General features: G+C 65.2%; 48 protein-coding genes and 1 pseudogene (2 of these 49 cut by a window edge). 34 read left to right on the top strand and 15 right to left on the bottom strand.

Annotation, left to right across the window (positions count from 1 at the left end; genetic code table 11):
- Positions 1-1,820 carry the 5' portion of a filamentous hemagglutinin N-terminal domain-containing protein gene (locus LDZ27_RS21110; RefSeq protein WP_244817745.1) on the bottom strand. The gene continues 526 nt to the left of window position 1, outside the view, so only the first 1,820 of its 2,346 coding nucleotides appear in the window; the start codon lies at positions 1,818-1,820; the stop codon falls past the left edge of the window.
- A gap of 275 nt (positions 1,821-2,095) precedes the next feature.
- Here LDZ27_RS21110 and LDZ27_RS21105 point away from each other — a divergent pair.
- Positions 2,096-2,883, top strand: a pseudogene (locus LDZ27_RS21105) (Clp protease N-terminal domain-containing protein); the annotation flags it as partial.
- Between the two features lie 23 nt (positions 2,884-2,906).
- A complete protein-coding gene (locus tag LDZ27_RS21095) occupies positions 2,907-3,080 on the top strand; it encodes a hypothetical protein (RefSeq protein ID WP_244817742.1) in 174 nt (57 codons plus the stop codon).
- A gap of 9 nt (positions 3,081-3,089) precedes the next feature.
- Here LDZ27_RS21095 and LDZ27_RS21090 read toward each other — a convergent pair whose 3' ends face one another.
- The 3 genes from LDZ27_RS21090 to LDZ27_RS21080 form a co-directional block, all read right to left on the bottom strand.
- Positions 3,090-3,458, bottom strand: a complete 369-nt coding sequence (locus tag LDZ27_RS21090) for a hypothetical protein (protein WP_244817741.1) — start codon at positions 3,456-3,458, stop codon at positions 3,090-3,092.
- 82 nt (positions 3,459-3,540) lie between these two features.
- The gene (locus LDZ27_RS21085; protein WP_244817740.1) at positions 3,541-4,647 is read right to left on the bottom strand and encodes an NADH:flavin oxidoreductase/NADH oxidase; all 1,107 of its coding nucleotides are present in this window, start codon (positions 4,645-4,647) and stop codon (positions 3,541-3,543) included.
- A 144-nt stretch (positions 4,648-4,791) separates the two neighbouring features.
- Positions 4,792-5,937: a porin gene (locus LDZ27_RS21080; RefSeq protein ID WP_244817739.1), complete on the bottom strand. Its 1,146-nt coding sequence runs from the start codon at positions 5,935-5,937 to the stop codon at positions 4,792-4,794.
- Between the two features lie 281 nt (positions 5,938-6,218).
- On the opposite strand from LDZ27_RS21080, the gene aldA reads away from it, so the two are divergent.
- The 6 genes from aldA (at position 6,219) to LDZ27_RS21050 (ending at position 15,576) form a co-directional block, all read left to right on the top strand.
- The gene (aldA, locus tag LDZ27_RS21075) at positions 6,219-7,643 is read left to right on the top strand and encodes an aldehyde dehydrogenase (RefSeq protein ID WP_244817738.1); all 1,425 of its coding nucleotides are present in this window, start codon (positions 6,219-6,221) and stop codon (positions 7,641-7,643) included.
- An 88-nt stretch (positions 7,644-7,731) separates the two neighbouring features.
- Entirely contained in the window at positions 7,732-9,036 is a 1,305-nt protein-coding gene (locus LDZ27_RS21070) for a nitrate/nitrite transporter (RefSeq protein WP_370653472.1), read from the top strand.
- Complete coding sequence (locus LDZ27_RS21065; protein ID WP_244817737.1) at positions 9,033-10,250, top strand: mandelate racemase/muconate lactonizing enzyme family protein; 1,218 nt, start codon at positions 9,033-9,035, stop codon at positions 10,248-10,250. Before LDZ27_RS21070 ends, LDZ27_RS21065 begins: the two co-directional genes overlap by 4 nt.
- 49 nt (positions 10,251-10,299) lie before the next feature.
- Positions 10,300-11,958, top strand: coding sequence for a GMC family oxidoreductase (locus tag LDZ27_RS21060; protein WP_244817993.1), 1,659 nt, complete (start codon positions 10,300-10,302; stop codon positions 11,956-11,958).
- Between the two features lie 148 nt (positions 11,959-12,106).
- Entirely contained in the window at positions 12,107-13,057 is a 951-nt protein-coding gene (locus LDZ27_RS21055) for a LysR substrate-binding domain-containing protein (protein ID WP_244817992.1), read from the top strand.
- 263 nt (positions 13,058-13,320) lie between these two features.
- On the top strand, positions 13,321-15,576 hold the full coding sequence (locus tag LDZ27_RS21050) for a multicopper oxidase family protein (RefSeq protein WP_244817736.1): 2,256 nt from the start codon (positions 13,321-13,323) through the stop codon (positions 15,574-15,576).
- Positions 15,577-15,846: 270 nt separating this feature from the next.
- Here LDZ27_RS21050 and LDZ27_RS21045 read toward each other — a convergent pair whose 3' ends face one another.
- Positions 15,847-16,329 (bottom strand): IclR family transcriptional regulator C-terminal domain-containing protein, encoded by a 483-nt coding sequence (locus tag LDZ27_RS21045; protein ID WP_244817735.1) that lies wholly within the window; start codon positions 16,327-16,329, stop codon positions 15,847-15,849.
- 216 nt (positions 16,330-16,545) lie between these two features.
- Here LDZ27_RS21045 and LDZ27_RS21040 point away from each other — a divergent pair, with 216 nt between their 5' ends.
- On the top strand, positions 16,546-17,211 hold the full coding sequence (locus LDZ27_RS21040) for a hypothetical protein (protein WP_244817734.1): 666 nt from the start codon (positions 16,546-16,548) through the stop codon (positions 17,209-17,211).
- An 87-nt stretch (positions 17,212-17,298) separates the two neighbouring features.
- Here the strand turns inward: LDZ27_RS21040 and LDZ27_RS21035 are convergent, their stop codons facing one another.
- From LDZ27_RS21035 to LDZ27_RS21025, 3 genes are read right to left on the bottom strand one after another with little or no spacing between them, the layout of a single operon-like run.
- Positions 17,299-18,159 (bottom strand): ABC transporter permease, encoded by an 861-nt coding sequence (locus LDZ27_RS21035; protein WP_244817733.1) that lies wholly within the window; start codon positions 18,157-18,159, stop codon positions 17,299-17,301.
- 24 nt (positions 18,160-18,183) lie between these two features.
- The gene (locus LDZ27_RS21030; protein ID WP_244817732.1) at positions 18,184-18,972 is read right to left on the bottom strand and encodes an ABC transporter ATP-binding protein; all 789 of its coding nucleotides are present in this window, start codon (positions 18,970-18,972) and stop codon (positions 18,184-18,186) included.
- 10 nt (positions 18,973-18,982) lie between these two features.
- Complete coding sequence (locus tag LDZ27_RS21025) at positions 18,983-19,999, bottom strand: ABC transporter substrate-binding protein (protein ID WP_244817731.1); 1,017 nt, start codon at positions 19,997-19,999, stop codon at positions 18,983-18,985.
- Between the two features lie 169 nt (positions 20,000-20,168).
- Between LDZ27_RS21025 and LDZ27_RS21020 the strand changes: the two genes are divergently transcribed.
- Both LDZ27_RS21020 and LDZ27_RS21015 read left to right on the top strand, forming a co-directional pair.
- Positions 20,169-20,846, top strand: a complete 678-nt coding sequence (locus LDZ27_RS21020; RefSeq protein WP_244817730.1) for a response regulator — start codon at positions 20,169-20,171, stop codon at positions 20,844-20,846.
- Entirely contained in the window at positions 20,836-22,221 is a 1,386-nt protein-coding gene (locus LDZ27_RS21015; protein ID WP_244817729.1) for a sensor histidine kinase, read from the top strand. The genes LDZ27_RS21020 and LDZ27_RS21015 overlap by 11 nt, the downstream gene beginning before the upstream one ends.
- 22 nt (positions 22,222-22,243) lie before the next feature.
- On the opposite strand, the gene LDZ27_RS21010 is transcribed toward LDZ27_RS21015, so the two are convergent.
- Positions 22,244-22,873 (bottom strand): HAD family hydrolase, encoded by a 630-nt coding sequence (locus tag LDZ27_RS21010; RefSeq protein WP_244817728.1) that lies wholly within the window; start codon positions 22,871-22,873, stop codon positions 22,244-22,246.
- A 325-nt stretch (positions 22,874-23,198) separates the two neighbouring features.
- On the opposite strand from LDZ27_RS21010, the gene LDZ27_RS21005 reads away from it, so the two are divergent.
- Together LDZ27_RS21005 and fae are read left to right on the top strand one after the other, a co-directional pair.
- The gene (locus tag LDZ27_RS21005) at positions 23,199-23,492 is read left to right on the top strand and encodes a hypothetical protein (RefSeq protein ID WP_244817727.1); all 294 of its coding nucleotides are present in this window, start codon (positions 23,199-23,201) and stop codon (positions 23,490-23,492) included.
- A 212-nt stretch (positions 23,493-23,704) separates the two neighbouring features.
- Positions 23,705-24,238 (top strand): formaldehyde-activating enzyme, encoded by a 534-nt coding sequence (gene fae / locus LDZ27_RS21000; protein WP_244817726.1) that lies wholly within the window; start codon positions 23,705-23,707, stop codon positions 24,236-24,238.
- Between the two features lie 24 nt (positions 24,239-24,262).
- On the opposite strand, the gene LDZ27_RS20995 is transcribed toward fae, so the two are convergent.
- From LDZ27_RS20995 to LDZ27_RS20985, 3 genes are read right to left on the bottom strand one after another with little or no spacing between them, the layout of a single operon-like run.
- Entirely contained in the window at positions 24,263-25,141 is an 879-nt protein-coding gene (locus LDZ27_RS20995; protein WP_244817725.1) for an oxaloacetate decarboxylase, read from the bottom strand.
- Positions 25,142-25,167: 26 nt separating this feature from the next.
- Positions 25,168-26,568 (bottom strand): MFS transporter, encoded by a 1,401-nt coding sequence (locus LDZ27_RS20990; protein ID WP_244817724.1) that lies wholly within the window; start codon positions 26,566-26,568, stop codon positions 25,168-25,170.
- Positions 26,569-26,617: 49 nt separating this feature from the next.
- Positions 26,618-27,322 (bottom strand): GntR family transcriptional regulator, encoded by a 705-nt coding sequence (locus tag LDZ27_RS20985; RefSeq protein WP_244817991.1) that lies wholly within the window; start codon positions 27,320-27,322, stop codon positions 26,618-26,620.
- 19 nt (positions 27,323-27,341) lie between these two features.
- Between LDZ27_RS20985 and LDZ27_RS20980 the strand changes: the two genes are divergently transcribed.
- The 5 genes from LDZ27_RS20980 (at position 27,342) to LDZ27_RS20960 (ending at position 33,230) form a co-directional block, all read left to right on the top strand.
- The gene (locus LDZ27_RS20980; protein WP_244817723.1) at positions 27,342-27,527 is read left to right on the top strand and encodes a hypothetical protein; all 186 of its coding nucleotides are present in this window, start codon (positions 27,342-27,344) and stop codon (positions 27,525-27,527) included.
- Positions 27,528-27,569: 42 nt separating this feature from the next.
- Positions 27,570-28,265, top strand: coding sequence for an ABC transporter ATP-binding protein (locus LDZ27_RS20975; protein ID WP_244817722.1), 696 nt, complete (start codon positions 27,570-27,572; stop codon positions 28,263-28,265).
- Positions 28,262-30,823 (top strand): FtsX-like permease family protein, encoded by a 2,562-nt coding sequence (locus LDZ27_RS20970; protein ID WP_244817721.1) that lies wholly within the window; start codon positions 28,262-28,264, stop codon positions 30,821-30,823. Before LDZ27_RS20975 ends, LDZ27_RS20970 begins: the two co-directional genes overlap by 4 nt.
- Entirely contained in the window at positions 30,823-31,935 is a 1,113-nt protein-coding gene (locus LDZ27_RS20965) for a carotenoid 1,2-hydratase (RefSeq protein WP_244817720.1), read from the top strand. The genes LDZ27_RS20970 and LDZ27_RS20965 overlap by 1 nt, the downstream gene beginning before the upstream one ends.
- Positions 31,936-32,015: 80 nt before the next feature.
- A complete protein-coding gene (locus LDZ27_RS20960) occupies positions 32,016-33,230 on the top strand; it encodes a YeeE/YedE family protein (RefSeq protein WP_244817719.1) in 1,215 nt (404 codons plus the stop codon).
- Positions 33,231-33,233: 3 nt separating this feature from the next.
- Here LDZ27_RS20960 and bluB read toward each other — a convergent pair whose 3' ends face one another.
- Positions 33,234-33,881, bottom strand: a complete 648-nt coding sequence (gene bluB / locus LDZ27_RS20955) for a 5,6-dimethylbenzimidazole synthase (RefSeq protein WP_244817718.1) — start codon at positions 33,879-33,881, stop codon at positions 33,234-33,236.
- Between the two features lie 393 nt (positions 33,882-34,274).
- Positions 34,275-37,343, bottom strand: coding sequence for an acetoacetate--CoA ligase (locus LDZ27_RS20950; RefSeq protein ID WP_244817717.1), 3,069 nt, complete (start codon positions 37,341-37,343; stop codon positions 34,275-34,277).
- A 538-nt stretch (positions 37,344-37,881) separates the two neighbouring features.
- On the opposite strand from LDZ27_RS20950, the gene LDZ27_RS20945 reads away from it, so the two are divergent.
- The 3 genes from LDZ27_RS20945 (at position 37,882) to LDZ27_RS20935 (ending at position 41,391) form a co-directional block, all read left to right on the top strand.
- The gene (locus LDZ27_RS20945) at positions 37,882-38,310 is read left to right on the top strand and encodes an NUDIX domain-containing protein (RefSeq protein ID WP_244817716.1); all 429 of its coding nucleotides are present in this window, start codon (positions 37,882-37,884) and stop codon (positions 38,308-38,310) included.
- A 125-nt stretch (positions 38,311-38,435) separates the two neighbouring features.
- Positions 38,436-39,470, top strand: coding sequence for a YhcG family protein (locus LDZ27_RS20940; RefSeq protein WP_244817715.1), 1,035 nt, complete (start codon positions 38,436-38,438; stop codon positions 39,468-39,470).
- Between the two features lie 118 nt (positions 39,471-39,588).
- Positions 39,589-41,391 (top strand): DNA-binding protein, encoded by a 1,803-nt coding sequence (locus LDZ27_RS20935; protein ID WP_244817714.1) that lies wholly within the window; start codon positions 39,589-39,591, stop codon positions 41,389-41,391.
- Positions 41,392-41,412: 21 nt separating this feature from the next.
- Here the strand turns inward: LDZ27_RS20935 and LDZ27_RS20930 are convergent, their stop codons facing one another.
- Positions 41,413-43,053 (bottom strand): ABC transporter substrate-binding protein, encoded by a 1,641-nt coding sequence (locus tag LDZ27_RS20930; protein WP_304657618.1) that lies wholly within the window; start codon positions 43,051-43,053, stop codon positions 41,413-41,415.
- Between the two features lie 141 nt (positions 43,054-43,194).
- On the opposite strand from LDZ27_RS20930, the gene LDZ27_RS20925 reads away from it, so the two are divergent.
- The 13 genes from LDZ27_RS20925 to LDZ27_RS20865 form a co-directional block, all read left to right on the top strand.
- Positions 43,195-43,629 carry an ester cyclase gene (locus tag LDZ27_RS20925; RefSeq protein ID WP_370653471.1) on the top strand — a complete coding sequence of 145 codons (435 nt, stop codon included), beginning with the start codon at positions 43,195-43,197 and terminating at the stop codon, positions 43,627-43,629.
- Complete coding sequence (locus tag LDZ27_RS20920; protein ID WP_244817713.1) at positions 43,626-43,967, top strand: GFA family protein; 342 nt, start codon at positions 43,626-43,628, stop codon at positions 43,965-43,967. Before LDZ27_RS20925 ends, LDZ27_RS20920 begins: the two co-directional genes overlap by 4 nt.
- 196 nt (positions 43,968-44,163) lie before the next feature.
- Entirely contained in the window at positions 44,164-44,772 is a 609-nt protein-coding gene (pssA, locus tag LDZ27_RS20915) for a CDP-diacylglycerol--serine O-phosphatidyltransferase (RefSeq protein ID WP_244817712.1), read from the top strand.
- Positions 44,773-44,946: 174 nt separating this feature from the next.
- Positions 44,947-45,885, top strand: coding sequence for a DUF3034 family protein (locus LDZ27_RS20910; RefSeq protein ID WP_244817711.1), 939 nt, complete (start codon positions 44,947-44,949; stop codon positions 45,883-45,885).
- Positions 45,886-45,887: 2 nt separating this feature from the next.
- Entirely contained in the window at positions 45,888-46,319 is a 432-nt protein-coding gene (locus LDZ27_RS20905; protein ID WP_244817710.1) for a group 1 truncated hemoglobin, read from the top strand.
- Positions 46,316-46,933 carry a methylamine utilization protein gene (locus tag LDZ27_RS20900; RefSeq protein WP_244817709.1) on the top strand — a complete coding sequence of 206 codons (618 nt, stop codon included), beginning with the start codon at positions 46,316-46,318 and terminating at the stop codon, positions 46,931-46,933. Before LDZ27_RS20905 ends, LDZ27_RS20900 begins: the two co-directional genes overlap by 4 nt.
- Before the next feature lies 1 nt (position 46,934).
- A complete protein-coding gene (locus LDZ27_RS20895; protein WP_244817708.1) occupies positions 46,935-49,274 on the top strand; it encodes an EAL domain-containing protein in 2,340 nt (779 codons plus the stop codon).
- Between the two features lie 328 nt (positions 49,275-49,602).
- A complete protein-coding gene (locus LDZ27_RS20890; protein ID WP_244817707.1) occupies positions 49,603-50,280 on the top strand; it encodes a response regulator transcription factor in 678 nt (225 codons plus the stop codon).
- 26 nt (positions 50,281-50,306) lie between these two features.
- The gene (locus tag LDZ27_RS20885) at positions 50,307-50,990 is read left to right on the top strand and encodes a response regulator transcription factor (protein WP_244817706.1); all 684 of its coding nucleotides are present in this window, start codon (positions 50,307-50,309) and stop codon (positions 50,988-50,990) included.
- Positions 50,991-51,487: 497 nt separating this feature from the next.
- Positions 51,488-52,705 (top strand): filamentous hemagglutinin N-terminal domain-containing protein, encoded by a 1,218-nt coding sequence (locus LDZ27_RS20880; protein ID WP_244817705.1) that lies wholly within the window; start codon positions 51,488-51,490, stop codon positions 52,703-52,705.
- 240 nt (positions 52,706-52,945) lie between these two features.
- The gene (locus LDZ27_RS29080) at positions 52,946-54,103 is read left to right on the top strand and encodes a hypothetical protein (RefSeq protein WP_370653470.1); all 1,158 of its coding nucleotides are present in this window, start codon (positions 52,946-52,948) and stop codon (positions 54,101-54,103) included.
- A 1,039-nt stretch (positions 54,104-55,142) separates the two neighbouring features.
- Complete coding sequence (locus LDZ27_RS20870) at positions 55,143-56,855, top strand: ShlB/FhaC/HecB family hemolysin secretion/activation protein (protein WP_244817704.1); 1,713 nt, start codon at positions 55,143-55,145, stop codon at positions 56,853-56,855.
- Between the two features lie 76 nt (positions 56,856-56,931).
- Positions 56,932-57,671 carry the 5' end (the start) of a glycosyltransferase family 9 protein gene (locus LDZ27_RS20865; protein ID WP_244817703.1) on the top strand. Its footprint extends 1,030 nt past the window's final position, so the window shows 740 of its 1,770 coding nt (coding positions 1-740); it begins with the start codon at positions 56,932-56,934; the stop codon falls past the right edge of the window.

Genomic DNA, 57,671 nt, shown 5'->3' with positions numbered 1-57,671 from the left:
ACGTCCGCGCTGCTCGACGAGCGTTCGATCCTGCCGTTGTTCACGCCGACGAGCCCGCCGTTGCCCATGCTGCCGAAGCCGCCCGCCGTGACTTCGCCGGAACTCGACGCATGCGCGATCAGGCCGTCGTTCTGCCCCGCGAGCAGGCCGAACGCGGCGAAGTCGACGCCGCTGCTCGCGCCGTTCGTCAGCGCGATGTTGCGCACCACGCCGGCCGATCCGATCACGCCGAACATGCCGACATAGCCGGACGACGACGTATCGGTGACGGAGAGCTTGTCGATGGTATGGCCGAAGCCGTCGAACTGGCCGGTGAACGGCGTGCCGGGCGTCGCGCCGATGGGCGCGAACGCGTTCGGATAGGCCGTCGCGCTGGCGTCGATGTCGCGGCCGAGCGCGTAGTTGCCCGCGAGGTTCTGCGAAACCTGGCCGAGGTCGGCTAGCGTGTTGGCGAGCTTGTACGCGGTGACTTGCGAGACTTGCCCGCTGTACGGCGCGGCGGTCCATCCGGCGTGCGTGAGCAGCGTGCCGGGCGCGTAAGTGCCGTTCATGTCGTACAGCGCGCTGACGATGCCCGTGCTCTTCGACCAGTCGATGACGCCGCGATTCGTCACGCTGCCGCCGTTGTCGATGCCGTTGGCATCCGCGCGCAGGGTGAGATTGCCGCCGCCCGTGTTCGCGATGGCCGATCCCGGCGCGATCGTCACGTCGTGCGCCGCGCCGAACGTGAGCGACGCGTTGCCGTTCCATCGCACGCTCGCGTTCGCCGTCACGTCGCCGGCGGATTGCGCATCGACGGACGTGCCGTTGCCGAGGCTGCGCGAGAGCGCGGTCGCCGTCGCGCCGTCGATGGTGAAGGTCGGCGCGGCGAGCGTCCATTGGCCCGCCCGCACGTCCGCGCCCGCGACATCGAGCGACTTCGCGCGCGTCTCGACGCTGCCGCCGCTGCCATTCGCGTTCGCCGCTGCGATCTGGCCGTTCGCGTGCACCGATCCCGCGTCCGCGACGAGCCACACATGGCCGTCGCGCGTCGCCGTGCCGGTCGCGCGGATCGCCGCGCTGTTGCCCGCGAGCGCGTAGACGTTGCCATCGGCGGCCTGGAGGCTCGCCTGCGCTGCGCGGATCGCGCCCGCGTTCACGACCGCGCCGCCGCTGCCCGTCTGCACGAAAACTTGCTGCGCGCCCGATGCATCGTGCAGCAGGACTTGCGCGCCCGTCGCGAGTTCGGCGGAACCCTTCGGCGCGTCGATGCTGCCGCCGTTGACCACCGCCGTGCGCGAGACGAGAAACACGTCGCCGCCGCTCGATCCGATCTTGCCGAGATTCACCACGACGCCACGGCCGTCGCCTGCCAGCGTGAGCGCGCCGCCGTTCATGAAGGCGTCGTTCGTCACGTCGAGTGACGACGCGACGAAGCGCCCGCCCGTCGCGACCACGCCGCCCGGCCCGACGAGCACGCCTTGCGGATTGATGAGGTAGACGCTGCCGGTTGCGCTCAGGTGGCCGAGAATCGTCGACGGATCGCCGCCCGTCACGCGATTGAGCGTCGCACCGCTGCCGTTGTTGAACGTCACCTGACGGCCGCTGCCGATGGAAAAGCTCTTCCAGTCGATGACGCCGCGCGTCGATGTCTGATCGATGACGAGCGACTGAGCGCCGCCGCTGATCGATCCGCTGCCCGCCGCGAACTGCCCGCCCTTGGGCAGCGGCGGCGCGGCATGCGCGGAGGAAAAACCCGCGAGAAGCGGCACGATGATCGCGAGCGGGCGAAGCCGCAAGGAACGGCCGAGTGTGCCGAACGAAACGTGACTGCCATGCATGCATCCTCCGGACTGCGTCGATTGTTATGTCGTCATGGCCGCTGACGGTGGTGAGCCGCTGCCATCCAACCGGCAACTGAGGCGCGAACATCGACGTCCGAGCAGGCGCGACGATGGTAGCAACGCCACCGGACGCGCGAGTGTGGGATTCCGCACATTCGTTCGGCCTAAAAGTCAGACGCAACGCGGCGCGTCGTGATAAACGCGCATGCGGCATGCGGGTATGACGGTTGCACGCCTTGACGAGTCACCGTCATCGAAAGGAAGACTCGACGATGCCTCATCTGTGCGATGTATGCGGCGCGCGTCCGGCCACCGTGCGGCTCGCGGTGCTGCGCGATGGCCGCCGGCATGTCCTGGACGTATGCGACTTCCACTATGCGCAGCTCACGCGGCACCAGCGCGCGCTTTCGCCGTTCGAAGCGCTGTTCGCGAGCGGCGACGCCGGGCAGCCCGCCGCGCCCGCCGAACGGGTTTCGGCCGAACGCGCGACCGGTGCCGAAGGCGTGGGTCTCGAGCGCTACCTGAGCGACGGCGCGAAGGAAATGCTCATGCGCGCCGCGGAACGCGCCGTGCAGTTCGGCCGCGCCGAAGTGGATACCGAGCACCTGCTTTACGAACTCGCCGACAACGCGGTGATCCAGTCGATGCTCAAGAGCATCGGCATCGATGCCCGCGACATCCGCAGTTTCATCGACGCGAACGCCGAACGGCGCGAAGGCGCGCCGCCGCCCGCGCGCGGCATGATCGGCGTGTCGCCGCGTCTCAAAGCGCGCTCGACCGCGCGTTCATCGCGTCGCGGCAGCTTCGGCACAGCTATGTCGGGCCGGAGCATCTGCTGATCGGCTTGTCGGAAGTGCCGGACAGTTTCGCGGGGCAACTGCTCGGCAAGATGAGCGTCGATGCTCACGCGCTGCGGCGTCTCGCCACGCAGACGGTCGGCGCGGGCGGCCCGCCGCGCGGCGATGGGCCGCCTTCGCGCACGCCGCATCTCGACAAATTCAGCCGCGATCTGACGGCGCTCGCGCGCGAAGGGCATCTCGATCCGGTGATCGGGCGCGCGGGCCGGAATTCGGCGCGCGCGAGTTGCGCAGGCAGATTCGTCAGTTGATCGAGAACGCGCTCGCGAAGGAGATGCTCAAGGGCGATGTCGCGGAAGGCGCGCGCGTCCTGTGCCGCTACGATGCGGATACGCGGCGCATTGTCTTCGATGCCGGGCGCACGGCCGCCGCCGAACTCGGCACGCCGCCTACGCCGTGATGACCGCGATCAGTGAGACGGGCGTCGCCGGTCCATCAGTTCGACGACGCACGCGTGGTAAATGCGCTGGACGAGCGCGGTGTCGTAATCGAGATCGTCGCCCTCGATGATCCGTTCCACCGCGTTGCGTCCGGCTTCGGTGTCCAGGAGCGGACAAAAGCGCGTGGCGAGCGCCTGCGCGGTAACGGAGAGCTTCGCGGTCTCGATCCAGTCGGCGGCGCGGTGATGCCGGTCGAGCCAGCGATGCGCCGCGCGCACCTGAAACGACGCATCCGGCCACGCGCCTTCGAGATAGAACGCGCCGAGAAAGCCGCATGTGAGCCAGCAGAGGAGATGCACCCGATCGTCGGGTCCGAGGGGATAGCGGACTTGACTCATATGACGCCCCCATGAAACAACGACGCGCGACCGGATGAAGATAGCACGCACGAACGCGCGCCGCGGCGTCGGCGCGCGCGCGTCAGTCTTCCTCGAACAAGTCGCGATACTGATGCGGCTGCGAGCGCAGATACTGCTTCGGCGCGCGCACATGCGCGCCGAGTTGCGCCGCCGCATGCCACGGCCAGCGCGGATCGTAGAGCGCGGTGCGCGCAAGCGCGATCATGTCGGCGTCGCCCGTGCCGACGATGCCTTCCGCCTGCTCGATGCCCGTAATCAGCCCGACGGCCACGACCGGCATCTTCGCGGCTTCCTTGACCGCGCGCGCGAGCGGCACCTGATAGCTCGGACCGACGGGAATCTTCTGCGCCGGATCGAGACCGCCGCTCGAGACGTGGATCGCATCGCAGCCGCGCGCGTCCAGTGCGCGCGCCAACGCAATCGTCTGCTCGATGTCCCAGCCGCCATCGACCCAATCCGTGCCGGAGACGCGCACCGTCACCGGGCGATCCTCGGGAAACGCGCCGCGCACGGCATCGAAGATTTCGAGCGGAAAGCGCATGCGGTTTTCGAGCGAGCCGCCGTATTCGTCGTCGCGCCGGTTCGATAGCGGCGAGAGGAACTGATGCAGCAGATAGCCGTGCGCCGCGTGAATCTGAATGAGGTCGATGCCAAGGCGCGCCGCGCGCTTCGCGGACGCGGCGAACGCGTCGCGGATGCGCGCGAGCCCGGCGCGATCGAGCGCGACGGGCGGCGTTTCGTCTGCTTCATACGGTACGGCCGAAGGCGCCTCGGTCTGCCAGCCGTGCGCGTGGTCCGGCGCGAGTTGCGCGCCGCCTTCCCACGGCACTTCCGTCGATGCCTTGCGCCCGGCGTGGCTCAACTGAATGGCAATCGGCATCTCCGACCAGCGGCGTATGCCTTTGAGCGTGCGCTCGATGGCGGCTTCAGTTTCGTCGTTCCAGAGGCCGACATCCGCCCAGGTGATGCGGCCTTCGGGCAGCACGGCCGTCGCTTCGATGGTGAGCAGCGCCGCGCCCGATAGCGCGAGTTGTCCGAGATGAATGAGGTGCCACTCGTTCATGCAGCCGTCTTCGGCGGAGTACTGGCACATCGGCGCGATGACGATGCGGTTCGCCAGTTCGAGATTGCGCACGCGCGTGGGGGTGAAGAGTGCGGGTTGGGACATTCGGTTCTCCTGTTCCTGGCTGGCTGAATGGGTGGAACGGAGCAATCGGTATTCCGGTGCGACGCTTCCATCAAGCGTGCGAGCGCAAAAAAGGCCGCTTCGGCATGCGTCGAAGCGGCCTTCGTCACGCGAAACGCGCGCGCTTCAGAACGCGTGCCGCAACGCCACTCGCGCGACGAACTGCTCCGAATTGGACGATACGCCTTGCGCTCCCGGAACATACGCGTGATCCAGCACCGAGCCGGTCGCGTCGCCCGCGACCTTCTGATACACGCCCTGCACATAGACGTCGGTGCGCTTGGATAACGAATAGTCGGCCATCAATCCAGCGGAGTGGATCTTCGGCCTGACCTTGCCGGATGCCGAGTCATACGTCTCCATCGAATACACATACTGCGCGCCCACGAAGAAATCCGGCGCGAACTGGTACTTTCCGTTCACTTCGAAGTTTTGATAACGCAGGTTCTTGAGCGTGTCGCCGCCGCTGGCGAGCGAGCCGCCGATATAGCCGTTCGTCACCGGATCGCGATAACTCGCGTTCGTGTACGCGAAGCCGGCCGTCGCCGCGCCGAACGTGTAATCGATGCCCGCGCCGAACACCTGCATGCGGCGCGCGACGAAGCTCGCGTCGTTGGCCGCGATCGCGCCGGCATCGGTCAGGCCGGCGTTGTCCGCGCGCAAGTAAGCCGCGCCGATCAGCAAGCCGCCGTTCGCATACGACGCGCCGACGCTGTACTGCCGGTTGTCGGCAAAGCTCGACGCGTTGCTGAAGCTGTATGTGCCGCCGAAGCGGAAGCCGCCGAACGCGGGACTCGCGTATTTCACGGTGTTGTTGACGCGAAACGAGTTGTCCGTGTTGTCGTTGTCGAACGGATGCGCGAACAGATAGCCGGCGAAGTTGCCGTTCGCCGTCGTGGGCGCGAGATAGTCGACGACGGAATCGTACTGGCGGCCGAGCGTCACCGCGCCGTATTGCGCATTGCGCACGCCGACATACGCCTGACGCCCGAACATGCGGCCGCCTTGCCCCGCCGCGCCATTGCTGACGTTCACGCCGCTTTCGAGCTGAAACACCGCCTGCGTGCCGCCGCCGAGGTCCTCGACGCCGCGCATGCCCCAACGGCTGCCCGACGCATAGCCGCTCGTCAGTTCGTAGACGCGTTCGGACGCGACGTTGCTCGTGTAGTCGAAGCCTTCGTCGAGCACGCCGTATAGCGTGACGCTCGTCTGCGCAAAGACGGCGGAGGACACGCAGCTCACTGCCGCGACAAGAAGCGCTTTGATTCTCATAAGTGTCTCGAAACGTGTTGTTTTTGATAAGGATATCCAATGACATTCGACCGAAGCGGCGGACGTCGAGCGACGGATTGTGCGGCATCCCGATGCCTGCGCGAAGCGATTCGGCGAGGCGTCGAGCGCGAGTTTTTCGAATGATTGCCCAGCGAAATTCTCGCTTGTCGTTGCAGCGCGATGCGCGGAAAAATCGCCCGCCAGCAAGTGGACAAATGGCCGCGCCTCGGCCCTTCCCGAGCCTCTTTCCCGGTCACGACGACCCGCAAAAATCGAGACGCATGATGTCAGAACGCAATTTCGTGAATGGACGTTTCATCGAGCCCGCCAGCGCCGATGTCACCGCCGTCCTCAATCCGGCTACCGAGGAAGTCGTCGGCAGCGTGCACAACGCATCGCGCGAAGAAGCCATCGCCGCCGTCGAGCACGCGGCCGCCGAGCAGAAACGCTGGCGCGCGACGCCTGCCGCCGAGCGCGCCGCGCACATGCGGCGCCTGGCCGACGCCATCGTCGAGGCATCGGTCGAGATCGGCGCGGCGCTCGCGATGGAATCCGGCAAGAGCGTCGCCGACGCGACGAACGAAGCCGTGTACGCCGCCGAGATCACGCGCTATCACGCGGAATGGGCGCGGCGCATCGAAGGCGAAGTCATTCCGAGCGATACGCCCGACGAAAACCTCGTGCTGCATCGCGAGCCGATCGGCGTCGTCGCGTGTCTGATCCCGTTCAATTTCCCCATCTACACGCTGATGCGCAAGGTCGCGCCGGCGTTGATCGCGGGCAACACGGTTGTCGTGCGTCCGAGCAACAACACGCCGCTCTCGGCGTTCGCGCTCGCGCGCGCGGTCGAGCGCGCCGCGCTTCCGGCGGGCATCGTCAATATTCTCGCGATGGATCACGCGACGGCCGAAGCCGTCTGCACGCATCCGGCCGTCGGCATGATCACGCTGACGGGCAGCGTGTCGGCGGGGCGCAAGGTGCTCGAGTACTGCAAGGCGAACATCGCGAAGCCTTCGCTCGAACTCGGCGGCAAGACGCCGGCCATCGTCGAGGCGGATGCCGATCTGCACAAGGCGGCGCGCGAACTCGTCGCATCGAAGCTCACGCACAGCGGGCAACTCTGCACGGCCATCGAGCGCGTGTACGTGCATGCAAGCATCCACGATGAATTCGTCGCGCTCCTGAAAGCGCAGATGCTCGCGAAGCGCATCGGCGACCGCGCGGAGAACGCGAGCTTCATGGGGCCGCTCGTCAACGAGGCATCGCGCAAGGGCATTCACGCGATGGTCCGCCGCGCCGTCGAAGCGGGCGCGAAGCTGGAAACGGGCGGCGAAGTGCCTGCGCGCAAGGGCTTTTTCTATCCGCCGACGCTGCTTTCGAACTGCCGTCAGGACATGGAAATCGTGCAGGAAGAGACCTTCGGGCCGGTGCTCGCCGTGCTGCCCTATCGCACGCTCGACGAAGCCCTCGCGATGGCGAACGATCATCAGTTCGGTCTCTCCTCGGTGCTTTATACGGAGAACTACCGCAACGCGATGAAAGTCGCCAACGCGATCGAAGCGGGCGAGCTGTACATCAATCGCACGCCCGCCGATCCGTATCAGGGCTTCCACGCCGGATGGAAACGCTCGGGCATCGGCGGCGACGACGGCAAGCACGGCATGCTCGAATTCACGCAGACGCGCCTCGTCGTCATGAAGTACTGAGCGCGCGCATCGCACATCGTTTCATTTCCCTCATCACAAGAACACATGGCGGCGCCGGCGCATGGCCGGACGCCTCGAGGAGCACATCTTGTCCACGAATCCCGTACAGACGAGCCCAAGCATGGGCGCGTCGCCGCGCGAAGCCACGCGCGCAAGCCGCTATCTTCAGCTTGCGCTGCTGGTGATCGCGGCGGGCGCGATCTATCCGATCCTGTATCTGCGGCAGGTCTATCAGCCGACGATGCTCGAAGTCTTCCACATCAGCGAAGCACAGCTCGGCTATCTGTATTCCGCGCTCGGCACCATCTTCCTCGTCTGCTATCTGCCGAGCGGCTGGCTCGCGGACCGCATCGCGCCGCGCGTGCTCATCACGTTCTCGCTGATCGCAACGGGCGCGCTCGGTCTCTGGTATTCCACCGCGCCGTCGATCGCTTCGCTCGTCGTCATTTTCGGTGGCTGGGGATTGACGACCGGCCTCACGTTCTGGGCGGCCATCATCAAGCGCGTCTCGCTGATCGCATCCGCCGATGAGCAGGGCCGCTTCTTCGGCTTCCTCGATGGTGGCCGCGGCCTGATCGAAGCGATGCTCGCGACGATCGCCATTTCGCTGTTCGCGTGGATCACGAATTCGCGCGGCGAATCGAACGCGGCGGGCTTTCGCGTCGTGGTCTATCTCTATGCGTTTCTTTGCATCGGGCTTGGCATCGTGCTCGGTCTCGTGCGCGACCCGCAATCGGGCGCGGCGACGCAGGAAAAGCGCAACGACAGCAACGTGCTGCGCGAACTCGGCGCGCTCATTCGGAACCGCGAACTGCTGCTGCTCTCGGGCATCGTGTTCTGCGGCTATCAGGTCTTCTGGGCGACGTATAGCTTTTCTGCATATCTGCACGAGAAGGAAATCGGCTTGACCGTCGTCATGGCCGGCGCGATCACCACGCTCAAGCTGTGGATGCGTCCGATCGGCGGCATCGGCGGCGGCTTTCTGGGCGACCGCTTCTCGAAGATTTCCGTGCTGGTCGCGGCGCTCTTCTGCGCGGCGCTCGCGCTGCTCGTGCTCATAGCCGCGCCGCATATCGCGAGTCACGCGCTCGTCGCGGTGCTGGTGCTCTTCATCGGCGTGATGACTTACGCCATTCGCGGGCTCTACTGGTCGCTGCTCGATCAGTGCAACGTGCGCGCCGAAACGATGGGGCTCGCCATCGGCCTCGTGTCCGTGCTCGGCTATATGCCCGACACGTTCCTGCCGCTCGTGAACGGCTATCTGACGCAGAACTATCCCGGCGTGCTCGGCTACCAGATTTACTTCGGCTATGTCGCGTGCATGGCGGCGCTCGGCGGCGTGGCGGGGCTCATCTTCAAACACAGAATCGATCGCAAGGAAGCGCAACAATGAAAATCGCGGCGTTGGAGACGTATGTCGTCGCTGTTCCGCCGCCGCATGTGGGCGGCATGTACTGGATCTTCGTCAAGCTGCGCACGGATTGCGGCATCGAAGGCGTCGGCGAAATCTATTCCGCGACGTTCCATCCGAAGGCGATGACGCCCGTCATCGACGATGTCTTCGAGCGCTATCTGCTCGGCCACGATCCGCATCACGTCGAACGCTTCTATCGCGAAGCGTATTCGAGCGGCTTCACGCAGCGCCCCGATCTCACGATGATGGGCGTCGTGAGCGGTCTGGAAATGGCCTGCTGGGACATCATCGGCAAGGCGGCGGGCAAGCCCGTGTACGAACTGCTCGGCGGACGCGTGCATGAACGTCTGCGCTCGTACACGTATCTGTATCCGAAGAACGCGCGCGGCGAATACGATTACGACGACCCCGATCTCGCCGCCGAATGCGCCGCGCAGAACGTGGCGCTCGGCTTCACCGCCGTGAAGTTCGATCCGGCCGGCCCGTACACCGCCTATTCCGGCCACCAGATTTCACTCGAAGTCATGGACCGCTGCGAAACGTTCTGCCGCAAGGTACGCGAGGCCGTCGGCAGCAAGGCGGACCTGCTGTTCGGCACGCACGGGCAGATGGTTCCGTCCTCGGCCATTCGTCTTGCCGAGCGTCTCGCCAAGTTCGACCCGCTCTGGTTCGAAGAGCCCGTGCCGCCCGGACAGGAAGGCGCGATGGCCGAAGTCGCCGCGAAGACGAGCATTCCAATTGCCGCGGGCGAGCGCCTGACGACCAAGTACGAGTTCTTCCGATTGCTCGACGCGCGCGCTGCATCGATCTTGCAATTCAACGTCGGGCGCGTGGGCGGCCTGCTCGAAGCGAAGAAGATTGCGAGCCTCGCCGAAGTCTATTACGCGCAGATCGCGCCGCATCTCTACAACGGGCCGGTCGGCGCGGCGGCGAGCGTGCAGATCGCCGCCTGTTCGCCCAACTTCCTGATTCAGGAAAGCATCGGCACATGGGACGGTTTTCATGCGCAAGTGCTCAAGACGCCGATCCGCTGGGAGGACGGCTACATCGTTCCGTCGACGGAGCCGGGCCTGGGCGTCGAACTGAACATGGACGTCGTGCGCGCGCATACGCCGTACACCGGCGAGCGCCTGCATTTGCAGATGGCATCGAAGCCCTTCGACGTGAAGGATCTCGCGCCCGCGAAGGGCTAAGTCCTCACGCCAAACGGCTCAGGCAATCAACATGAATCGTCAGGAACACATGGAATTCGATTACATCATCGTGGGCGCAGGCTCGGCGGGCTGCATTCTGGCCGACAGGCTTTCGGAATCGGGCGAGCATTCGGTGCTGCTGCTGGAAGCGGGCGGCGAGGACGCCTCGTTCTGGTTCAAGATTCCGGTCGGCTTCACGAAGACCTACTACAACCCCGAGTACAACTGGATGTACTACAGCGAGCCCGAGCGCGAACTCAACGACCGCTCGCTGTACTGTCCGCGCGGCAAGGTGCAGGGCGGCTCCGGCTCGATCAACGCGATGATCTACGTGCGCGGCCAGCCGCACGACTTCGACGACTGGGAGCGCGCGGGCAACGCGGGCTGGGGCTTTCGCGACGTGCTGCCGTATTTCCGGCGGCTCGAATCGCATCCGGCCGGTGACACGGAATATCACGGCGCGAAGGGCAAAATCAGCATTTCGCCGATGAAGGGCGCGGCGCATCCCATCTGCCAGAATTTTCTGCAAGGCGCGCAGCAGGCAGGCTATCCGCTCACCGACGACTTCAACGGCGCGCATTTCGAAGGCGCGGGCATCTACGATGTCAACGCGCGCAACGGCCAGCGTTCGTCGAGCAGTTTCGAGTATCTGCACCCGGCGCTTTCGCGCAAGAACCTGCGCATCGAGCGCAACATCACCGTGCGCCGCGTGCTGTTCGACCACGCGAAGCGCGCGGTCGGCGTGCTCGCCATGCGTGGCGGTGAAACGCTCGGCTTCAGCGCCAAGCGCGAAGTGATTCTCTCGGCGGGCGCGGTGGATTCGCCGAAGCTGATGCAACTCTCCGGCATCGGCGATGCCGCGCTGCTCGCCAAGCACGGCGTTCCCCTCGTGCATGAGCTGCCCGCGGTCGGCAAGAACCTGCAGGATCATTTGTGCGTGAGCTTCTACTATCGCGCGACGGTGAAGACGTTGAACGACCAACTGCGCTCGTTCGTCGGCAAGCTGAAGGTCGGCCTGCAGTATCTGTTGACGCGCAAGGGTCCGCTTTCGATGAGCGTGAATCAGGCGGGCGGTTTCTTCCGTGGCGAGGCGCGCGAAGCGGAGCCGAACCTGCAGCTCTATTTCAACCCGTTGTCGTATCGCATTCCGAAGAGCAGCAAGGCGCAGCTCGTACCGGAACCGTATTCCGGCTTTCTGCTGTGCTTCAACCCGTGCCGTCCGACGAGCCGCGGCGCCATCGAGATCGCGTCGAACCGCGTGGAAGACGCCGCGAAGATTCACATCAACGCGCTGACCACGGAGAAGGATCTGCGCGAAGCCGTGCAAGGCAGCAAGCTGATTCGCCGCATCATGGGAACGGATGCGCTGCGCGGCATCACCGCCGAGGAAATCTCGCCGGGGCCGGATGTCGAAAGCGATGAAGCGCTGCTCGATTATTTCCGCGATCAGTCCGGCTCCATCTATCACCTGTGCGGATCGTGCGCGATGGGTCCGGATGCGCAAACGGCCGTCGTGGACGAACGTCTGCGCGTGCATGGCGTGTCGGGCTTGCGCATCGTCGATGCATCGATTTTTCCGAACATCACGTCGGGCAATCTCAATGCGCCGACGATGATGGTCGCGGAAAAGGGCGCCGACATGATCCTCGACGATGCGCGCGCGGACGCTGGCGTCGAGCGCAAGACGGCGGAACTCGAGGCGGCCTGAAGTCTCGATGCAGCGCGTCCCGGCGCGAGAGAGCGGCATATTTTGCTTCGATTCGTAAAATTGCTGGCGTAAAGCCGCGTCGGACGTTGCGAAGGCGTGTTCAATCCGCTGCTCGAATGCAGCGAAGGACACCGACTTGAAGCGAAAGATGCCCGCCCTCAACGCGCTGAGGGCTTTCGAAGTGGCCGGTCACACCGGCAGCTTCACCCGCGCCGCCGAAGCGTTGCATGTCACGCAGAGCGCGGTCAGCCGGCAGGTTCGCCAGCTCGAAACGCAGCTTGGCGAACTGCTGCTGTTGCGACGGCATCATCATCTCGAACTGACCGCCACCGGGCGCCTGCTGTTGCAGGCGCTCAAGATGTCGTTCGACGGCATCGAACTTACCGTGCGCGGCATTCAGGAAAAGACGCATCTGAAGCGGCTGCGCATCAACGCGCCGCCGACCTTCACGAGCCGCTGGCTCATGCCGCGCCTGCAATCGCTGCGCGAACGCGCGCCCGAACTTCAAATCACGCTGACCACGAGCCTGCGCGACAACCTCGCGGAATCGGGCGCGCTCGATTGCGCGATCCGCTTCGGCAACGGCGAATGGGACGGTCTCGATAACCGCCTGTTGATGCAGGAGCGGCATATCGCCGTGTGCTCGCCCGCGCTGCTCGGCGAGCGCGCGCCCTCCAGCGTCGACCTGAACGAATTCACGCTGTTGCATGTGCTCGCAAGCCGCGACCAGCGCTATCTCACCTGGCAGCACTGGCTGAAGGCGGCGCGGATCGACGGCGTCGATCTTGGCGGCGGCTACGAATTCGATCTGCTCGATCACGCGATCCGCGCGGCTGTCGATGGACTCGGCGTCACGATCGCGGACCGTCACATGATTGCGCCCGAGTTGCGGCGGCGCGCGCTCGTGCCGCTGCTCGATGTCGACGTGGACGGGCATCAGTCGTACTGGCTCGTCACGCGTCGCGGCCAGGACGACGCCCCGCAAGTCGCGCTCTTTCGCGAATGGCTGCAGGAGCAGATCAATGCGCAGACGAAAGCGCCGATCAGGAACGCGAAGAATGGCTCGGGCCGCGCTCCACGCAAGATCGCCGAAGCGTAAATTCGCAAGCCCAACGTAAGCCTGGAAATATTCCGCAGTGCGATGCAACGGCATCGACATAGCACACGAAATGCGCGCGCGCCATTGAGACGGACAGGAATATTTCGCCTGCGCTGCCCGCCCGGTAAAAGCGTGCAGGCGCCCTAAACGGCTCGTGTGCGTCAGCGCACACATGGAAATCGATTAGGGATACGTGACGGTTTTCAATGCCCTATCGTCAACTTGCAGTCAACCGACGAGAACTCGAGTCGAGGGGAGAGACGATGAAAAACCGTATCCGCATGGTCGTCCGGGCGGCGCTCGCCATGCTCGTTGCACTCGCGCTCGCGCCTGCGCTCTGCGTCGCGCAAAGCACCTTGACGGCGCGTTCTTTCGATGATCTGAGCGACGCCTCGGATGCCACCGCCGACAACACCGCCGTGTCCACGCCGGGCACGCTGCTGTCGATTCTTCAGCGGCTGCAATGTCTGTCGGGCCTCAATCCTTCAGGCAATTCGACGTCCGTCACGCTCAAGGTGCAGATGGGCACCTACCGCATCTACAACCCGTCGACCGATTCGTTCGACAACGTCTCGATGCGCTCGTACAACGGCTGTCCGTCCGGCCCGACGATCAGCATCAAGCCCGGCGCGACGCTCAAGCTGACGCTCAAGAACACGCTCGGCGCGGACAATCCGCCGTCGAACTGTCCCACGAACCCCGATCATTCCACGCCGCATTGCTACAACAACACGAATGTGCACACGCACGGCCTGCACGTATCGCCGTCGGGTACGTCGGACAACGTGCTGCTGACCGTGTTGCCGGGGCAGACGCAGCAGTACAGTTACAAGCTCCCGGCCGATCATCCGTCGGGCACGTTCTGGTATCACGCGCATCTGCATGGTTCCACGGCGATCGACGTGGCGAGCGGCATGGCGGGCGTGCTGATCGTGCGCGGTTCGCGGCAGGCGAAGAGCGGCATGACCAATGGCGGCGCGGATATCGATACGATCCTGCATCGCAAGCTGCTTGCGCTGCCGCTGCGCGAGCATGTGATGCTCTTTCAGCAGATCGAATACGGCTGCTTCAGCGACTCCACCTCCGATGTGCCGATCGCCGATCCGACCACGTTCGAATGGACCTGCCCGCAAGGCGCCGTCGGCGGAATTCGCGGCTACACGAACCAGCTCGCGTTCGTGCCCGACCCGCGGCCCGGCCACGCGAATCAGCTCAATTCGACGTGGGTCATTTCCGGCCGCTACACGCAGATCAACGGCGTCGTGCAGCCGGTGTTTCCGAGCGCGGTCACGTTCGTGCCTGCCGGCGACATTCGCCGCCTGCGCCTCGTGCACGGCGGCAACCGCGACACGATCAACGTGAAGATCGTCCGCGCGAATCTTTCCGCGCTCGGTCTCGCGGATTCGCAGTCGCTCTCGACTGCGCAGGTCAACACGGCGACCAACGCGGCGGCGTCCGCGCTCGCTAAGGACCGCACGAAGTCCTCACAGACCATCACGCTCGATTCGCTGTGCAGCGGGGAAGTGGTGAAGCAGCTCGAGTTCGCCGAAGACGGCATCACGATGCCCGCGATGGTCGAGAAGGACGTCAATTCGATGAACCCCGGCTACCGCAGCGACGTCCTCGTGGCGTTTCCGTCGCCGGGGCTGTACTGCATCCTCGACGAAGCCGCCAACGCGTCCGCGACCATCAACTTCCGCACGAATTCGACGAAGGCGAAGGATCGCCGGCTCCTGTCGCTCGCGCGCGTCGGCCCCGGCACGAACATTCCGAACACGACGGTCGGCAACCACTCGCGCTACTGGCAGTACATTCGCGATCAGCTCGTCGCCGCGAATCCGACGCTTGCGCAACCGGCGAAGTCGGATCTGTCGTCGCTCACGCTGCGCGCGTTCGCACCGACGGTTCCGGTCGACGGCAAGGTCGCCAATACCGTGACGCAGCAGTTCGATATTCAGGTGAACGGGCCGCCGCGTTTCGTCATCAACGGCAATACGTATGACCCGAGCGTGATTTCTTACACGGGCGTGCTCGGCAACATCGATCAGTGGGACGTGTCGGCGTCGCCGCTCGCCACGCATGTGTTCCACATCCACACGAACCCGTTCAAGATCATGGACATCACGAACGGAGCCGGGAACTCGATCTTCAGCAGCAACGGCGGATGCACGGCCGACGAGATCGCGACCGGCGACACCGAGTACTGCAACCTGCAGGGCGTGATTCGCGACACGCTCTTCCTGAAAGCGGGCTACACGCTGCACATGCGGACGATATACGAGGACTTCACCGGCGAATTCGTGATGCATTGCCATATTCTCGATCACGAAGATCGCGGCATGATGATGAACGTGAGCGTGGTGTCGCCGACGACGGCCTACTTGCAGCGCGTGACCGCGCCGTTCACGGCGATGTCGAAGGACGCGAGCCGCTGGCTTGCGCGCCTCGCCGGACGCGACGACACGCAACTCGCGCTCGCGGCGTCGCTGTGCACGGCGAAGGACTACGCGCGACGTTGATGCAGACGCGGGCGGCGGCGCGTTGGGGCATCGCGCGCCGCTCGCCTGGTTCGAAGGGCCGCGAGCGATAAGCCGCTCGCTCTTCGAATCACGCGGGTGCGCTGCGCCCCGCTTGTTTCGTCCCGCTTATTGCGTCCCGTTATTTCGCCCCCGCGCGGGCCGAAATCGCCACCGTGAGTCTCCGCGCACCGGCTCGCAATATCGCTTCATGCTCGCTGCGTTTTTCGCCCAGCAATGAGTCGATGCCTCCCGTCAGCGCCACGCTGAAAATCACGCCGACATCGGGCAGGTGAATCGGGAACGCCAGCCCGCCGAAGCCCTGATCATCCTCGCCGTTGCACACGGCCACTTGCACTGCCGAATGGCGTCGAACTCGGCGAGGAGCGCGTCCATATCGACGATGGTCTTATCCGTCAATCGCGGCAGCGGATACGGAACAATGCTGCGCACGAGCGCGGGCGCCTGGAACGCGAGAATCGCCTTCGCGGACGATGCCGCGTGCAGCGCCAGATGCCGCCCCGGCACCACGTATCCGCTCGACGGGTTGTTCGGCGTCACCATCGCGACACAGCGCTCCTTCAGGTCCTCGAACCGTGCGATGTAGCAGGTCTCGCCCGTCTGCTCCGCGACCTCGCCGAGCACGAGCTTCGTGACCGTCTCGATCCAGTCGCTGCCCGCGCTCGCGTAGAGCAGGCTGCGCACGCGCCTGCCGGTGACGAACAACTGCGGCGCAACGGGACTGGTTTCGAGCACCGAGGCTTCCGTCAATCCGCGCAGCAGCCGGTGCAGCGCGGCGCATCCCCCGTCGATTGTTCCGATTTAGAACATTTCCGATGCTGCTAAGCGTTCTTTAAGGTTTCGTTCGGGAAAATAACCGTTTGTCCGCCTCCGGCGGGCATCCCCGAACGACAACCAGAAGGGGCTTGCAATGCCGCGTCAATCCGCTGTCTCACCGGGGCCGCATGCGTGATGCAGGGCGACTCCGTCTCTCTTCCGCTCGAAATCGCGGACGACATCGCGTGGCACTACCACGATCTCGCCAAATCACGCACCGTCGAGCGGCCGCCCGCGCGCGGCGAAGTCTGCGTGTGGCTCGTCACGAGCGAATTCCGCTTCGCGTCCGCGTCGAATATCGGTAGCTGGCTGAGTGTTGCCGAGCGCAGGCGTGCGCGGCTTCATCCGAATTCGTCGATCGGCCGGCGCTTCGGCGTCGCGCGCGCGACGCTGCGGCTCGTCGTCTCGCAGATGTTTCGCTGCCGCCCGCAGGAAGTGCGCGTGGAGGACGGGCCGGACGAGCGCATCGTCGTGACGGACCCGCAGGGCGGCGGCGGGCTCTTCGTCGATGTCGCGTATTCGGGCATCTGGATCGTGATCGCGGTGGCGTCGGCGAACGTGGGGATCGGGCTCGCGGCCAATTCGCCCGGCGACGCGGCGCATATCGGCCGGATGCGGGCGGAGCGCGGCGATATCGTCAATAAGTGCGATGGCGCCGCAAGCGCGGCGTGGCATGGCGTTGTGCTGCCGATGCCGGGCGAGCTTGCCGGCGTCGTGGCGGTGGATGCCCCGGTGTCCGACGTTCAGGCTTTCGGATGGGAAAAGCCGGTGGAAGAGGGCGCGCGCGCGTCGCTTCGCTGAGCGGTTCCCGGCGTCATCGCCCAAGCAAAAACCCCACGCGCCGCGCGTGGGGTTTCGTTTTTATGGCGCACGTGGACAAGCTGCGGATCAGCTCGCAGTCGGGCGCCACTTCAACAGCCGGTGTTCGACCGCCGTCAGCAGATAATCCGCGGCGAGCGCGACCACGGCGAGCACGATCATCGCCGCGAACACGCCGCTCGCGTTGAACGCGCCTTGCGCCGTCGAGATCAGAAGGCCGATGCCCTGCTTCGAGCCGAGAAACTCGCCGACCACCGCGCCGACGAGCGCGAAGCCGAAGCTCACGTGCAGGCTCGCGAGAATCCACGAAAGCGCCGACGGAATCACCACCGACGTCGTCACCTGACGGCGCGACGCGCCGAGAATCTGCGCATTCGCGATCATGTAGCGGTCCGCTTCGCGCACGCCCTGGAATGCATTGGCGAACACGACGAAGAACACCATCACGACCGCGAGCGCGACCTTCGACGCCATCCCGAGACCCAGCGCGATCACGAAGACGGAGCCGAGCACCACGCGCGGAATCGAGTTGGCGATCTTGATGTAGAGGCTGAACACGTCCGAGAGCAGCTTGTTGCGCCCGAGCACGATGCCGCAGATGACGCCCGCCACCGAGCCGATGATGAAGCCCAATCCCGTCTCTTCGAGCGTCACCCAGACTTGCGTGAGCAGCGGCCCTTGCGACGTGCCCTCGACGAACCATTCGACGATCTGCTGGAAGATGGCCGAAGGCATCGAGAAGAAAAACGGGTCGATCCAGTGCAGGCGCGCGGACAGTTCCCAGCCGCCGAGCACGATGACGAGCACCGCGATTCGCAGCCCGATCACGAGCGCATGGCGCTGCCTGATGCGCCTTTGCGCGTCGCGTTCGACCTGCGCGAGCGCGGTCGGGTCGATGCCGGCGGGCATCGCTTGTTGAGGCGTGGACATATTCGATGTTCCTCGTGAGCTAGTTCAACCGATCTGCACTTCTTCGCGCAGGTCGCGCCAGATGTCGCGCGAAATCTCGATGAAATGCGGGTGATAGCGAATCTCCGACGTGACGCGCGGACGCGGCAGGTCGATCTCGTAGACCTTCTTGAGCGTCGCGGGCCGCGCCGTCAGCACGAACACGCGGTCCGCGAGCGCAATCGCTTCCTCGAGATCGTGCGTGACGAACACGACCGAGCCCGCGTTCGCCGACCACAGTTGCAGCAGCTCGTCCTGCATCAGCGTGCGCGTCTGCATGTCGAGCGCGGAGAACGGCTCGTCCATCAGCAGGATTTCCGGCTTGTTGATGAAGGTCTGCGCGAGCGCCACGCGCTTTCGCATGCCGCCCGACAACTGATGCGGATAGTGCTTGCCGAACTTCTCGAGACCGACGCGGCGAAGCCACTCGTTGGCTTCGTCGTAAGCGGCGGACTTCGAGCGGCCGCGATAGAGCGGGCCGGCCGCGACGTTGTCGAGCACCGAGCGCCACGGAAACACGGCGTCGGCCTGAAACACGAAGCCGATGCGCGGATCGATGCCATCGACCGGCTGGCCCATCACGCGCACTTCGCCGGTCGTCGGCTTGAGAAGGCCCGTAATCATGCTGAGCGTCGTGGACTTGCCGCAGCCCGTGGGACCGACGATCGCGACGAACTCGCCCTTCGCGACAGACATGCTGAACTCGCGCAACGCGACGGTCGCGCGGCCATCCGGCGAGATGAAGCGGCACGAGACGTTCTGGAATTCGATGGCGGGTTGGGTGGATTGAGTCATCGCGCAAGCCTCACTTCGACGCCGTGGCCGTGCCCGACACGTATTCGTTCGAATACGTGCGCGCGAGGTCGATATGCTTGCCCTTCACCGACGGGTTGAACGCGGAGAGCACCTTCAGCACGGTGTCCGGGCCATCGGCGGGCATCTTGCCGTCCTTCGTGAACATCGGCAGCGACGCCTTCAGCGCGGCCACGTAGAGGTCCTTGTTCTTCGCGTAGTAATCCTTCGGCATCTTTTCCGTGATCTCTTCCGCGCTATGCGTCGCGATGAAGTTGAGCGTCTTCGCGAACGCGTGCGACAGCTTCGCGGCCTCGGCCTTGTGCGATTCGGCCCACGCGCGCTGCACGTAGAAGCTCGACGCCGGATACGTGCCGCCGAGCGCGGCGCGCGTGCCTTCGAGCGTGCGCATGTCGACGAGCACCTTCGCGTCGCCGGTCTTGATGAGTTGCGAGACGGTCGGCTCGGTGGTCATGCCCGCGTCGATGCGCTCCTGCTTCACTGCCGCGATAAAGCTCGCGTCCGCGCCGACCGGCAACAGCGTGTAGTCCTTCGACGCCACGCCCGCGCGCTGCGCGAGATACTGCGTGAGAAAGCTCGTCGATGAACCTAGACCCGTCACGCCGAGCGTCTTGCCCTTCACGTCGGCCATGCTCTTCACCTTGTCCGCGGCTTTGGTGGACACCATCTCCACTTCGCCCGGCACCTGGCCGAACACGACCAGCGCCTGCACTTCCTTGCCCTTGCTCTGCAAGTCGATGGTGTGATCGTAGAAGCCGACCACGCCTTGCACCGCGCCCGCGAGCAGCTCGTTCTCGGCATCGACGCCAGCCGGCTGCGAGAGGATTTCGACATCCAGCCCTTCGTCCTTGAAGTAGCCGAGTTGCTCGGTCAGCTTCGCGGGCAGATAGATGATCTTCGTCGCGCCGCCGACCATGATCGAGATTTTTTCGGCGTGAGCGGATACGGAAGCGGCGGCGAGCGTGAACGCGATGCCGGAAAGAGCAGCAATGTGGCGCAGGGTACGCATCGTGGAGTCTCCTTGATGTGGGCCTTCGTTCGATGAAAGGCCCGCTATTCGAATGTGTGCGGCGATTATAGAAAGGCCAAACCTTCTGCCAGCTTTCTGAGCCGATACGAAGTCATGGGTGTTAACCCGATGCATCGCGCGCCGGCGAGACGCCCTACAATCGCGCGGCATGAAGCTGCTCCTCATCGAAGACAATCCGACGCTTTCTCTCTGGCTCGCGAAGATGCTGGAACAGGCGTCGTTCGCGCTCGATGCCGTGCAGGACGGCGAAGCCGCCGATCAACGGCTGCGCGCCAATCGCTACGATGTCGTGCTGCTCGATCTGAACCTGCCGCGGCTTTCGGGCAAGAACGTGCTGCGGCGCATGCGTCAGCGCGGCGACGCGACGCCCGTGATGATCCTCACCGCGAGCGGTTCCATCGACGAGAAAGTGGAGCTGCTCGGCGCGGGCGCGGACGATTACCTCGTGAAGCCGTTCGAAGTGCGCGAACTCATTGCGCGCGTGAAGGTGATGATCCGGCGGCAAAGCGCATCGACGGCGAATGAAGTGTCGTGCGGCGATCTCGTCTTCGATATCGACACGCGCCAGTTCGCGCTGAAGGGCGCGCCGCTCAACGTCACGCCGCGCGAGCGCAGCGTGCTCGAAGCGCTGATCCTGCGTCTCGGCAAGACGGTGTCGAAGGCGGCGCTGCTCGATGCGATCTTCACGCATGAGGACAGCCCGAGCGAGGATGCGCTCGAAATCTACGTGTCGCGGCTGCGCAAGAAGCTCGATGGCAGTTCCGCCGCGATCGTCACGCTGCGCGGCCTCGGCTATCTCTTGCGCAAGAAGGACGATGACCAATAGCCTTCGCATCCGCCTGCTGTGGTGGCTGCTGGTTCCGCTCGCGCTTTACGTGCTGGTGACGGGCAAGGCGGCTTACGACAACGCGCGCCATACCGCGGACATCGTGCAGGACAACGCGCTGCTCGCATCGGCGCGGATGATCGCGGGCGAAGTCGAATGGTCCGATGGCATGTTGCGCGTGGACATTCCGCCTGCCGCGCTCGAAGTGTTCGCATCGCCTTATGGCGATCAGGTCTATTACCACGTCAGCGTCGACGACGGCCGGCTGCTCGCGGGCGCGCCCGATTTTCCGTCGAACCGCGCGGCGGCCGAAGCGGCCACGCACGATGCGCCGGTTTCCTACGACGCCGACTTTCATGGCGCATCGATACGCGCGCTCGGCTTCGTGCGCCGCATGTACGACAACGGTTCGATCCGGCGCGTGCTCGTCTCGGTCGGCAAGACGCAAGCCTCGCGCGATGCGATGGTGCGCGAGCTATGGCGTCCGCAACTCGTCCGGCAGATCGAGATCGTACTGCTTGCGGTGGCGCTCGCGTGCATCGGCCTCACGTTCGAATTGCGGCCGCTCCTGAAGGTGAAGGCCGAGGTGATGGACCGCGATCCGATGCAGCTCGAACCGTTGCGCGTCGAGCGCCTGCATGCGGAACTGCGGCCCATCGTCGAGGCGATCAATCAGTGCATCGCGCGGCTCGGCGTGCAGGTGGCGGCGCAACGGCGCTTCATCGCGGATGCCGCGCATCAGTTGCGCACGCCGCTCACCGTGCTCGAGACGCAGTTGCAATATGCGCGGCAGCATCGCGAACTCGCGCCGTCGCTCACGGAGGCGCTCGCGGCCATGCAGCGCAGCAACCGCTCGATGGTCGGCCTCACCAACAAGCTGCTGCTGCTCGCGCAGGCGGAGGCCGCGGACTATACGCAGCTCACGAAGCAAAAGGTCGATCTGTCCGCGATTGCGAAGGACGTGATCGAAGACTTGGCGCTCGTCGCGCAGAAGCGGGATATCGATCTCGGCGCGGAACTGGGCGATGACGCGTCGATCATCGGTCACGAGGCGCTGCTCGCGGCGCTCGTGTTCAACGTGACCGAGAATGCGGTGCGCTACACGCAGCCGGGCGGGCATGTCACCGTTGCTGTGGCGCGCGAGAACGAGCGCGTGATGCTCACGGTTACCGATGACGGTCCGGGCATCGCCGCCGAAGCGCGCAGCCGCGTGTTCGAGCCGTTCTATCGCGCGTCGGCGGATACGGAGGGCACGGGTCTCGGGCTCGCGATTGCGCGGGAGATCGTGCAGGCGCATCGCGGGGACATCGCGATTCGCGCGAGTCAGGCTTCGGGGCGCGGCGTCGTCGTGTCGGTGGCTTTCGCGTCGGCGTGAGCGTTGGCGTGATCGTCGGCGTTCAGCGCGATAGAGGCGGCAGTTCGCCCGTTCCCCTGATCCACGCGATGTCCGCGCGCTCGGCCATTTCCTTGTCGCCACGGCTGTCGCCGTAGGCGAAGAGCGTAGCGGGCGGATCGTCGCGCCACCATGCCTGCAGCCGCGCGACTTTTTCCGGTCCCCAACAATTCCTGCCGATGAAACGGCCCGCGAAGCCACGGTCGTCGAGTTCGAGCCGGGTCGACAACACCGTGCGGATGCCTGCCGACTCCGACGCCCATATCCACAGATACAGCGACGGCGACGCGCTCACGATCACCACTTCGTGCCCGAGCGCCTGATGCGCGCGAATGCGCTCGATCATCTCGGGGCGGATCATCGCCGGCAAGCGCGATGCGCAGAAGTCGCGCGCGGCTTGCTCCAGGCGTGCGCGCGAGACGCCCGCGAGCGCGTGCCGAAGAAAGCCGGCTTTCGCGGCGCCGCGATCGCACAGGCGCGCCGCCATGCCGATGAGACGCGGCGCCGCGAGCACGCCCGCCGCAGCGAAGCGCGCCGCGCCGACCGTGTGCAGCACGAATGCCTTGAGGCTGTCGCCGGTGGTGATGGTGCCGTCGAAATCGAACGCGGCGATGGTGCGGGGTTGTGGGGTCATCGGGGGTTTCGTTGGGCGGCTTGCCGTGCGGCGAGGGCGGTGTTCTGGAGTTGGTCGGCTCGAGCGGTGGCGGCGGCGCGTAGTCGCCGTCGTCGCGTTGTCCTTCCGTTTGCCCGAATTTGGAGCGCCAAGGACCGTGCAATCACTTACGCAGTCGAGCAGGCCGGCCATCATACCGGCGAAGCGGGGTTTCGCAAGATAGCGCGCAACAGTCCGGCTGGAAGGCGGCCAGCGGTTAGTCGGAACCCTATTTAGCACATCGCCATAGCCTGCGGTGTATCAGGTTTCCCCACCGCGCCCCCAACACCGCGACCGAAGCGTTCCGATGTCCGATTCAATGCTGTACGACGCCGCCCCGACGATCACGCTGCCCGCCGCGCGCAGCCGATTGCGCGAGACCGTGAGCCGGTTTGTAGCAACCATCGCGCATTCTTTGGGTGATTCGAAGGCGGACGCGGCGTCGCGGACCTCCGCGTTCGATGATCTGCTGACGACGCTGAAAGAGCACGCGGCGGCCATCGGCTTCGGCCGCATGGATGCGCTCGCGCGAGCGATTGCGGCGCGCGCGTGGCCGCGCATTACGCACACGTCGATGCGCAAGGCGCGCTGTAAAAGCTGAACGGATTGTTCGAGGAACTACGTCTCTCGCATCGGATGGAAGAACGCCGGCGCGCCGCGCTCGCCAACGCGTGTCTGGATCGATGCGCAAGCCCTGACACATCCCGCGTACAAAGTGTCACGCGCGAGGATCAGCGCATCGCGCAAGCGGTGCATGGCATCGTCCTTGCGGCGCTCATGTCTTTCGTTTCACGACAGCCAAGGAGACAGCCGATGACACAGGATCTCACCTTCCGCGCGGGCGAAGCCACCGTGTTCGCCGCGCCCGGTCAGGCGACCGATGCGATGCCCGAGATTCTGATCGGCCGCGTCGACGGGCCGGTCGGACACGCGTTCGCGAACATGATGGCGCAATCGAAGGGACATACCGCGATGTTCGCCATCCGCGCATGCAATCAGATGGTGCGGCCCGCGACGATCATCGTCCCGAAGGTCACGCTCAAGGACATGCCGAACATCGATCTCTTCGGCGGCGTGGTGCAGTCCGCGACCGCGGATGCCGTCGTCGATTGCCTGATCGAGGGCATCCTGCCGAAGGAGCAGGCCAACGAGCTATGCATCATCAGCCTCGTATGGATCGATCCGCGCTGCGCAACCGACGCGCAGCTCGACAAGAAGGACATGTACCGCACCAATTACGAGGCGACGAAGCTCGCCATCCAGCGCGCGATGAGCAACGAGCCGAGCGTGGAGACGCTCATCGCCAATCGCCACAGCATCAGGCACGACATGGACGACTGGAGCTGAAGCGTCCGCGTCTCGCTCGCGAACTCAGTCGGCGTGCGCGCGATCGAACGCCCACACATCGGGAAAGCCCATGAGTTCGCACATCGAAGCAAACGGATGCATCGCGCCAACGGTTGCTTCGGTGCCCTTGCCCGCGAGTATCTCGCCGTACACGTCCTTGAGCGCTTTTGCCGCCGCGAGAAAGCCGGACGCGGGATAGATCGCGAGCGAAAAGCCGAGCCTTTGCAATTCCGCGGGCGCGAGTTGCGGCGTGCGTCCGCCTTCGACGACATTCACGAGCAGAGGCATGTCGAACGCGCGGCCGATCTTCTCCAGTTCGTCCGCGCTCTCCGGCGATTCGATGAACAGCACGTCCGCGCCCGCTTTCGCATAGGCCTCGCCGCGTCGCAAGGCTTCATCGAGACCGAGCGACGTGCGCGCATCCGTGCGCGCGATGATCTGGAAATTGCGGTCGCTGCGGCTCTCCACCGCAACCTTGATCTTGCGCACCATGTCTTCGAGCGCAATCACGCGTCGGCCCGGCGTGTGTCCGCATTTCTTCGGGAATTCCTGGTCTTCGAGCTGGATGCCCGCCGCGCCCGCGTGTTCGTAGCCCTTCACCGTATGCGCGACGTTGAGCAGGCCGCCGTAGCCCGTATCGCCGTCGCAGATCATCGGCGTCTTCGTGCCGCCGCAGAATGCCGCGACGCGGTCGACCATGTCCGTGTAGGTGGCGAGGCCGGCATCGGGCAAGCCGAGGTATGACGCGACGGTGCCGAAGCCCGTCATGTAGAGGCAGTCGAAACCCATCGAGTCGGCCATCTTCGCCGAGATCATGTCGAAGATGCCGGGTGCGGCGACGATTTCCTTGCGGGCGAAGCGCGCCTTCAACGCTTCACGCTTGCTCTGGCTGGTGACGTTCATCGGTTCTTCCTTCGTTGGATTGCGGATCAATGATTCGATTCATGCGACAGCGGCGAGCCCGCGAGCGGGCCATCGGCATCCGGGCCGGCGGCGGGCGCGATTTCTTCGAGCGAGCGGCGATTCGTCTCGATGCCGAACACGGCGAGCACGACGGCCATCGCCGCGCACGCGGCGACGATGATCGAGAGCACGTCCTTGATCCCGCCCGCCATGTACATCACGACGACGAGCTGCGGCGCGAGAATGCCGGTGATGCGGCCCGCGCAGCCCGCGATGCCGTTCGCGCGCATGCGGTTCTCGGTCGCGAAAAGCTCCGGGACATACGTGGCGATGCCGAGCGCGACCATCAGATAGGTGAGCGTGAAGAGCAGGAAGCCGAGCACGGTCGCCATGCCGACGCTCGTCGAATGCCCGTACAGCCAGCCGATGACCGCCGCGAGCGCGGCCACCGCGATCAGCCCGTTCTTGCGTCCGACCTTGTCCGCGATCAGCACGCCGACGAGCGCGCCGGCCGGTCCGCCGAGCGACATCAGCGTCGTATAGCCGAGCGACGACGCCATGCCGATGCCCTGTTTCATCAGGAACGTGGGCACCCACACGATGAAGCCGTAGATCACCATGTTGACCGCGACCTGCACGACGATCGAGACGAACGTGCGGCGAATCTGCGCGGCGGAGAAGAGATCGAGCAGCGTGGTTTTTGCGGCGACGCGCCGTCCCGTATCGACGATGGGCGGCAGCGGCCGCACGCGCGCCGACTCCTCTTCGGCGGCGCGCAGGATGGCTTCGGCTTCGTCGAGACGGCCTTTCGATTCGAGCCAGCGCGGGGACTCGGGCATCTTCTTGCGGATGAACCAGACGATCATCGCGCCCGCGCCGACGATGGCGAACATCGCGCGCCAGCCGATCGTCGGAATGATGAGATAGCCGAGAAACGTCGAGACGAAGAGCGCCGAATTGGTGATGAGCGACAGATACGCCGACCACTTGCCGCGCACGGCGGGCGGCATGAACTCGCCGACCGAGCCGTAGCCGATCACGATTTCCGCGCCGAGGCCAAGCCCCATGAAGAAGCGGCAGACGATGAGCCACGTCATGTTCGGCGCGAACGCGCCCGCGATCGACGCGAGCCCGAACACCGCGAGGTTGAACTGGTACGTGAACTTGCGGCCTTTCGCGTCGCCAAGCATGCCGGCGGTGAACGCGCCGATCAGCATGCCGATGAAGGTCGACGAGAGGAACGCGGCGTTCAGGTGCATCGTCGACCAGCCGGTCTTCGCGAGCGCGCCGAGCACGCCGCCCGCGAGATAGATGTCGAACGAATCGAGGAACATGCCCGCGCCGATCAGCCACAGCACGCGCTTGTGAAAGCCCGATATGGGCAGGCGGTCCAGTCGCGGACCGGCGTTGACGGTGCTTGATGCCATGTCGTGTCTCCTTCGCATGTCGTCGTGATACGCGCGATGTGGCAACGCTTCAGGAAGCGGAATGTTCCCTCTGATACCGGTCGAGCACCGCTTTTTCGGCGGCGAGAATATGGCAGCGCGTGATGGCTTCGGCCCACGCCGCATTGCGCTCTTCGAGCGCGTGGACGATTTCGACATGCTGGCGCGCGCTGCGCTCGCGATCTTCGTCGCTATAGGTATCGAAGGTCCACTTGATGAGCGGCGTCTCTTTCATCGACCTGAGCGAGCGGTCGAGGCGCGCGTTGTTCGCGGCGGCGGTGATGATCGCGTGGAACTCGCCGTTGGCGGCGAACCATGCTTCACACGATTCGGACGTCGACGGACGATGCGTGATGGCGAGCATCGCGTCGGCGAGCGTGCGCAGGCGCGCGATGTCCTCTGCTGCGATGTGGAGCGCGGCGCGCGCCGCGAGATACGGTTCGATCAGAAGCCGCGCTTCGAAGATTTCACGGGCGTCCTGCAGGCTCCAGGCTTTCACGCGCACGCCGTAGTTCGGCCGCGTTTCGACCCAGCCTTCGGCGTCGAGCCGCCGCAGCGCTTCGCGCACCGGCGTTCGGCTCACGCCGAGACTTTTTGCGAGCTGCTCCTCGCGCAGATACTGGCCGGCGCCATAGTGGTTCGAGGCGAGGGCGTCCTTGATGGCGAGATAGACATCGTCGGCGGAACGGGAGGGCTCCGGCGCGATTGTATGCAAAGCACGTTGCGATTGCGGCATGTTGGCCCTGAAATCGAGCATGGACCGCCACATTGTATGCAATGTCGACGCAAAGAAACGTGGGGATTTCCCGGACGCAGGCGGTACATTCGACGCATATCGATACGGCATGCCAATCAACGCCAAGGCCGGAACGATCGTGCGAAAACGAGCCGTGGCGGCCCGCGCTGTCGATGAATCGCCGCACACCACGGAAGACTCGTAGGCATAATAGCCGTCACCCAAGGACACTTGAGCGCGCCTGCCCATGACCCGCCCCGCCCTGGAATGCCGTCGCCTTCAGAAAACTTTCGGTTCTGGCCGGACGATTCTTGCGGGCCTCGACTTCACGCTCGGCGAGGGCGAATTCATCGCGATCATGGGCGATTCGGGCGTCGGCAAATCGACGCTGCTCAATCTCATCGCCGGACTCGACTCGCCGGATGGCGGCGAAATCCTGATCGACGGCGTGCCGATCTCCACGCTCAACGACGAAGCCGCCACGCGAACACGCCGCGAAAAGCTCGGCTTCGTGTTTCAGGCGTTCCATGTGCTGCCGCATTTGACGCTCGCGCAAAACGTCGCGGTGCCGCTGCTGTTGAACGGCCAGCCGGTCGCGGCTGCGCAGCGCATGCTCGCCGCCGTCGGCCTGCTGGATCGTCAGAACGATCTGCCGCGCGAACTGTCCGGCGGCGAACTGCAGCGCGTGGCGATTGCGCGCGCGCTCGTGCATCACCCGCGCCTGATACTCGCCGACGAACCGACCGGCAATCTCGATCCGCAAACCGCGCATGAAATCCTCGACCTGCTGCTCGCCGAAACGAAGACGACGGGCGCGGCGGCGATCATGGTCACGCATTCGGAGGCGGCAGCCGCCTTCGCGGATCGCGTGCTGATTCTCGCCGATGGCACGCTGCACGAGGCCGCGTCGCTCGCGGCGTTCAACGAGTCGCGCGCACGATGACGTCGCTCGCCGCCAGCCGCCGCCTGCTCTCGCGCTGGCTGCTCGGCGCGCAATGGCGCAGTCATCGGGGGCGCGCGCTCGTCGCCATCGTGACCATCGCGCTCGGCGTCGGTCTGGGCTACGCGGTGCAGCTCATCAACAGCGCCGCGTTCAGCGAATTCTCGGCGGCCGCGCGCAGTCTCTCCGGGCAGTCCGACTTGCAGGTGCGCGCGGCGCAGCAGTTCATCGACGAAAGCGTGTATCCGCTCGTCGCGACGCGCGCGGGCGTCGCGGTGGCGAGTCCCGTGCTCGAACTCGATATCGCCGTGCCGAAGCGGGGCGCGCCGCTCAAGGTGCTCGGCATCGACGTGTTCCGCGCGAAACGCATCGCGCCCGATCTCACCGGCGTGCCGTCCGCGGATGCGCCGCTCGACGTGCTGTCGAACGACGCGATCTTTCTTTCGCCCGCCGCGCTGCAATGGCTGAATGCGCGCGTGAGCGCGTCGGTGGATCTGCAAAACGGCACGTCGGCGGTGCGCTTACGCGTGGCGGGCGGCATCGTGCGCGCGTTGCCGGGGCAGCGCATCGGCGTGATGGACATCGCCGCGTTGCAGTCGCGTTTCGGCGTGCAGGGCCGGCTCTCGCGCGTGGACGTGCAGCTCGCGCGCGGCGTCGATCGCGAAGCGTTCCGGCGCGCGTTGCAGAAGGAGCTGGGTCCGCGCTTCGTCGTCGGGGAAACGCGCGATATCGAAAGCCGCACGGACCGGCTGTCGCGCGCGTATCGCATCAACATGAACGTGCTCGCGCTCGTCGCGCTGTTCACGGGCGCGTTTCTCGTCTTTTCGACGCAGGCGGCGGGCGTCGTGCGCCGCCGCGCGCAGTTCGCGATGCTGCGCGTCATCGGCATGACGCGCGCGCATCTCGTGCGGCAGATCATGAGCGAAGGGGCGCTCGTCGGCGTGGCGGGCGCGGTGCTCGGCATCGCGCTCGGCTATGCGGTCGCGGCGCTCGCGCTGCGCTTTTTCGGCAGCGATCTCGGCGGCGGCTACTTCCCCGGCGTGCAGCCGCGCGTGCATTTCGAATTGATTTCGACGGCCGTCTTTCTCGCGCTCGGCATCGGCGTCGCGCTCGCCGGCACGCTCGTTCCCGCACTCGAAGCCGCCCGCGCGCGGCCCGCGCCCGCGCTCAAGGCCGGCAGCGAAGAGGCCGCGCTTTCGCCGCTTTCGACGCCGTGGCCCGCGCTCGCCTGCCTCGCGCTCGGCGCGCTGTTGACGCGCGCGCCGTCCCTCGACGATGCGCCCATCGCCGGTTATCTCGCGGTCGCGCTGCTTCTCGTCGGCGGCATTGCGCTGATGCCGCGTCTCACGGCGATTGTCTTCGGCGCGGCGGGCGCGGCCTACGCGTGGCTTCGCCGCAAGCGCGAGCGCAGCGCGGTGGCGACGCTCGCGCTCGCGCGTCTTGCCAACGCGCCGGGGCAGGCGTCGATTGCGATGGGCGGCGTGCTGTCGAGCTTCACGCTGATCGTGGCGATGGCGATCATGGTCGCGAGCTTTCGCGTCTCGGTCGTGGACTGGCTCGAACATCTGCTTTCCGCCGATCTCTACGTGCGCGTGGCGGCGAGCGGCGATACGGGCGGACTCACGCGGCAGCAGCAGGCGCGGATTGCCGCGACGGACGGCGTCGCGCGCGCGGCGTTCTCGCGCGCATCGCAGATCACGCTCGATGCCGGCAAGCCGCCGGTCGCGGTGATCGCCCGCGAGATCGACGCCGCCGATCCCGGCGCGACGCTGCAGATGACCGGCGCGATCCTTCCGCCCGGAGCCTGGCGCGCCGATGAAACGCCGGTCTGGGCGTCCGAGGCGATGGCCGACCTTTACGGCTACCGCACCGGCCAGCGCGTCACGCTGCCGCTCGGCGCGGCGGGCGGGCCCTTCGTCGTCGCGGGCATCTGGCGCGATTACGTACGGCAGACCGGCGCGCTGCAGATTCGTCTTGCGGACTATCGGCGGCTGACGGGCGACATGGGCGCGACCGATGCGGCCATCACGCTGCGCAATGGGACACCGGCGGCGCAGGTCGTCGCGTCGCTGCGCAAGCTGCCGTTCGGCGACGCGCTCGAATTTTCGCAGCCCGGCGACATCCGCGCGCGCACGCTCACCATCTTCGATCGCAGCTTCGCGGTCACGTATCTGCTGGAAGCGGTGGCTATCGTCATCGGTCTTTTCGGCGTGGCCGCGACGTTTTCCGTGCAGACGCTCGCGCGCTCCCGCGAATTCGGCATGCTGCGGCACGTCGGCGTGACGAGAAGACAGGTTCTCGCGCTGCTTGCCTCGGAAGGCGGGCTGCTGACGGTGCTCGGCATCGCGGTGGGCTGCGCGCTCGGCTTCGCCATCAGCCTGATCCTCGTTTTCGTGGTCAATCCGCAATCGTTCCACTGGACGATGTCGCTCCATGTTCCCTGGACGATGCTCGCGATCATCGGCTGCGTGATGCTCGCGTCGTCCTGCACGACGGCGGTGCTGGCGGGACGGCGCGCCGTATCGGTCGATGCCGTGCGCGCCGTGCGGGAGGACTGGTGATGCGCGCGTTCGCCGCGACGCTCCTCGCGCTCCTCGCGTTCCTTCCGACGGCCACGCTTCCCGCCGATGCGCCATTCGCTGAAGTCGTGCCGGGCCGGGCGATCGACTGGCCGCAGGACACGGGCGCGCACGCCGCGTATCGCACGGAATGGTGGTATGCGACCGGCTGGCTCGACACGCCGGACCACACGCCGCTCGGCTTTCAGATCACGTTTTTTCGCTCCAATACCGGCAAGGACGGGGGCGGCGCGTTCGATCCGTCGCAGGTGATTGTCGCGCACGCGGCGCTCTCCGATCCCGCTTACGGGCGGCTCGTGCACGATCAGAACATCGCGCGGCAGGGTTTCGGGCTCGCGTATGCGTCGAACGGCAACACGGACGTGAAGCTCGATGCGTGGCGCATGGTGCGCGCAGCCGATGGCCGCTACACCGTGGACGCCGATGCCGCGGGTTTCGCGCTGCATCTCACCTTCACGCCGACGCAGCCGCCGATGATCCAGGGCGAGCGCGGCTATTCGCGCAAGGGTCCGCAGGCGCAGCAGGCGAGCTATTACTACAGCGAGCCGCAGTTGCAGGTGACGGGCAGCGTCACGCGGCCATCGCAGAAAGGCCATGGCGAGACCGTCGCCGTGGCCGGCGGCGCGTGGCTGGATCACGAGTGGTCGAGCACGCTGCTTCCCGCCGACGCCTCGGGCTGGGACTGGCTCGGCGCGAATCTCGACGATGGCGGCGCGCTGATGGCCTTCAAGGTCCGCGCCCGCGACGGCCACGCGCTCTGGGCGCACGCCGCGCTGCGCGAACGCGATGGCCGCACGGCGCAGTTCGGCCCCGCCGACGTCGACTTCACGCCGGAACGCCAGTGGCGCTCGCCGCGCACGAACACGGCGTATCCGGTCGCGATGACGGTGCGCGTCGGCGCGATGCGCTGGCGTCTTGCGCCGCTCATCGACGATCAGGAACTGGACTCGCGCGAATCGACCGGGGCCGTGTATTGGGAAGGCGCGGTCACGGTGACAGGGGAAAGCGGCAGCGCCGGGCGGCGCGGACACGGCTATCTGGAACTGACGGGCTACGGGAAGGCGAAGAACGCGGCGGACGCCGCGAAGCGCTGAAAGCGGACGATCGTGCGCCAGCACGAATCGGAAAAAAGCCCGACAATATAGGGGTTTACGCAAATCCTACTCTCGTTCCCATGTCCGATTTCGCCACTCCTCTTCGCCGCCGCACCGAGATAAATTCGACACCGCTCGCCATTGCCGGACTGCTGATTCTGGCAGGCGCGTGGTACCTCGCTCAGACCGCGAGCGCGCGACAGGCCGCGCTCTATGTGGTCGGCGCGCTGCTCGGCATCGCGCTCTATCACGCCGCGTTCGGTTTCACGTCGGCGTGGCGCGTGTTCATCGCCGATGGGCGCGGCGCCGGCCTGCGCGCGCAGATGCTGATGCTCGCCGTCGGCGTCGCGCTGTTTTTTCCGGCGCTCGCTGCGGGATCGCTGTTCGGCATGCCCGTCACCGGGCTGGTATCGCCGGCGGGTACGTCGGTGATCGTGGGCGCGTTCATCTTCGGCGTCGGGATGCAACTGGGCGGCGGGTGCGCGTCCGGCACGCTCTACACGGTCGGCGGCGGCAGCACGCGCATGATCGTGACGCTCGCGGCGTTCATCGCCGGCTCCGTGATCGCGACGGCGCACATGCCGTTCTGGACCGCGTTGCCTTCGCTGCAGCCGGTATCGCTCGTCAAGTCGATGGGCCTCGCGCCCGCGCTCGCGCTCAACTGGATCGTGTTCGCGCTGATCGCGGCGTTGACCGTCGTCATCGAAAAGCGGCGGCACGGCAAGCTCGTGGCCGCGCACGTTCAGCCCGCGCATACGTCGCCGTGGCTGCATGGGCCGTGGCCGCTTCTCGCCGGCGCGCTCGCGCTCGCGGTGCTCAACTTCGCGACGCTCGCGCTGTCGGGACGGCCGTGGGGCGTGACCTCGGCGTTCGCGCTGTGGGGCGCGAAGGCGGCGTCGGCAATGGGCGTGGATGTCGCGAACTGGCCGTACTGGATGAGCAAGCCCAACGCGGCCACGCTCGCCGCGCCAATTTCGCACGACGTGACTTCCGTGATGGATATCGGGATCGTGCTCGGCGCAATGCTCGCCGCTGCGCTCGCCGGGCGTTACGCGCCGGTCTGGCGCGTGCCGATGCGCTCGCTCGCCGCGGCCATCGTCGGGGGATTGATGCTCGGCTATGGCGCGCGGCTCGCGTATGGCTGCAACATCGGCGCGTATTTCAGCGGCATCGTGTCGGGCAGTCTGCACGGCTGGCTGTGGCTCGTCGCCGCGTTCTTCGGCAACGTGCTCGGCACGCGGCTGCGCCCGCTGTTCGGACTGGAAGTGGAGCGCGTGAGGCCGACCGCCTGCTGAGCTTCAACGCTCGGGCCAGCGGTTCTCGAAGACGCATTCCTCCGTGGGCCGGCGCGTGGCCCAGCCTTCGGTTTCGAGCATCGGGGCGTCGTAGAAACGCTCGACGTGCCCGATGCACAGAATCGCCACGGGCCGCGCGCCCGCCGGCATTTCGAGCAGCGTGGCGATCTCCTGCGGATCGAAGAGCGACACCCATCCCATGCCGATGCCCTCGGCGCGCGCCGCGAGCCACATGTTCTGGATCGCGCAGGCAACCGACGCGACGTCCATCTCGGGCAGCGTGCGGCGCCCGAAGACGTGGCGCTCGCGCCCGTCCATCAGCGCCATCACGAGCACTTCCGCGCATTCGCGCAAGCCTTCCACCTTGAGTTTCATGAACGCATCGCGGCGCTCGCCGAGCGCATCGGCGGTGAGAAGCCGTTCGCGCTCGACCGCCGCGTGAAGCTGCGCGCGGACCTGCGCCGACGTGATGCGCACGATCCGCCACGGCTGCATGAAGCCGACGCTCGGCGCGTGCAGCGCGGCATCGACGAGCCGCGCCATGACGGACGGCGCGACGGGATCGCTCACGAAGTGGCGCATGTCGCGGCGCTCGGCGATAGCGCGATAAACGGCGTTGCGTTCGGATTCGGTGAAGGCGGGATCGGTCATCGGTGTGCAGGGCTTGCGGGGTAGCGCAACTGTATCCGCATCCATTGCGGCTGCACAGCGGCTCGAGGCGAAAACGCGCGAGCAGGCGTGAATCGACGCGATGCGGCGTGCTTCGCCAAGGGCGCGCCGCATCCCATGAAGGCGAACGCACTCAGCCGTGTGAAAGCGCGTTCGTCAGCGCGTGCGCGACGGTCGCGACGTGCGGCTTCGACGACGAGATCGGTCTGTCTGCCCGCTTCGCGGAGCGCCGCCGGCATCGCGCGAAAGCGAACGCGCTCGGGCGTGCGAATGCGCGTTCGTCAGCGCCTGCGCGACCGTGGCGACGTGCCCTCGATCAGCCCGATGCGGCGCTTACGCGAAGCGCCGTGCCGCATCGCATGAAAGCAAACGCACTCAGCCGTGCGAAAGCGCCTTCGTGAGCGCCTGCGCGACCGTCGCGACCTGTGGTTCGACGACGAGATCCGTGTGTCTGCCCTCGATCAGCGTGATGCGCAAGCCGTGCTTCGCGACGCGCCGCCACACCGACAGCGGATCGCAGCGCTCCTTGTCGAGCTGCGTGGCGCGCACGTAGACGATCGGCCCGCCCAGATAGCGGCGCGGCTTGTACGTTCTCATCGCCGTGTGCATGGATTCGCGCACGCGCTGAAGCACCGGCGGCATGTCCTGCACGTCGGGCGTCGGCTGGTACGCGTCCGCGCGGCCCATGCGCGTGTGCAGGCGGACGCGGATCGCGGAAGCCTTGTCGCGCAGATACGAAAGGCGCGCGCGGGCGTCGAGCGAACGCAGCTCGCGCAGACGCTCGGCGGCGAGCCCCGCCTGAAAACGCGTCCAGTGCGCGAAGCTCAGGCAATGTTCGAGGACGTAGGTATCGAGCAGGCACAGCATCTCGATCTTCTCGCCCGCCGCGACGAGCTGCTGCGCGATCTCGAACGCGATCAGCCCGCCGAACGAATAGCCGACGAGCGCATACGGGCCGCTCGGCTGCACTTCGCGCATGCGCTGTACGTAGCCGCGCGCCATCTCTTCGACTCGCTCCTGCGGGGCTTCGTCGCCGTCCAGCCCGAGCGCCTGCAAGCCGTAAATGGGCCGCTCGTTTTGCAGCATGCCGGCGAGCGGCAGGCATTCCATCACCGAGCCTGTGATGCTGTGGACCATGAAAAGCGGCCGGCCGCTGCCCGCGCGCATCTGCACGACGGTCGACCCAGTCTCGCGCGCGCCCGGCTCCGCGACGAGAACGGCGGCGAGGCGCGCAATCGTTGGCGCGAGGATCATCGTCGAAAGCGCAAGCGTGCGACCGGTCGCGTCCTGCACGTCCGCGAGCATGCGCGCGGCGAGCAGCGAGTGGCCGCCGAGATCGAAGAAATTGTCGTCGCGCCCGATCGGCGAGAAGCTGAAGTGCTGCTCCCACAGCGCGCAAAGATACCGTTCCATTTCATCGACCGATTCGCCCGGCGGCGGCACTTCGCGCTTCACGCGGACAAGCGCCGGATGCTCGCGAATCTGATCCAGACATTGCGGATTCGCCAGCGACGACGCGTTGCGTGCGGGCAGGCCGTTCACGGCATCGCGCGCGGCGGCTTCGGACGGCTTGTTGTTGTGCGTGACGGGCAGGCCGTCGACCTGCACGACGACGTCCGGCACCAGCGCGGCCGAGCCTTTGCGCGTGAGATCGCGGCGCACGCGCGCGGTGAGCGCCGCATTGAGCTGCGCGCCCGGCCGCAGCACGAGCAGAAGCACGATGCGCTGGCCGGCATCGCCCGCGCCGACGCCTTGCTGCGGCACGACCATCGCATTGCAGATTTCGGGAATCCCGGAAAGGATGCGATAGATCTCGCCCGGACTCACGTTGATGCCGCGCACGTTGAGCACGCCGTCGCTGCGTCCGTGCAGCCGCGCGGAGCCTTGCGGCGAGAACTCGATCACGTCGCCGTGCGTCCACACGCCTTCGTTCGCGGCGAAATACGCCTTGTGAAAGCGCGAGCCGTCGTCGCCGAAAAAGCCGAGCGGACGCGACGGGAACGGATTCGTGCAGACGAGCTCGCCGGGCATGATCGTGCTCGCGCCCTTGTCGAATGCCTGCACGTCGAGACCGAGGCTCTTGCACTGCGCTTCGCCCGCATATACGGGCAGGTTCGGATTGCCCAGCACGAAGCAGCCGATGATGTCCGTGCCGCCTGAAATCGACTGCAACTGCAGCGGTTTGACGTGCTTCGCGACCCACTCGAATTGCGAGTCGTAGAGGACGGCGCCGGTGGACATCATCGCGCGCAACGCCGAAAGGTCGAAGTGCGCGGCGGGTTCCAGCCCGGCATCCTCGCTCATCTTCAGATACGCGGGGCTCGTGCCGAACACCGTCGCGCGTTCGCTCGCGATCAGGCGCCACAACGTGTCGACGGTCGCGACCGGGCCGTCGTACGTGACGATTTCGACGCCCGAGGCGAGCACCGAAAGCTGCCAGTTCCACATCATCCACGAGCAGCTCGTGTGGAAGAAGAGCTTGTCGCCAGGGCCGAAGTCGCTGTGCAGCCGGTGCTCCTTCACGTGTTCCAGCAACGTGCCGCCGGCGCCGTGCACGATGCATTTCGGCTTGCCGGTGGTGCCCGACGAAAACATGATGAAGAGCGGATGGTTGAACGCAAACCGCTTCCAGGAAAAGCGTTTCGCGTCGCCGCGCGTCACGAGCGAATGCAGTTCGTGCTGGGGCTGCGTCACCGAACTCGGCAACTCGGTTTCGTCGAGGCAGACGATGCCCGCGAGCGACGGCAGTTGCGCCGCCACCGCCGCGACGTGGCCGGAGAGCGAGCCGCCGGTGTCGAACGGGCGCGGCGCGGTGTGCGCGAACATCATCTTCGGTTCGAGCGGGGCGAAGCGGTCGAGGATCGCCTGCACGCCGTTGCCCGGCGCGGCCGTCGAGAGCGTCGCGCCGAGCGCGCTCACCGCGAGCGCGACGACGATCGCGTCGCCGTCGTTGTGCATGATCGCGACCGCGCGGTCGCCGCTCGCGAGCCCGAGTCCGGAAAGCGCGTGCGCGAGACGCATCACGCGTTCGCGCAATTCGCCGCGCGTGTACGAGATGCGCCGGCCGTCCGCGTGGCACGAGGTGAGCGCGGGGGCGTCGTCGGGCGCGATGCGTTCGCCGAGCAGATTTTCGGCGTAATTCAGTTCGACGTCCGGAAAGAAGCACGCCGTTTCACACTGATCGCCGACGCAAACCGGCTCAATCGAACCGGACCACTCCAGCCCTTGCGCGGATTCGAGAAAGCATTTCCAGAACGACCGGTAATGGAGCGTCGAATAAGCGTGCAGTGCGGAATAATCGGCGAACTGCTGGCCTGTCGCCTTTTCAAAAGCCTCTGTGAAGGCCGTCATGCGCGATGCGCGGATTTGTTCGGCAGAAGGCTGGAATAGCGGCGCGCGCTCGAAAAGCCGCGCGCTCTCCTGGATGGCGTCTTGGCGGTCCATTTTGGGGGCACCTCTCGTTGACGACGTGTCTTGAGCGGCTCGTGTTCCACGGCGCCGCCAGAAACGTTTCGTTGTTCTTCACGCCGATGCGGCGTCGATTCAAGCCCTTCGTGTGGAACGAGATTATCCCGTCGCGATTTCCCGCTGTGTGCGACCAACCACAGAGAGTACGGTGTTGGGCGAAAGATAGGCGTTGCGTTAAGCGGCGGTTTATGGTGCGCGTGACGAAATCAAGTCATTGATACTGAATCCTTACAAAACTTTCGACAGTCGGCTTTTTAACGCAGGCGCACGCGGCGGCTTTTCGGCTGGCGCTTTTATCGGACGAAATATATTCAATTTTTTCACCGGTCTGCCGAAATAGCGGGGTAACGGATTGCATCGCTACGCGGTTATGCGATACAACGAAATGATTATTCGCCGGGCTCGCGGCCCATGCGGGGAATAACACTCGGTAATGGCCGATAACGTCGATAACGGTCGAAAGGGTCATCGCCGGCAGGCGCTCAACGAAAATGCTTTATCTGGAGACGGGGATATGAGGGTTCGTGCGACGGTGCTGCTGATTCGTCATCACGCGGTGCTGCTGGTCCGGGAACGCGGCGGTCCGTGGTTCCTTCCGGGCGGGGAGGTCGGACACGGCGAATTGCCGATGGGCGCGGCCATCCGCGAGCTTCACGAGGAAACGGGCGCGGAAGCGAGCGCAGCCGCGTTCCTGTGGCAGCAGGCGTCCGCGCATCACATGCACCACGTCTTTCGCGTGGCGATCCCCGCCGAAGCCCTGCCGCGTGCGAACTACCGCGCGGGCATCGACGAAGTGCGCTGGGTGGACGTATCGCAGCTCGGGAACATGCCGGTCACGCCCGGCACGCGCGCGATCCTGAGCCGCGCGGCGGGCGGCAACAGCGCGGTGCGCTCGAACTGGCGGGATGCCGGCGCGGGGCCGGGAGCGTCGGCGGGATTCTGAGGGCGGGGCATCGTTCGCGCTTGCGCTACGATCGGCATTTGCGCTCGACGAAAGTCTCCGCGGCGCGGAGAGTTTCGCGGCGTCCAAATCACTTCGACCCGCGACCCGCGACCCGAAAGCCACGCATGAGCGACCTCATCCCTTCCTCACTTTTCGACGAAGTCCGCCGCCTCATCGACGCGGCCCGCGAGCGCGCCGCCGCCGCCGTCAACGCGGAACTGACGCTCGTGTACTGGCAGATCGGCCAGCGGGTGCGCGCGGAAGTGCTGCGCGGCGCGCGCGCGGAGTATGGCCGGCAGGTCGTCGCGACGCTGGCGCGCGAACTCGGCGCGCGCTACGGACGCGGCTGGAGCGAAAAGCAGCTTCGCCACTGCGTGCGCCTTGCCGACGTGTTTCCCGACGAGCAAAGTGTCTCCGCAGTGCGGAGACAATTGAGCTGGACGCATCTCAAGACGCTCATCTATATCGACGACCCGCTCAAGCGCGATTTCTACGTGGAGCTCGCGCGCGTCGAGCGGTGGTCATCGCGGCAACTGCAGGAGCGCATCAATTCGATGCTGTTCGAGCGCAGCGCCATCTCGCGCAAGCCGCAAGCCGCGATTGCAAGCGACATCGCACTCATGCGCGACGAAGGGCGCCTCGCGCCCGAAGCGCTTCTCAAAGACCCTTACGTGCTCGATTTTCTCGGGCTCAATGATCATTACCTCGAAAAGGATCTCGAAGACGCGATCCTTCGCGAGATGGAACAGTTCCTTCTCGAACTCGGCGCGGGCTTTACCTTCGTCGCGCGCCAGAAGCGCCTTCAGATCGACGAGGACGATTTTTACATCGACCTGCTCTTCTATAACCGCAAGCTCAGGCGGCTCGTCGCCATCGAACTGAAACTCGGCGCGTTCAAGGCCGAATACAAAAGCCAGATGGAGCTTTATTTGCGCTGGCTCGCGAAACACGAGCAGGAAGCCGACGAACTGCCGCCGCTCGGCATCATTCTTTGCGCGGGCAAAAAGCAGGAGCAGATCGAACTGCTGGAACTCGACAAGAGCGGCATTCACGTCGCGGAATATGTGACCGTGCTGCCGCCGCGCGAGACCTTGCAGGCGAAGCTGCAACAGTCGATCGAAGCCGCGCGCGCGAGGCTTCTCGCGAAAGATGCCGACTGAGACGGACTCCTCTCATTGCGCTTCATCGGACGAATTCCGTTCGCTTGCGCAAAGTTGTTGGATAATCCTCTCTGTCGTCCGGCACGTCGTTGCCCGATGCCTGTAATTCGAGGCGGATATGTATAAAGAAGCAGACACTATTAACGAAGAAGAGATCATTGCGATCGCCCAACGCCTGACCGAGGAAGGTCGCCCGGTTTCCGCCGTGGCCGTCTGGTCGGAGATTCGCCGGGGTTCGATCGTATCCGTTGCGGCGGTGCTTCAGCGCTGGCGCGACGCCCGCGAACCCGCCATGCCCGCCGCGCAGTTCCCGGCGGAGATGCCGCAGGAATTCTCCGAGGCGCTGATGAACGCGGCGCAACGGCTCCGAAAGGCATCGTGGGACGAAGCGCAAAGCGCGATCGCGCGCCGCGCCGATATCCTGAGCCAGCGGCTCGACGCGGCGCTCGCCGAGCGCGACGAAGCGCTCGGCGTCTATCAGCAGGCGCAGGACGAGGCGCATGGCGGCCGCCGGCAAGTCGAGCAGCTGATGCACGGCCTGCGGGCGTCCGAAGAGACGGTGGCGCGTCTACAGGCGCAGGTCGCCGCGACGACGGAACGCGCGGACGCCGCCGAAGGGCGCGCCGGCGAACTCGCGCAGCGCGCCGCAGCGCACGACGCGGAGCTGAACGCCGTGCGCCTGTCGCTCGAAGAAGAACGCCGCGCGCGCGAAGCCGTGAGCGCGGAATTGGCGAGCCGGCGCGAAGAGATGGAACGCGTCGCGCGCGAACGCGACGAGGCGCGGCAGGAAGCGAGCGCGGCGGCGGCGCGCGCAGAAGCCGCGACCGCGCAGGCCGGCGACCACACGGCGCGCATCGCGGCGCTCGAAGCGGAACTCGCTACGCAGCGCGACGTGAACGCCCAAGCATCGGAAGGATCGCAGCGCATCAGCCGCGAACTCGACGAAGCGCGCTCGCAAGTCAACGAAAGCCACGCGCGCATCGCCGCGCTGGAAGCCGAACTCGCGGCGCAGCGCGAGGCGAACGCGCAGGCATCGGAAGGATCGCAGCGCATCGGCCGCGAACTGGACGAAGCGCGCACGCACATCAACGAGAGCCACGCGCGCATCGCCGCGCTGGAAACGGAACTCGCGACGCAGGGCGAGGCCAACGCGCAGGCATCCGAAGCATCGCACCGCATTACCCGCGAGCTGGACGAAGCGCACACGCGCGCGAACGAAAGCCAGGCGCGCATCGCCGCGCTCGAAACCGAACTCGCGGGAGCGCGCGAAGCGAACGCGCAGGCTGCGGCGGCGCACGAAGCGTTGCAGCATGCGAATCGCGAACTCGACGAAGTCCGCGCGCGCATCGCCGCGATGACCGACGAAAAGAATGCCGCGCAAGGCGAACTCGCGCGCGTATCGCAGGAAGCGGCCGCAGCGCAAAGCCGCATCGACGAATTGCAGCAGCAGGCCGCCAATCTCGCGCAGCAGCTTGCCGAGCGCGAACGCAGCGAGTCCGCCGTGAGGGACGAGTTGCGCGACCACAAGATCGCCTTGCAGACGGCGGGCGCCGCGAAGGACGAGGAAATCGCCGCGTTGCAGCGCCGCATTTCGGCGCAGGCGCAAACGCACGCGAAGTCCTACGACGAGCTTCGCGCGAACGCCGAGCAATGGGTCACGTATGCGCGCGACCTCAAGCAGCGCCTCGATGTCGCCAACGAGAAGATCATTTTCATCGACGCCCGCAGCACCGGCGAAGTCGCGCTGTTGCGCCGGCTTTCGACGGAACTCGAGCGCCTGAAGCCCGATCACGAACTCGTGTTCCGCGAGGCGCAGCAGAAGGTCATCGGCGACAAGATCGCCCAGCAGCTTGCACAGAAGGGCTATCGCTACGATCCGGCGACGGCCGTCATGTCGAAGATAGAAACGCCGTCGACGTGATTCGGCGCGCCGCCGCTTCGGTCAATCCAGTGTGATGCCGTCGAAGCGGTGGCCGCCGAGCGGACTGATCAGATAGCCGTGCACGCGCTTCGAGATGGGCTGGAATGTGTTCGCGTGCGCAATCGGCGTGTACGGCACCTGATCCTTGAACACCACTTGCGCCTCTTCATAGAGCTTCGTGCGCGCGTTTTGATCCGTGATGAGGCGCGCCTTCGCGAGCAGATCGTCGAACTGCCTGTTGCACCACTTCGCCACGTTGCTGCCGTGCACGGCATCGCAGCCGAGCGTCGTGCCGAGCCAGTTGTCCGGGTCGCCGTTATCGCCGAGCCAGCCGTAAAGAATCGCATCGTGCTCGCCGTTGGTTTTCGCGCGCTTGTTGTACTCGGCCCATTCGTAGCTGACGATATTCGCCTTCACGCCGATCTTCGCCCAGTCGGACTGGATCAGTTGCGCCATCAGACGCGCATTCGGGTTATAGCCGCGCTGGACGGGCATTGCCCATAGCGTGATCGAAAAGCCGTTCGGGAATCCGGCCTCCTTCAAGAGCGCGCGCGCCTTCGCGGAGTCGCGCGGCGCATCTTTCAGCGTCCTGTCGTACGACCATTGCGACGGCGGCATCGGGTTCGTCGCGACCGTGGCCGCGCCTTCGTAGACGGCGGAGATGATCGCCTGCTTGTCGATGGCCATGTCGAGCGCGCGGCGCACGAGCACGTTGTCGAGCGGCTTGTGCGTTGTGTTGTAGCCGACATAAGCGACGTTGAAGCCCACGCCCGACAACACCGCGAGCTTCGAGTCCTTGCGCGCCGCGGCGATGTCGGCGGGCCGCGCGAACGACGTGAGCTGGCATTCGCCGCTTGCGAGCTTCTGCTCGCGCACGGCGGCATCGGGCGTGATCGAAAAGACGAGCTTGTCGATGTGCACGTCTTTGCGGTTCCAGTACGTCGGGTTCGCGTCGTAGCGGATGGTCGCGTCTTTCTGATAGTCGCGAAAGACGAACGCACCCGTGCCGACGGGCTTCTGGTTGATGTCCTCGGGCTTGCCTTCTTTCAACAACTGCGCGGCATATTCCGCCGAGACGATCGACGCGAATTCCATCGCGACGTTGCGCACGAACACCACATCCGGCGTCTTCAGGGTGAAGCGCACGGTGGTGTCGTCGAGTTTGTCGACGGCGGCGATGTTCTTGTCGTAGCCGAGGTCGGTGAGATACGGAAAGCTGACCGGATGCGCTTTCTGAAACGGCTCGTTCGGATCGATCATGCGCCGGAACGTGAACACGACATCGTCCGCGCCGAAGTCGCGCGTGGGCTTGAACCATGCGGTCGACTGAAACCTCACGCCGCGCCGCAGATGGAACGTGAAGGTCTTCGCATCCGGCGACGCCTCCCATTTTTCCGCGAGACCAGGCACGAGATCGAGCGTGCCGCGCCGGAACTCGACGAGCGTGTCGTAGACGCTGTGCGCGCCGGCATCGAAGTCGGTGCTTGTCGTGTATTGCGCGGAGTCGAAGCCCGCGGGACTGCCTTCGCTGCAGAACACGAGCGTCTTCGCGGCGGCGGACGCGGCGTGCGGCATCGCGAAGGCGGCGAACGCCAATACGGCGGATGCGCAGCCGCGAAGCGCGCTCGCCAGTTGGCTCGAGTGCGGGTTGGAGCGGTTCATTCTTCTTCACTCGCAAGATGAGAGGATTGCGCCTGACGACAAGGCTCGTCGCGTACTCTAGCAGGCGTTCGCTTGTGTCCGAACCAACGCTTCGTGCTTTGCATACCGTGTTTCATGGCCGGGCGTGAGATTCGTGAGACCATGAAAGCGCTACTTTCCAAAGCGGAGGCTCGCCCGACGATGGAAGACAGGAATCTCGCGGACGTCTATCGCGGCTATATCGCGTGTCTCAACGCGCAGAACTGGCCGGCGCTCCACCGCTTCGTGCACGACACGTTGACCTACAACGGCAACACGATCTCGCTCGACGGCTACCGCCACATGCTCGAACGCGACTTCCGGCAGATTCCCGATCTTCGCTTCGACATTCGATTGCTGGTGGTCGAGCCGCCTTTCGTCGCGTGCCGCTTGTGGTTCGACTGCACGCCGGCGCGTGATTTCATGGGGCTTCGTATCGACGGCACGCGCGTGTCGTTCGCCGAAAACGTGTTCTACGAATTCCGCGAGCGCCGGATCGCGCATGTGTCGTCCGTGATCGATAAAGCCGCCATCGAAGCTCAACTACAGACGCCATGATCGACGCTTCCTGCCATTGCGGCGCGATTCGTTTCACCGTCGATGCCGCCCCCGCCGAAATCAACGATTGCGATTGCTCGATCTGCCGCCGCTACGGCGCGCGATGGGCGTACTACCCGCTGCCGCAAGTGCGCTTCGCGGCCGATTGCGGGCCGACCGACATTTACATGTGGGGCGCGCGGCGGCTCGAGTTTCATCGCTGCGCGTCGTGCGGGTGCATGACGCACTGGCGCGCGGTCGATCCCGGCCGGCCCGTCATGGGCATCAATACGCGGATGATGCCGCCCGAGACGATCGCCGATGCGCGCGTCCTTCGCAACGGCGAGCGCGTGGACTGAGGGATCGGCGCAAACCCATTGCGCGCAGCCATTACCGGGAATACGCCTTGCGCGTCTCGCGCACTCGCGCGCGGACCGGAAACGCAACGAGGGCGCGATGATAGACTTGAACGATCCCGCGGCCCCGCGCCCGGCGCGGCGCTCGGCCACGCAAGCCGCACAAGACCGACAAGACCGACAAGACGAAAACCCAAGCATGAAACGTTTCTCGATGATCCGCGATTTCCACCTGGCCGACTGGTTCACGCTGGGCAATGCAATCTGCGGCACAGGCGCGCTCTTCTCGACGATGAGCTATATCGACGACTCCGACGCCCTGCATATCTATCTCGCGTGCGCGCTCGTGTTCGCCGCACTCGTCTTCGACGTGCTCGACGGCCGCATCGCGCGCTGGCGTCAGAAGGCGTCGCTGCTCGGCAAGGAACTGGACTCGCTCGCGGACGTGATCTCGTTCGGCGTGGCGCCCGCGATCATCGGCTATGGATGCGGCATGCGCGGCCTCTACGACCGCGTGTTGCTCGCGTATTTCGTCGCGTGCGGCGTCTCGCGTCTCGCGCGCTACAACGTGACCACGGAAGAAATGTCGGGCGGCAGCGGCAAGGTCACGCACTTCGAAGGCACGCCCATTCCGACATCGTTCGCCATCGTGCTGATGCTCGGCTTCGCCGCATGGTTCGGCGCGCTCGGGCAGCAGATGTGGTTCGGCGAATGGCGCATCGCGGGCTTCACGCTCCATCCGCTCGTGCTGGTCTACGCGCTCTCCGGCTCGCTGATGATCAGCCGCATCCGTATTCCCAAGCCCTAGGGTTTCACGCCCGGGCATCAAGTTCTTGGCCACACGGCCGTATACACGTGGATGAAGGCGCGCCCCTTGCCGGCGCGCCATCCCCAAGACCCCAAGGCTCGCCGCGAAGCAGCGCGGCATTCCCGAGGCGGCGACGGGATGTTTCCGGACCCGTTTCGAGAGCCCATCCACGCAATGCATTCCATTCGCAAGACGGCGAGCACGACGCGCGCGACCGCGTGCGCCGCCGCCGCGCTCGTCGTGCTCACTGTATCTTCGCTGCCCGCGCGCGCCGACGATACCCCCGACGCGCCCGATTCGCCGAAAGTCCCGCTCACCGGCGGCAAGCTGCTGCTGACGGGCGGCGTGTCGCAGGTCGAGGGCGCGGCGGGCGGCGGACTCGCGCCGTGGGCCGTGATCGGCGGTTACGGCACCGCGAGCCAGCTCGGCGCGAACGTTCACGGCACTTACCTTCACACGCAGGACTACGCGCTCGGCACGTGGGGCGTGACCGTGGGCGTCGCGAATCGCGTCGAGTTCTCGCTTGCGCGCCAGCGTTTCGATACGCGCGATGCCGGCGCGCAGCTCGGCCTCGGCAAAGGCTACGCGTTCAATCAGAACATCTTCGGCGTGAAAGTGCGTCTTCTGGGCGACGCGGTGCTCGACCAGGACACGTGGCTGCCGCAGATCGCCGCCGGCATCCAGTTCAAGCACAACGAAGAGGGCGGCGTGCTGAAGGCCATCGGCGCGGCCAGCAATTCGGGCACGGACTTCTATGTTTCCGCGACCAAGCTGCTGCTCGCGCAAAGCCTGCTTCTGAACGGCACGCTTCGTTTCACGAAAGCGAACCAGTTCGGCTTGCTCGGCTTCGGCGGCGACAAGTCCAATGCCTATCACCCGGAATTCGAATCGTCGGTGGCGTATCTCGTCACGAAGAACGTCGCCATCGGCGGGGAATATCGCATGAAGCCCGACAATCTCTCGTTCGTGCGCGAGCAGGACGCGTATGACGCGTTCATCGCGTGGGCGCCGAACAAGCATGTCTCATTGACCGCCGCGTATGTCGCGCTCGGCGATATCGCGACGATCAAGCATCAGCGCGGTCCGTACGTTTCCTTACAGGCAGGGTTCTGACGATGAAGATTCGCCATGCCGCCATCGCTCTCTTGAGCTTCGCCGCGTTGACGTGCGCGAGCGCGCAAGCGGGCGACGACACGCTTTACCACCAGTTCGGCGAGAAAGCCGGTCTCGAACGTATCGTCGACGATATGTACGCGAACGTGATCGCCGATCCGCGCACCGCGCCGTACTTCGAGAACGCGCCGATCAAGCGCATCAAGACCAAGATCGTCGAGCAATTCTGCGTGCTGCTCGAAGGCCCGTGCGTCTACACCGGCCGCCCGATGCGGCGCACGCACGAAGGGCAGAACATCGACCGCGCCGCGTTCGATGCGCTCGTCGAAGACCTTCAGGCCGCGATGGACAAGAACGGCGTGCCCTTTCACGCGCAGAACAAGCTCCTCGCCAAACTCGCGCCGATGTACCGCGACATACAGGACCGCGAATGACGAAGCCCGCTTATTTTTTGTTGCCGTTTCTCGCGCTCGCGGCGTCGCTCGCGGCATCGCTTGCGCAGGCGGCGAGCGTTCACGTGCAGGTGGTCGACCAGACAGGTGCGCCGGTTCCCGACGCCATCGTCTATGCGATGCCCGCCGCCGGCAAGGCGCCCGCGACGAAGCCCGCCGGCGCGATCATCGACCAGGTGAAGCGGCGTTTCGTGCCGCTCGTTTCGGTGGTGCAGACGGGCGCGTCGGTCACGTTCCCGAACAAGGACAACATCGAGCACGATGTCTATTCCTTCTCCGCGCCCAAGCGCTTCGAGCTGAATCTGTATCACGGCATTCCGGCGAGCCCCGTCGTGTTCGACAAGCCCGGCCTCGTGGTCATGGGCTGCAACATTCACGACGAGATGGTGGCGTATCTGCTGATCGTCGATACGCCGTGGTTCGCGAAGACCGACGCGAAAGGCGCGGCGACCATCGAGAACCTGCCCGCCGACGCGTACCGCGTCATTGCATGGCACTACCGGCAAGCCGATCCGAACGCGCAGCCGATGCAGAAGCTCAGCGTCGCGGCGGATAGCGCGGCGAAGTTCGCGTTGCAACTCAAAGCGCCCGAATAACATGCGCCTGCACAGCCTGCGCGCGCGTATCGCGCTCGTGTTCGTCGTGCTGATGCTCGTCGCGCAGGCGGCGGCGTATGTCGTCATCAATTCGGTCATCCTCAAGAACGCGCACGAAAACGCCGAGGAGCAATTGTCCGTGGCCGAGCGCGTCTTCGGGCAAGTGCTGCGCAGCAATAGCCAGCAGTTGACGCAGGCGGCGAGCGTGGCCGCGTCGGACTTCGGCTTTCGCGAGGCCGTGGCGACGCACGACAGCAGGACGGTCGAATCGGCGCTGCAGAATCACGGCGACCGCATTCATGCGGATGTCGTGATGCTCGTCGATCTCGACGGCAAGCTGATCGCCGATAGCGGCGGCGCGGGTCACGAAGGCATGGCGTTTCCGTTTCCGCACCTCATCCGGACGGTGGCGAAGAAGGGCGATGCGTCGTCGTTCGGCATGATCGGCGGCAAGGCGTATCAGCTCGTCGCGGTGCCGGTGAAGGCGCCCATCGTGATCGCGTGGGTGGTGATGGGCTTCGCCATCGACGACATGCTCGCGCGCGAGATGAGTTCGCTGACATCGCTCGACGTGTCGTTCGTGGCCGTGGACGAGCGCGGACAGTGGGGCGTGCTCGCGAGTTCGCTGCCGCCCGAATCGCTTGCGAAGCTCAAGGATCAAAAGCAACTCGCCGACGACGGCTACGCCACGCGCCTTTTGCGCCTGCACTCCGAGGGCCGGACGGGGGCCGTGCTGCTGGAGCGCTCGCTGATTCAGGCGCTGGCGCCATTTCATCGCCTGCAGTCCGCGTTGCTGCTCATCACGATTCTCGGCGTGATCGTATCCATCGTCGGCAGCATGTTGACGGCGCGCTCGGTCACGCGGCCCATCGCGGCGCTCGCGCAATTCTCGCGGCGCGTCGGACATGGCGACTATTCCGGGCCGATCCAGATTCGCCATCAGGACGAGATCGGCGAACTGGCGAGCGCGTTCAATCAGATGCAGGAAGGCATCGTCGAGCGCGAGCGGCGCATCACCGAGCTTGCCTATATGGACCGGCTCACGGGCCTGCCCAACCGCGCGCTCTTCAACGACCGCCTGCAACGCGCGATCGCCGAAGCCGCGCGCAGCGGCAGCCCGCTCGCCGTGATGATGATGGACCTCGACCGCTTCAAGCTCGTGAACGACACGCTCGGGCATCCGATCGGCGACATGCTGCTGTGCGAAGTCGCGACGCGCCTGCGCGACGCGCTGCAACGGCAGACCGACACCGTCGCGCGTCTGGGCGGCGACGAATTCGCGGTGCTCCTGCCGGGCGACGATCTCGCGTGCGCGCGCACGATTGCAGCGCGCATGCTGCGCGCGCTCGAAGAGCCGATCACGATAGAAGGGCAACTCGTCGATGTCGGCGCGAGCATCGGCATCGTGACGTATCCGCATAACGGCAGCGACATGAACGTGCTCTTGCGCCGCGCCGACATCGCGATGTATGTCGCCAAGCGCGGTAATCTCGGCTATGCGGTCTACGACGAGCGCCACGATCACAACAGCGCGGAGCGTCTATCGCTGATGAGCGAGCTTCGGCAGGCCGTCGAGCACGATCAGCTCACGCTGCACTATCAACCCAAGGTGGATCTCGCGACGAACCGCGTGAAGTACGTCGAGGCGCTCGTGCGCTGGGATCATCCGACGCGCGGCTTCGTGCCGCCCGACCAGTTCATTCCGTTCGCGGAACAGACCGGCTATATCAAGGCCATTTCACGCTGGGTCGCGGACAAGGCCATCGCGCAATGTGCGGCGTGGCGCAAGGAAGGGATCGAACTCGCGGTCTCGGTGAACGTATCGGCGCGCGAACTGATCCAGTCGTCGCTGCCCGAGACGTTCCAAGGTCTGCTGGACAAGCATGGCGTCGCGCCGGATTGCATCTGGATCGAGATCACCGAGAGCGCGATCATGGACGACCCGAATCACGCCATCGAGACGCTGGATCGACTGCACGCGCTCGGCATTCGTCTTTCCATCGACGATTTCGGCACCGGTTATTCGTCGCTCTCGTATCTGAAGCGCATGCCGGTGCATGAACTGAAGATCGACAAGTCCTTCGTGATGGGCATGGCGCACCATAAGGACGACGAGACCATCGTGCGCTCCACCATCGACCTCGGGCACAACATGGGGCTGAAAGTGGTGGCCGAAGGCGTCGAGAACGAAGAGATGATGCTGCGCCTGAAAGCGCTCGGCTGCGATCTCGCGCAGGGCTACCATCTGAGCCGGCCCTTGCCGCCGGCGAAACTCGTCGACTGGCTCATGGCATGGCCGGCCAGAAACGCCGCGACGCTCGCATCCGCGCTGCCCGCCTGACCGCGTAGCGCGTATCGCGCGAGCAGGCCACGACGCATTTGCCCCGGCACAAGTCGAACAAAAAACGGGCGATGCGTCGGCATGACGAGCGCACTTGCAACTCCTTCTATGGACAGCGCCCTTTTGGCGTGTGATCCCCTTCTCATCGCGCACCGGATGCACCGCTCGACGCCGCGCCGAGGGTTTTCGACATCGTTCTATATGACGGGTTGAACCCCGCCTTTATCTTTCAATGACATTCACGCGAGGATGCATCCGGCGAACGCGCTCAGGCGAGCGGTGCCGAAAGCGCTGGCGTGAGACGTGAGCCTGTCAGGAGGTGATAAGGATGCGAAAAACAAAGGTTGCCATTGTCGACGATCATCCGCTCGTGTTATGCGGACTTCGCAAGATGCTGGAAGCGGCGGACTTCGATATCGTCGGCGCGGAGTCGAGCGCAGCGGACTTGCTGCAACTGTTGAAGTCTTCACCCTGCGATGTCGTCATCGCGGATTATTCGATGCCGGGCAATCGGGCGCTCGATGGATGGCGCTTCCTTGCATCGGTATCGAGCGAATTCCCGGATCTCGGCGTGCTCGTCTATACGGAGTTCGACGACCCGTTTCTCGTCGGCAGCCTCGCGCAGCGGGGCGTCGATGCCATTGTGAGCAAGCGCGACGAGATGGACGAAGTGCTGGCCGCCGTGCGCAGCCTCGCAGAGCGGCGCCGCTATCTGTCGCCGATCGCGAAGGCATCGCTCAAATCGTTCGGCGCGCTGCCGCAGTACAAGCGCTTCCTCGCGCTCACGCGCCGGCAAATGGAAGTGACGGGCCTCATGCTGTGCGGACTGACCGTCTGCGAGACGGCCCGGCTGCTGCAGCGGCGCGTCAACACCATCAGCGCGCAGCGCACCGAAGCGTGCAGGCGGCTCGGCTTCTCGGGCGAATCGGAGATGTACCGGTTCGCGGTCGGGCACGGGCTCTGGCTCGACCGCTCGATGTCGGGAAGCGAACTTCGGCCCGCGTAAGGCTATCGGTTCGTGAGCACATGCCTATGTTGACCAGAAAAATAAGCGTCGCCATCGTCGACGATCATCCGCTCGTCGTATGCGGCTTGCGTCATGCGCTGGAAGGCGCGGGCTTCGAGGTGCTCGGTGCGGTGAGCAATCCGTCGGAACTCATGGCGCTGCTCGCTCGCGGCCATTGCGATGTCGTCGTCACCGATTATTCGATGCCCGCCGGCGGCGCGCTCGACGGATGGCGCTTTCTCGCTTCGGTCTCCGCGATGTATCCGCTGCTGCCGCTTCTCGTCTACACCGAGTTCGACGACCCGTTCCTCGTCGGGAGCCTTGCGCAGCGCGGTGTCGCGGGCATCGTGAACAAGCGCGAAGAGATGCAGGTGGTGCTGGCCGCGGTGCGCGAACTGGCGGTTGGCAGGCGTTACCGCTCGGCGGCGGCGGCTTCGGCGCTCGCGGACTTCAACGCGCAACCCGACTTGCGCCGCTTTGCGTCGCTCACCCGTTGGCAGATGGAAGTGACGGGCCTCATGTTATGCGGCCTGAGCGTGAGCGAGACCGCCCGTGTCTTCGGCTGCGGCAAGAGCACGATCAGCGCGCGACGCCAGCACGCGTGCCGGCAGCTCGGCTTCTCGCGCGAGGCGGAGCTGTATCGCTTCGCGGCGGACCGGGGCTTGTCTCTCGATCGTTCGCGCGCGGCCCGCGAGGTTTGCAGCGCATAAGCGCCCGCCGCCCGCCGCCCGGTCCCGACGCGTGAGCCGGCAGTCATCGCCAGCCGCTGTTCTCGTTGGGAACGTTCCAAATTTTCTTTTCGCCGCCGCGCCTTGCATCGGGCGCGAGCCGGCTCCGCGCCGCGCCACGGCAGGGGCTCGGGCGCCTCACTACGCTTTCCCCGCGTCCGGCGCAACCGGCGTGCGTCGAGTTTCGAACTTCTTCTATATGGGCCGGCGATGCGGGTTTCTACTATGCGTCTCGTGGATTCGTTAAAGCAGGTTCCGGCCAGGTAGTCAGCGAGCTGATTCAGATCAGCGGTGCATGAACCGACTCAGTCAGAACGTCGAGCCTTGCCAGCAGATTGCCAGGGCGCCATCGAATCCAGGTTGCCAACGCGTTCAGTTCTCCACCGGACTTCATTTGCCGGGCTTTCAGCAGAGCGCATTGGACCGCCGTTGAATCGTCAACGCGGAACGTCTCACTTCCTTATTTTCTTGTCTATCTCATGAACCAGAATCGGTATCGCCGCGTCTTCAGCAAGCGTCTTGGTATGTTGGTGGCTGTCGCGGAAAACGTGGTCAGTCAAGGTAAAGCACCGGGCGAAGGCTCGGCTTCTTCCGCAGCGTCGTCTGGACAAGGCGCATTCGGCGTCGTCTCGGCGATGACGGCATTCGCCGCCGCGATTCTCGCGACGCAACCCGGCGTGAGCTTCGCGCAAGCGCTGCCGACCGGCGGCCAGGTCACGGCGGGTCAGGCGTCGATCTCGCAGAACACCAACACGATGACCATCAATCAGGGCAGCCAGCGCGCCGTGATCGACTGGAATTCGTTCAACGTCGGCGCGGGCAACACCGTGCAGTTCAATCAGCCGAACGCGCAAGCGCAGGCGCTCAACCGCGTGACGGGTGCCGGTGCATCGAACATTCAGGGCTCGCTGCTCGCCAACGGTCAAGTGCTGATTCAGAACGCCAACGGCGTGCTGTTCGGCAAGGGCGCGGTGGTCAACGTCGGCTCGACGAACGGCAGCGGCGTGATCGACGACAACGGCACGTACAACACCGACGGCAACGGCACGGTCAACGTGATCGACAACGGCGACATCATCCATACGGGTGGTGGCGGCAACCGTCCGGACAACGGCGGCAACGGCACCGACAACAACGGCAACGGCAACGGCACCGACAACGGCGGTGACAGCAACGGCACCGACAACGGTGGCAACACCGACGGCCAGGGCGGCGGTTCGCATGGCGGCTCGTCCGCGGGCGGCACGGCGGCGGCAGTGGTCGGCGGTCTCGGTGTGGCGGGCGGCCTGTCGTATCTGATCTACGAGAACGCGATGCACATGTATCTGGATCAGGCTCAGCCGCTGACGCTGGAACTGGGCGATGCAACGTTCTGGGCCGATGCGACGGTCGAACAAGTGTCGATCGATCTGGCGGCGGACACGGCCGACGTCGATCTGCTGACGCACTCGGGCGCCCTGTCGCGTCACCTGGCGTACCGCGACGGCGCGGACGGCGTGAAGCACTACACGTTCGAGGACGAGAAGAAGGAGACGAAGGCGGACCTGTCGGTGAACATGCAAACGCGCGAGTTCTTCTACACGGAAAGCGGCATGAAGGACGGTAAGCCGTATGTCGTGAAGTCGCATGGCTGGCTCAAGCCGGGCATGGCGGTTCCCCACGCCGCCACGGTGGCGGACGCAGGCGGCCGCGCCTGATGATTGACGCGGTGAGCAGGTAGCACGCTCATCGTGTGAATCGAAGCAGCACCCAAGCCCGGCGTTCGCGCCGGGCTTTTTTTATGTCCGCACTCCACAGGGCCGCCGCAAATTTAGAACTTCTTCTATTCGTCGGGAAAGGCCGAAACCTTAATCTTTCTCCTGTCAGCGCTAAAGCAATTCCGCAGTCACCCGTGAACGGCAAACGGCGCGTTGGATCAATCCACCAGGAACCGAAAGATGAAATTCAGCATCGCAAAGTTTGAACATTTCTGCTATCGCCGCGAACACGAGAAGGCGAGCCGAATGCTTCTCGAACTGCTCAATAAGATCGATCAAAACTACGGCGTTCTGATGGACGTCGACACCTGGGCCCAGTCCGCGGAAGCGCAGGACATCATGGACGACCATCTGCTGACGCGCCTGACATCGGCGATCACCGCGCTCGTCTCGGACCCGAAATTCACCATTTCCGATCACGGCATCGGCCGCCTGATGCTCTTTCAACGCTGGCTTGCCGCGATGTTCGCCGCCAGTTCGTTCCGCAACGCGGACCACGTCCTTCGCTCGTTCAGCGCCGACGAGGATTCGCGCAATTCGCTCGCGCTGCGCAACAATGAATTCCGCAAGTTCCAGCTCTTCTACTTGCCCGAGTCGGAAGTTCGCCTCGACTGGGATCTGCTCTGGAAGCACGACAAGGTCATGACGGCCAGCATGGCGACGACGATCATGTCTTCCCGCTTTCTCGCGACGCCTTCCGCGCATGCGAAGCGCGAGCTACTGCTGCGCTGGCTGCCGGAACGCCTCGCGGAAGTCGAAAGCCTCGACGTGTTGCCGATGGGCGTGTTCCACGACATGTACATGCACTGCAGTTACGCGGATCTGCCGAGCAAGCACGACATCAAGAAGCCGATCAACGCGCTGGTCCGCCGCAAGCTCGCGAGCCTCGGCATTCACGATGTCGAACGCCGCGCGCAGCCCGTCAAGAAGGGCGAGAAGCCGGTGCTGCTCGTCGTGCTCGAATGGTTCTCGAAGAATCACTCGATCTATCGCACGCACTCGCAGACGATGGTCGCCATGCGCGACAAGTTCCATATCGTCGGAATGGGCTACGAAGGGCGCGTCGATGACGCGGGCAAGGCCGTGTTCCACGAATTCATCCCGCTGCAAGGGGGCAATGGGCAATCTCTGGGAAGTCGCGGCTCACGTGCGCAAGACGAGCGAAGAGCGCAACGCGCAGATGATGTACATGCCGAGCGTCGGCATGTTCCCGATCACGATGGTGCTCGCCTGCCTGCGCGTCGCGCCGCTGCAATTGATGGCGCTCGGTCATCCGGCCACCACGCACGGTCATGCAATGGACTATGTCGTCGTGGAGGAAGACTACGTCGGCGATGAAGCCTGTTTCAGCGAGAAGCTCCTCAAGCTGCCTTCCGATGGCATGCCGTATCGCGCGCCGGCCGCACTGCTCGAACTCGAATTGCCGGCGAAGCAGCCGCAGGGAGAAGTGGTGAAGATCGCCGTGGCCGGCACGACCATCAAGCAGAATCCGGGCTTTCTGAACACCTGCGCGCAAATTGCGCGGGATTCGAAGGTGCCGGTCCATTTCCACTTCCTGATGGGTCAGGCCAACGGTCTCATCTATCCGCAAGTGCGTAATCTCGTGCGGCGTCTGATGGGCGACAAGGCGACCGTGCACAAGCACCAGAATTACGGCAGCTACATGAAGGTCATCAACGAATGCCATCTGTTCCTGAATCCGTTCCCGTTCGGCAATACGAACGGCATCGTGGATACGGTTTGGGCCGGGCTCGTCGGCGTATGCAAGACGGGGCGCGAGGTGCATGAGCATATCGACGAAGGCATGTTCCGCCGTCTCGGCTTCCCCGAGTGGATGATCGCGAAGACCAACGACGAGTACAAGGCCGCTGCGCTGCGCCTCATCGAGAATGCGGAAGAGCGCAATGCGCTGTCCGCGACGCTCGCGGGTCCGCAGGCCATCGAAAAGCTTATCTTCAAGGGCCGCCCCGAGGTGCTCGGCGAGCGCATGGAGGCCTTGTGGAAAGAGCTGCACGCAAGCGCCAAACCCGCCCGCAAGACGTCGAAGAAGGCGAAGGCCGTGGAGAGCGCGGAGGTCGCCGCCTAAGCGAATTCGCGACATCGAACCGACGCGCCGCTCGCGATGATTCGCGGCGCTGACGAGCCCGGCCTTGCGCCGGGCATTTTCGTTGAGGAACGCCACATCGCGGCCAACGATGCGCCCGCCGCAAAACGGCGTTTCATGGTTGCTGCGAGGCACTTTAGAACTTGTTCTATTCGGATAAGGCGGACAGATCCTTAACCTTTGCCATGTGAACGAAGCGCGGAAAAAGGTTGATGAACCGGGCGCTGCGTTCAAGCGTTTTGGTTCTGGCAAAGGGTTAGGGCAATGTTGAAGATGAGCGAGATAGCAGAGGCCGTCCGGCGCATGGCGCTGGTCGGATCGGTGATGCTGGTTGGCGTGGCGAGTTCCGAGCGCGTCATGGCAGCGGGTGTGGACGAGACCGAGGTCAAGGTGCAGCGCGCGCTTCCCGCAACCGCGGATGCAGCCGTCGGTGAAGCGGGCGTGGGCGTCAAGGTGGTTCCCGCCGAGGGCGCGGATGCGCTCGTCGTGAAGCAGTCGATGGCAGTCGCCATCGCGAAGCTCGGGCAGGCTCCCGCGACCCTGAACGACGTCAATCGCTGGTCGGACGCGCTCACCGCCGCGCTGCGTCAGAGCGGCTATCCGCTCGGGCAAGTGCTGATGACCGACGCGGACTGGCGCGCGGCGCAAGCGGGCGCTCAGGCGCAATTCACCGTGTTTCCGGGGCGCATTCGCAAGATCGTGGTGAACAACAAGTCGCGCGTGGCGGATGCGCGTCTGCAGCGCCTCATCAGCCATGCGCTGTGCGGCAGCGATGGCGTGAACGGCGTGTGCCTCTTGCGCACGTCGCGCCTCGAACGCGCGACGCAACTGCTTCAGGACTTGCCCGGCATCGCGCTCGACGGCGCACCGCGCTTTTCGCCGGGCGCGGCCACGGGCGAAGTCGATGTCGTGTTCAACATCGCCCAGCAAGGCAAGCCGGTGCGCGCTGACCTGATTCTCGACAACAAGGGCGTCGAGTCGACGGGAACGTATCGCCTGGGCGTCACGGCCTCGGCGAACAACCTGTTCCACGCGGGCGACGCCTATGCGTTCACGATCACCGGCACCGACAAGAAGATGTGGACGGGCTCGCTCACCGGCAGCGCGCCCATCTTCGACGATGGTCTGCGCATGACCGGCGGCGTGACGCGCCAACAGTACTTCATCAACTCGCTGACGCCGATCAAGGGCGTGGCGACGACCGCTCAGGCGGGCGTGCAATATCCCTTCGCGCGCGGGCTCGATGCGAACGTGTGGGGCGGCGCGTCGTTCCTGCATAGTCAGACATCGACCGACATGGGCGACGTGTACGGCGTGACGCACGGCAAGCTCGATTCGCTGCAACTCACGCTTACCGCCGATAACGGCGAGCGCGCGCGCGCCCTGCGAACCAACCTCGCGACCGGACAGATCGCGCTCACGCTCGGCCATCAACGCAACGACGATCCCTCGGAACCGATCACGCGACGCGCCGGCAACTACGAGAAGTTGTCGGGCACCGCCTTCGGCACATATGCGCTCTCGAAGAGCGGCAATCTGTTCGTGTCCGGCCGCGTCACTGGGCAACTCGCGAGCCGCAATCTCGACGGAAGCGAAAAGCTCGCGCTGGGCGGGCCGGATGCCGTGCGCGCCTATCGCGCCGACGAAGGTTCGGCCGACGAAGGCATCGTCGCGAACATCGGGCTGTATCAACGCATTCCGGTCGCGACCGGGCACCAGATTCAGGTAGGCGTGTTCAACGACCTCGGTTACGGGCGCGTGAACCACTCGCCCTGGGATCAATGGGAACAAAGCTATCCCGGCGTGCCCGGCGTGACGAACAACCGCGTGCTCGCGGGCTACGGCGTCAGCATCGACTGGCTCACGCCGATCGGCGCCACGGTGTCCGCGTCGGTATCGAAGCCGTATCGCTTCTCCGAGACTTCATGGGTCGAGCCGGGCAAGAAGCCCACGCAGTACTGGCTCTCCGTGACCTGGAGCCACTGATCTTCGGCCCGGCATGCGTGCCGCCTGAAACCATTCAACGCGGCGGTTGTGGCTGTCGCGCTCAATCGAGGCAATCATGAAAGAGACCAGCAAGGCGAGCCTGCGCCGCTCGCACGATCCCGCATTCGTACAGCATTATCTAAAGGGCGACGGCATCGACATCGGCGCAGCGGACGATCCGCTTTCCGCTCACGCGCACGCCTTTCCGCGCATGGGCACGCTCACGCAGTGGGCGGCTTCGCGCGGCAACGTGTCGGCAATGGATGGCGTCGAAGACGCATCGTTCGACTTCCTCCACGCAAGTCATGTGCTCGCGCAGCAGGACAACGCGCACAAGACGCTCGCGCGCTGGCTCGAACTCGTGAAGCCGGGCGGCCACGCGATCGTCACCGTGCCGGACGAGAATCTCTACGGCAAAGGCGTGTGGCCGAGCCGCTTCGACCGCACGCACAAGGCGAGCTTCGCGATCGGCAAGTCGGGAAAGGCGCTGCCGCACTCCGTCGACGTGCTCGAGCTCGTGCACGCGATGTCGCATCTGGCGGATTGCGAGCGCATCGCGCTGGTGCGGGACCACTTCGATCCGGCGAAGGCCGACGCGGATCAGACCGCCGCCGGCTTCGCGGAATGCGCAATCGAAATCGTGCTGCGCAAGCGCGCCGTTCCCTCGCGCGCCGAACTGATGAACGCGATCGTGGACGCTCGCCGCGCGAGCGACGCGATTGCCGCCGTGAAAGAAGCGGTGCGCGTGTATCCGTATCGTTTCGATGTCTATCATCGCGGCATGCTCGCGCTGCTTCGATGGGACGCGCCCGAGCA

The sequence above is a fragment of the Caballeronia sp. Lep1P3 genome (genome assembly GCF_022879595.1).
Lineage (GTDB): Bacteria > Pseudomonadota > Gammaproteobacteria > Burkholderiales > Burkholderiaceae > Caballeronia.
This window is presented reverse-complemented; position numbering and strand designations above follow the sequence as displayed.

Excerpts from the sequence above, each read along its gene's own strand:
- LDZ27_RS20910 (WP_244817711.1), top strand. The coding sequence starts at position 44,947 with ATGCATTCCATTCGCAAGACGGCGAGCACGACGCGCGCGACCGCGTGC.
- LDZ27_RS21040 (WP_244817734.1), top strand. The coding sequence starts at position 16,546 with ATGCAGGGCGACTCCGTCTCTCTTCCGCTCGAAATCGCGGACGACATC.
- LDZ27_RS20880 (WP_244817705.1), top strand. The coding sequence starts at position 51,488 with ATGAACCAGAATCGGTATCGCCGCGTCTTCAGCAAGCGTCTTGGTATG.
- LDZ27_RS20985 (WP_244817991.1), bottom strand. The coding sequence starts at position 27,322 with ATGCCGCAATCGCAACGTGCTTTGCATACAATCGCGCCGGAGCCCTCC.
- LDZ27_RS21090 (WP_244817741.1), bottom strand. The coding sequence starts at position 3,458 with ATGAGTCAAGTCCGCTATCCCCTCGGACCCGACGATCGGGTGCATCTC.
- LDZ27_RS20895 (WP_244817708.1), top strand. The coding sequence starts at position 46,935 with ATGCGCCTGCACAGCCTGCGCGCGCGTATCGCGCTCGTGTTCGTCGTG.
- LDZ27_RS20920 (WP_244817713.1), top strand. The coding sequence starts at position 43,626 with ATGATCGACGCTTCCTGCCATTGCGGCGCGATTCGTTTCACCGTCGAT.
- LDZ27_RS20925 (WP_370653471.1), top strand. The coding sequence starts at position 43,195 with ATGAAAGCGCTACTTTCCAAAGCGGAGGCTCGCCCGACGATGGAAGAC.
- LDZ27_RS20960 (WP_244817719.1), top strand. The coding sequence starts at position 32,016 with ATGTCCGATTTCGCCACTCCTCTTCGCCGCCGCACCGAGATAAATTCG.
- LDZ27_RS20995 (WP_244817725.1), bottom strand. The coding sequence starts at position 25,141 with ATGAACGTCACCAGCCAGAGCAAGCGTGAAGCGTTGAAGGCGCGCTTC.
- LDZ27_RS21030 (WP_244817732.1), bottom strand. The coding sequence starts at position 18,972 with ATGACTCAATCCACCCAACCCGCCATCGAATTCCAGAACGTCTCGTGC.
- LDZ27_RS21060 (WP_244817993.1), top strand. The coding sequence starts at position 10,300 with ATGGAATTCGATTACATCATCGTGGGCGCAGGCTCGGCGGGCTGCATT.
- LDZ27_RS21020 (WP_244817730.1), top strand. The coding sequence starts at position 20,169 with ATGAAGCTGCTCCTCATCGAAGACAATCCGACGCTTTCTCTCTGGCTC.
- LDZ27_RS21055 (WP_244817992.1), top strand. The coding sequence starts at position 12,107 with ATGCCCGCCCTCAACGCGCTGAGGGCTTTCGAAGTGGCCGGTCACACC.
- LDZ27_RS21080 (WP_244817739.1), bottom strand. The coding sequence starts at position 5,937 with ATGAGAATCAAAGCGCTTCTTGTCGCGGCAGTGAGCTGCGTGTCCTCC.
- LDZ27_RS21065 (WP_244817737.1), top strand. The coding sequence starts at position 9,033 with ATGAAAATCGCGGCGTTGGAGACGTATGTCGTCGCTGTTCCGCCGCCG.
- LDZ27_RS20980 (WP_244817723.1), top strand. The coding sequence starts at position 27,342 with ATGGACCGCCACATTGTATGCAATGTCGACGCAAAGAAACGTGGGGAT.
- LDZ27_RS20975 (WP_244817722.1), top strand. The coding sequence starts at position 27,570 with ATGACCCGCCCCGCCCTGGAATGCCGTCGCCTTCAGAAAACTTTCGGT.
- LDZ27_RS21025 (WP_244817731.1), bottom strand. The coding sequence starts at position 19,999 with ATGCGTACCCTGCGCCACATTGCTGCTCTTTCCGGCATCGCGTTCACG.
- LDZ27_RS20870 (WP_244817704.1), top strand. The coding sequence starts at position 55,143 with ATGAGCGAGATAGCAGAGGCCGTCCGGCGCATGGCGCTGGTCGGATCG.
- LDZ27_RS21005 (WP_244817727.1), top strand. The coding sequence starts at position 23,199 with ATGTCCGATTCAATGCTGTACGACGCCGCCCCGACGATCACGCTGCCC.
- pssA (WP_244817712.1), top strand. The coding sequence starts at position 44,164 with ATGAAACGTTTCTCGATGATCCGCGATTTCCACCTGGCCGACTGGTTC.
- LDZ27_RS21085 (WP_244817740.1), bottom strand. The coding sequence starts at position 4,647 with ATGTCCCAACCCGCACTCTTCACCCCCACGCGCGTGCGCAATCTCGAA.
- LDZ27_RS21015 (WP_244817729.1), top strand. The coding sequence starts at position 20,836 with ATGACCAATAGCCTTCGCATCCGCCTGCTGTGGTGGCTGCTGGTTCCG.
- LDZ27_RS20970 (WP_244817721.1), top strand. The coding sequence starts at position 28,262 with ATGACGTCGCTCGCCGCCAGCCGCCGCCTGCTCTCGCGCTGGCTGCTC.
- LDZ27_RS20900 (WP_244817709.1), top strand. The coding sequence starts at position 46,316 with ATGACGAAGCCCGCTTATTTTTTGTTGCCGTTTCTCGCGCTCGCGGCG.
- LDZ27_RS20945 (WP_244817716.1), top strand. The coding sequence starts at position 37,882 with ATGAGGGTTCGTGCGACGGTGCTGCTGATTCGTCATCACGCGGTGCTG.
- LDZ27_RS21050 (WP_244817736.1), top strand. The coding sequence starts at position 13,321 with ATGAAAAACCGTATCCGCATGGTCGTCCGGGCGGCGCTCGCCATGCTC.
- LDZ27_RS20885 (WP_244817706.1), top strand. The coding sequence starts at position 50,307 with ATGTTGACCAGAAAAATAAGCGTCGCCATCGTCGACGATCATCCGCTC.
- LDZ27_RS20965 (WP_244817720.1), top strand. The coding sequence starts at position 30,823 with ATGCGCGCGTTCGCCGCGACGCTCCTCGCGCTCCTCGCGTTCCTTCCG.
- LDZ27_RS20935 (WP_244817714.1), top strand. The coding sequence starts at position 39,589 with ATGTATAAAGAAGCAGACACTATTAACGAAGAAGAGATCATTGCGATC.
- LDZ27_RS20890 (WP_244817707.1), top strand. The coding sequence starts at position 49,603 with ATGCGAAAAACAAAGGTTGCCATTGTCGACGATCATCCGCTCGTGTTA.
- fae (WP_244817726.1), top strand. The coding sequence starts at position 23,705 with ATGACACAGGATCTCACCTTCCGCGCGGGCGAAGCCACCGTGTTCGCC.
- LDZ27_RS21010 (WP_244817728.1), bottom strand. The coding sequence starts at position 22,873 with ATGACCCCACAACCCCGCACCATCGCCGCGTTCGATTTCGACGGCACC.
- LDZ27_RS20990 (WP_244817724.1), bottom strand. The coding sequence starts at position 26,568 with ATGGCATCAAGCACCGTCAACGCCGGTCCGCGACTGGACCGCCTGCCC.
- LDZ27_RS20930 (WP_304657618.1), bottom strand. The coding sequence starts at position 43,053 with ATGAACCGCTCCAACCCGCACTCGAGCCAACTGGCGAGCGCGCTTCGC.
- bluB (WP_244817718.1), bottom strand. The coding sequence starts at position 33,881 with ATGACCGATCCCGCCTTCACCGAATCCGAACGCAACGCCGTTTATCGC.
- LDZ27_RS21035 (WP_244817733.1), bottom strand. The coding sequence starts at position 18,159 with ATGTCCACGCCTCAACAAGCGATGCCCGCCGGCATCGACCCGACCGCG.
- LDZ27_RS29080 (WP_370653470.1), top strand. The coding sequence starts at position 52,946 with ATGAAATTCAGCATCGCAAAGTTTGAACATTTCTGCTATCGCCGCGAA.
- LDZ27_RS20940 (WP_244817715.1), top strand. The coding sequence starts at position 38,436 with ATGAGCGACCTCATCCCTTCCTCACTTTTCGACGAAGTCCGCCGCCTC.
- LDZ27_RS20905 (WP_244817710.1), top strand. The coding sequence starts at position 45,888 with ATGAAGATTCGCCATGCCGCCATCGCTCTCTTGAGCTTCGCCGCGTTG.
- aldA (WP_244817738.1), top strand. The coding sequence starts at position 6,219 with ATGATGTCAGAACGCAATTTCGTGAATGGACGTTTCATCGAGCCCGCC.
- LDZ27_RS20950 (WP_244817717.1), bottom strand. The coding sequence starts at position 37,343 with ATGGACCGCCAAGACGCCATCCAGGAGAGCGCGCGGCTTTTCGAGCGC.